Source organism: Enterobacter sp. BNK-16 (assembly GCF_048684955.1).
Lineage (GTDB): Bacteria > Pseudomonadota > Gammaproteobacteria > Enterobacterales > Enterobacteriaceae > Enterobacter > Enterobacter bugandensis.
On record NZ_JBLQTQ010000001.1, the window covers coordinates 3,697,832 to 3,755,502 of the forward strand.

48 protein-coding genes and 2 pseudogenes (1 of these 50 cut by a window edge) are annotated in these 57,671 nt (G+C 50.9%); 22 read left to right on the forward strand and 28 right to left on the reverse strand.

All coding sequences use genetic code 11. From position 1 onward, the window contains the following. Positions 1–41: 41 nt before the first annotated feature. From ACMGGH_RS17860 to ACMGGH_RS17885, 6 genes and pseudogenes are all read right to left on the reverse strand, one after another. Positions 42–875: an antitermination protein gene (locus tag ACMGGH_RS17860; RefSeq protein WP_049136395.1), complete on the reverse strand. Its 834-nt coding sequence runs from the start codon at positions 873–875 to the stop codon at positions 42–44. Beyond that, complete coding sequence (gene rusA, locus ACMGGH_RS17865) at positions 872–1,234, reverse strand: crossover junction endodeoxyribonuclease RusA (protein ID WP_049136400.1); 363 nt, start codon at positions 1,232–1,234, stop codon at positions 872–874. The genes ACMGGH_RS17860 and rusA overlap by 4 nt, the downstream gene beginning before the upstream one ends. 2 nt (positions 1,235–1,236) lie before the next feature. Continuing rightward, entirely contained in the window at positions 1,237–1,437 is a 201-nt protein-coding gene (locus tag ACMGGH_RS17870) for a hypothetical protein (RefSeq protein ID WP_049136396.1), read from the reverse strand. Between the two features lie 4 nt (positions 1,438–1,441). After that, positions 1,442–2,043, reverse strand: a pseudogene (locus ACMGGH_RS17875) (DUF1367 family protein). Positions 2,044–2,082: 39 nt separating this feature from the next. Next, positions 2,083–2,325, reverse strand: a complete 243-nt coding sequence (locus tag ACMGGH_RS17880; protein WP_224065701.1) for a hypothetical protein — start codon at positions 2,323–2,325, stop codon at positions 2,083–2,085. Positions 2,326–2,431: 106 nt separating this feature from the next. Then, positions 2,432–2,656 (reverse strand): DinI family protein, encoded by a 225-nt coding sequence (locus ACMGGH_RS17885; RefSeq protein ID WP_038419647.1) that lies wholly within the window; start codon positions 2,654–2,656, stop codon positions 2,432–2,434. A 351-nt stretch (positions 2,657–3,007) separates the two neighbouring features. Here ACMGGH_RS17885 and ACMGGH_RS17890 point away from each other — a divergent pair, with 351 nt between their 5' ends. Beyond that, on the forward strand, positions 3,008–3,172 hold the full coding sequence (locus ACMGGH_RS17890; RefSeq protein WP_214551156.1) for a YnfU family zinc-binding protein: 165 nt from the start codon (positions 3,008–3,010) through the stop codon (positions 3,170–3,172). Between the two features lie 138 nt (positions 3,173–3,310). Further along, positions 3,311–11,893, forward strand: coding sequence for a glycoside hydrolase family 94 protein (locus ACMGGH_RS17895; protein WP_069732872.1), 8,583 nt, complete (start codon positions 3,311–3,313; stop codon positions 11,891–11,893). A 17-nt stretch (positions 11,894–11,910) separates the two neighbouring features. Here the strand turns inward: ACMGGH_RS17895 and ACMGGH_RS17900 are convergent, their stop codons facing one another. After that, on the reverse strand, positions 11,911–12,144 hold the full coding sequence (locus tag ACMGGH_RS17900) for a hypothetical protein (protein ID WP_069732994.1): 234 nt from the start codon (positions 12,142–12,144) through the stop codon (positions 11,911–11,913). A gap of 152 nt (positions 12,145–12,296) precedes the next feature. Here ACMGGH_RS17900 and ACMGGH_RS17905 point away from each other — a divergent pair, with 152 nt between their 5' ends. Both ACMGGH_RS17905 and lpxP read left to right on the forward strand, forming a co-directional pair. Continuing rightward, positions 12,297–12,473, forward strand: a complete 177-nt coding sequence (locus ACMGGH_RS17905) for a YnfU family zinc-binding protein (RefSeq protein ID WP_217498535.1) — start codon at positions 12,297–12,299, stop codon at positions 12,471–12,473. 537 nt (positions 12,474–13,010) lie between these two features. Continuing rightward, complete coding sequence (gene lpxP / locus ACMGGH_RS17910) at positions 13,011–13,919, forward strand: kdo(2)-lipid IV(A) palmitoleoyltransferase (protein WP_420299190.1); 909 nt, start codon at positions 13,011–13,013, stop codon at positions 13,917–13,919. 665 nt (positions 13,920–14,584) lie between these two features. On the opposite strand, the gene ACMGGH_RS17915 is transcribed toward lpxP, so the two are convergent. The 4 genes from ACMGGH_RS17915 to ACMGGH_RS17930 form a co-directional block, all read right to left on the reverse strand. After that, positions 14,585–15,271 (reverse strand): replication protein P, encoded by a 687-nt coding sequence (locus ACMGGH_RS17915; protein ID WP_069732869.1) that lies wholly within the window; start codon positions 15,269–15,271, stop codon positions 14,585–14,587. Then, positions 15,268–16,185, reverse strand: a complete 918-nt coding sequence (locus tag ACMGGH_RS17920) for a replication protein (RefSeq protein ID WP_069732868.1) — start codon at positions 16,183–16,185, stop codon at positions 15,268–15,270. Before ACMGGH_RS17920 ends, ACMGGH_RS17915 begins: the two co-directional genes overlap by 4 nt. Positions 16,186–16,269: 84 nt before the next feature. Next, positions 16,270–16,821, reverse strand: a complete 552-nt coding sequence (locus ACMGGH_RS17925) for a toxin YdaT family protein (protein ID WP_069732867.1) — start codon at positions 16,819–16,821, stop codon at positions 16,270–16,272. A gap of 2 nt (positions 16,822–16,823) precedes the next feature. After that, positions 16,824–17,051 (reverse strand): transcriptional regulator, encoded by a 228-nt coding sequence (locus tag ACMGGH_RS17930; RefSeq protein ID WP_420299191.1) that lies wholly within the window; start codon positions 17,049–17,051, stop codon positions 16,824–16,826. Positions 17,052–17,150: 99 nt separating this feature from the next. Between ACMGGH_RS17930 and ACMGGH_RS17935 the strand changes: the two genes are divergently transcribed. From ACMGGH_RS17935 to ttcA, 9 genes and pseudogenes are all read left to right on the forward strand, one after another. Next, positions 17,151–17,543 carry a helix-turn-helix domain-containing protein gene (locus ACMGGH_RS17935; protein ID WP_059311998.1) on the forward strand — a complete coding sequence of 131 codons (393 nt, stop codon included), beginning with the start codon at positions 17,151–17,153 and terminating at the stop codon, positions 17,541–17,543. 366 nt (positions 17,544–17,909) lie between these two features. Further along, positions 17,910–18,065: pseudogene (locus ACMGGH_RS17940) on the forward strand (hypothetical protein); the annotation flags it as partial. Beyond that, positions 18,058–18,222 (forward strand): YdaE family protein, encoded by a 165-nt coding sequence (locus ACMGGH_RS17945; RefSeq protein ID WP_049138224.1) that lies wholly within the window; start codon positions 18,058–18,060, stop codon positions 18,220–18,222. The pseudogene ACMGGH_RS17940 and the gene ACMGGH_RS17945, both read left to right, overlap by 8 nt. Before the next feature lie 140 nt (positions 18,223–18,362). Next, complete coding sequence (locus ACMGGH_RS17950) at positions 18,363–21,536, forward strand: RecE family exodeoxyribonuclease (RefSeq protein ID WP_232948317.1); 3,174 nt, start codon at positions 18,363–18,365, stop codon at positions 21,534–21,536. Positions 21,537–21,545: 9 nt separating this feature from the next. Beyond that, the gene (locus tag ACMGGH_RS17955; RefSeq protein WP_049138228.1) at positions 21,546–22,631 is read left to right on the forward strand and encodes a RecT family recombinase; all 1,086 of its coding nucleotides are present in this window, start codon (positions 21,546–21,548) and stop codon (positions 22,629–22,631) included. A 38-nt stretch (positions 22,632–22,669) separates the two neighbouring features. After that, the gene (locus tag ACMGGH_RS17960) at positions 22,670–22,912 is read left to right on the forward strand and encodes a DUF4060 family protein (protein WP_020882485.1); all 243 of its coding nucleotides are present in this window, start codon (positions 22,670–22,672) and stop codon (positions 22,910–22,912) included. 64 nt (positions 22,913–22,976) lie between these two features. After that, on the forward strand, positions 22,977–23,189 hold the full coding sequence (gene xisR / locus ACMGGH_RS17965; protein WP_014884030.1) for an excisionase family protein: 213 nt from the start codon (positions 22,977–22,979) through the stop codon (positions 23,187–23,189). Position 23,190: 1 nt separating this feature from the next. After that, positions 23,191–24,429 (forward strand): site-specific integrase, encoded by a 1,239-nt coding sequence (locus tag ACMGGH_RS17970; RefSeq protein ID WP_049138231.1) that lies wholly within the window; start codon positions 23,191–23,193, stop codon positions 24,427–24,429. Between the two features lie 49 nt (positions 24,430–24,478). Then, positions 24,479–25,414, forward strand: coding sequence for a tRNA 2-thiocytidine(32) synthetase TtcA (ttcA, locus tag ACMGGH_RS17975; RefSeq protein WP_028013348.1), 936 nt, complete (start codon positions 24,479–24,481; stop codon positions 25,412–25,414). A gap of 42 nt (positions 25,415–25,456) precedes the next feature. Here ttcA and dbpA read toward each other — a convergent pair whose 3' ends face one another. The 4 genes from dbpA to ACMGGH_RS17995 all read right to left on the reverse strand — a co-directional run bounded on the left by dbpA (position 25,457) and on the right by ACMGGH_RS17995 (position 29,594). Continuing rightward, positions 25,457–26,830 carry an ATP-dependent RNA helicase DbpA gene (gene dbpA / locus ACMGGH_RS17980; RefSeq protein ID WP_232948318.1) on the reverse strand — a complete coding sequence of 458 codons (1,374 nt, stop codon included), beginning with the start codon at positions 26,828–26,830 and terminating at the stop codon, positions 25,457–25,459. Positions 26,831–26,857: 27 nt separating this feature from the next. Next, positions 26,858–27,016: a hypothetical protein gene (locus ACMGGH_RS17985; RefSeq protein ID WP_108780354.1), complete on the reverse strand. Its 159-nt coding sequence runs from the start codon at positions 27,014–27,016 to the stop codon at positions 26,858–26,860. Between the two features lie 297 nt (positions 27,017–27,313). After that, on the reverse strand, positions 27,314–28,297 hold the full coding sequence (gene zntB, locus ACMGGH_RS17990; RefSeq protein WP_028013350.1) for a zinc transporter ZntB: 984 nt from the start codon (positions 28,295–28,297) through the stop codon (positions 27,314–27,316). Positions 28,298–28,451: 154 nt separating this feature from the next. Next, a complete protein-coding gene (locus ACMGGH_RS17995; RefSeq protein ID WP_232948319.1) occupies positions 28,452–29,594 on the reverse strand; it encodes a methyl-accepting chemotaxis protein in 1,143 nt (380 codons plus the stop codon). 454 nt (positions 29,595–30,048) lie between these two features. Here ACMGGH_RS17995 and ACMGGH_RS18000 point away from each other — a divergent pair, with 454 nt between their 5' ends. The 3 genes from ACMGGH_RS18000 to ACMGGH_RS18010 all read left to right on the forward strand — a co-directional run bounded on the left by ACMGGH_RS18000 (position 30,049) and on the right by ACMGGH_RS18010 (position 33,718). Beyond that, entirely contained in the window at positions 30,049–32,178 is a 2,130-nt protein-coding gene (locus tag ACMGGH_RS18000; RefSeq protein ID WP_232948320.1) for a putative bifunctional diguanylate cyclase/phosphodiesterase, read from the forward strand. A 92-nt stretch (positions 32,179–32,270) separates the two neighbouring features. Beyond that, complete coding sequence (locus tag ACMGGH_RS18005) at positions 32,271–33,503, forward strand: sensor domain-containing diguanylate cyclase (protein WP_232948321.1); 1,233 nt, start codon at positions 32,271–32,273, stop codon at positions 33,501–33,503. Positions 33,504–33,577: 74 nt separating this feature from the next. Beyond that, positions 33,578–33,718, forward strand: coding sequence for an Ecr family regulatory small membrane protein (locus ACMGGH_RS18010; RefSeq protein WP_032644880.1), 141 nt, complete (start codon positions 33,578–33,580; stop codon positions 33,716–33,718). 190 nt (positions 33,719–33,908) lie between these two features. Here ACMGGH_RS18010 and ACMGGH_RS18015 read toward each other — a convergent pair whose 3' ends face one another. Beyond that, the gene (locus tag ACMGGH_RS18015; protein WP_150143959.1) at positions 33,909–34,808 is read right to left on the reverse strand and encodes a LysR family transcriptional regulator; all 900 of its coding nucleotides are present in this window, start codon (positions 34,806–34,808) and stop codon (positions 33,909–33,911) included. Positions 34,809–34,950: 142 nt separating this feature from the next. Here ACMGGH_RS18015 and ACMGGH_RS18020 point away from each other — a divergent pair, with 142 nt between their 5' ends. Continuing rightward, the gene (locus tag ACMGGH_RS18020; protein WP_232948322.1) at positions 34,951–35,880 is read left to right on the forward strand and encodes an aromatic alcohol reductase; all 930 of its coding nucleotides are present in this window, start codon (positions 34,951–34,953) and stop codon (positions 35,878–35,880) included. A gap of 268 nt (positions 35,881–36,148) precedes the next feature. On the opposite strand, the gene ACMGGH_RS18025 is transcribed toward ACMGGH_RS18020, so the two are convergent. The 3 genes from ACMGGH_RS18025 to ACMGGH_RS18035 are packed head-to-tail and all read right to left on the reverse strand — an operon-like array spanning position 36,149 to position 42,478. Beyond that, complete coding sequence (locus ACMGGH_RS18025; protein ID WP_192971150.1) at positions 36,149–39,607, reverse strand: DEAD/DEAH box helicase family protein; 3,459 nt, start codon at positions 39,605–39,607, stop codon at positions 36,149–36,151. A 16-nt stretch (positions 39,608–39,623) separates the two neighbouring features. Further along, positions 39,624–40,850, reverse strand: a complete 1,227-nt coding sequence (locus ACMGGH_RS18030) for a restriction endonuclease subunit S (protein ID WP_192971151.1) — start codon at positions 40,848–40,850, stop codon at positions 39,624–39,626. Beyond that, complete coding sequence (locus ACMGGH_RS18035) at positions 40,847–42,478, reverse strand: type I restriction-modification system subunit M (protein WP_192971152.1); 1,632 nt, start codon at positions 42,476–42,478, stop codon at positions 40,847–40,849. Before ACMGGH_RS18035 ends, ACMGGH_RS18030 begins: the two co-directional genes overlap by 4 nt. 267 nt (positions 42,479–42,745) lie before the next feature. Here ACMGGH_RS18035 and ACMGGH_RS18040 point away from each other — a divergent pair, with 267 nt between their 5' ends. Further along, positions 42,746–43,336 (forward strand): LysR family transcriptional regulator, encoded by a 591-nt coding sequence (locus ACMGGH_RS18040; RefSeq protein WP_232948323.1) that lies wholly within the window; start codon positions 42,746–42,748, stop codon positions 43,334–43,336. 523 nt (positions 43,337–43,859) lie between these two features. On the opposite strand, the gene ACMGGH_RS18045 is transcribed toward ACMGGH_RS18040, so the two are convergent. Continuing rightward, positions 43,860–45,476, reverse strand: coding sequence for a peptide ABC transporter substrate-binding protein (locus ACMGGH_RS18045; RefSeq protein WP_232948324.1), 1,617 nt, complete (start codon positions 45,474–45,476; stop codon positions 43,860–43,862). A 185-nt stretch (positions 45,477–45,661) separates the two neighbouring features. Here ACMGGH_RS18045 and mpaA point away from each other — a divergent pair, with 185 nt between their 5' ends. After that, positions 45,662–46,375: a murein tripeptide amidase MpaA gene (gene mpaA / locus ACMGGH_RS18050; protein WP_219358430.1), complete on the forward strand. Its 714-nt coding sequence runs from the start codon at positions 45,662–45,664 to the stop codon at positions 46,373–46,375. Here mpaA and ycjG read toward each other — a convergent pair. Further along, a complete protein-coding gene (gene ycjG / locus ACMGGH_RS18055) occupies positions 46,366–47,331 on the reverse strand; it encodes an L-Ala-D/L-Glu epimerase (protein WP_232948325.1) in 966 nt (321 codons plus the stop codon). The two genes, mpaA and ycjG, sit on opposite strands and share 10 nt — an antisense overlap. A 108-nt stretch (positions 47,332–47,439) precedes the next feature. On the opposite strand from ycjG, the gene tpx reads away from it, so the two are divergent. Both tpx and ACMGGH_RS18065 read left to right on the forward strand, forming a co-directional pair. Continuing rightward, positions 47,440–47,946 carry a thiol peroxidase gene (gene tpx / locus ACMGGH_RS18060; RefSeq protein WP_041909703.1) on the forward strand — a complete coding sequence of 169 codons (507 nt, stop codon included), beginning with the start codon at positions 47,440–47,442 and terminating at the stop codon, positions 47,944–47,946. A gap of 275 nt (positions 47,947–48,221) precedes the next feature. Further along, entirely contained in the window at positions 48,222–49,430 is a 1,209-nt protein-coding gene (locus ACMGGH_RS18065) for an aldose 1-epimerase family protein (RefSeq protein ID WP_232948326.1), read from the forward strand. A 33-nt stretch (positions 49,431–49,463) separates the two neighbouring features. Here ACMGGH_RS18065 and tyrR read toward each other — a convergent pair whose 3' ends face one another. From tyrR to ACMGGH_RS18080, 3 genes are all read right to left on the reverse strand, one after another. Continuing rightward, positions 49,464–51,005: a transcriptional regulator TyrR gene (gene tyrR, locus ACMGGH_RS18070; protein ID WP_232948327.1), complete on the reverse strand. Its 1,542-nt coding sequence runs from the start codon at positions 51,003–51,005 to the stop codon at positions 49,464–49,466. 112 nt (positions 51,006–51,117) lie between these two features. Further along, positions 51,118–52,170 (reverse strand): YcjF family protein, encoded by a 1,053-nt coding sequence (locus ACMGGH_RS18075; RefSeq protein ID WP_193358177.1) that lies wholly within the window; start codon positions 52,168–52,170, stop codon positions 51,118–51,120. Then, entirely contained in the window at positions 52,167–53,564 is a 1,398-nt protein-coding gene (locus tag ACMGGH_RS18080; RefSeq protein ID WP_045260646.1) for a YcjX family protein, read from the reverse strand. Before ACMGGH_RS18080 ends, ACMGGH_RS18075 begins: the two co-directional genes overlap by 4 nt. A gap of 155 nt (positions 53,565–53,719) precedes the next feature. Between ACMGGH_RS18080 and ACMGGH_RS18085 the strand changes: the two genes are divergently transcribed. After that, entirely contained in the window at positions 53,720–54,730 is a 1,011-nt protein-coding gene (locus tag ACMGGH_RS18085) for a LacI family DNA-binding transcriptional regulator (protein ID WP_088205574.1), read from the forward strand. Between the two features lie 33 nt (positions 54,731–54,763). Here ACMGGH_RS18085 and ACMGGH_RS18090 read toward each other — a convergent pair whose 3' ends face one another. The 4 genes from ACMGGH_RS18090 to ACMGGH_RS18105 all read right to left on the reverse strand — a co-directional run. Further along, the gene (locus ACMGGH_RS18090; RefSeq protein WP_232948328.1) at positions 54,764–55,678 is read right to left on the reverse strand and encodes an OmpG family monomeric porin; all 915 of its coding nucleotides are present in this window, start codon (positions 55,676–55,678) and stop codon (positions 54,764–54,766) included. A gap of 67 nt (positions 55,679–55,745) precedes the next feature. After that, complete coding sequence (locus ACMGGH_RS18095) at positions 55,746–56,828, reverse strand: ABC transporter ATP-binding protein (protein ID WP_232948329.1); 1,083 nt, start codon at positions 56,826–56,828, stop codon at positions 55,746–55,748. Positions 56,829–56,841: 13 nt separating this feature from the next. Then, on the reverse strand, positions 56,842–57,507 hold the full coding sequence (pgmB, locus tag ACMGGH_RS18100) for a beta-phosphoglucomutase (protein WP_232948330.1): 666 nt from the start codon (positions 57,505–57,507) through the stop codon (positions 56,842–56,844). Next, positions 57,497–57,671: the 3' end of a glycoside hydrolase family 65 protein gene (locus tag ACMGGH_RS18105; protein WP_232948331.1), read on the reverse strand. It continues 2,105 nt past the right edge of the window; only the last 175 of its 2,280 coding nucleotides appear in the window; the start codon falls outside the window, past its right edge; it ends in the stop codon at positions 57,497–57,499. Before ACMGGH_RS18105 ends, pgmB begins: the two co-directional genes overlap by 11 nt.

Sequence of the window (57,671 nt, forward strand, 5' to 3'; positions counted from 1 at the left end):
CAGTTTCGGGAAAAGTAAATAGCTCACGATAAAATAATGCCCTACTTTGTTATCTGCTTCAGCTGCGCATCAGCCCACGCCTCTTCGATATCAAACTTAGTGATTAGCTGATCGTAAAATGGTTTAACAGACTTCTTCCATGTATCGAGACTAATTTCATCCGTAATCTGGCACACCGCGGCGTAAGCCTCAGTTGATGGGATTCGCTCATATCCGCGCCCGCTGCAGCGCTTACAGTCAGCCAGAACCGGCACACCCTGCTGTTCAGTAAGAACCTGATTAACGGCTTTCCCGCGTCCATGGCAATCTCTACAGGCACAACTAACAACCTTCTTACCCTTACACTGAGGGCATAGCACGCGCGCTACCTCCCTGACGTCTCTGCGCACCTCATACTCAGAAGGACGAATATTTTCGACGCCCATATTCAGGGACATCTTCACGAATTTCTTCTCTTTTGCCGGAGTGTGAGACTTCATGCTGAAAACCTCAGCGTCAATAAACCCTGCCCCTTTGCAGCCATCGCACGGCTTCACGCTGGCCGCACTACGGGAATAGTCCTCGAACGCGAAGATGGCCAGCTGATGCATCACTAATGGCTTAACCCTGGCATCCAGTTTGCGAAGCGCAGCGACCCGGTCGCACTTGGTCAGCGCGTAATGGGCCAGCAACTCAATCGCCCTCTTCCGGTCATTGTTGCTGATGCCCATTTTCCCGAGAAAAGCACTGTAACCCAATGCTGCCCGTTCCTGCGTCATACCCATAGCGGCCATGATATCCGTTCCACTTAATGAGTCTGACGCCGTAGAGCGCGGAGAGTCGCTAATCATTGTCGATTTGGCGAAGTGATATTTGAGGATATTTTCAAGATTCATGCGGTCTCCAGCTCGGTAATGGTGAGTTCTAATTTCCCGCCCTCAACGACAGGCATTTTCACAACGCGATAGTCGACAACCTGGCAGTCATCCAGCCAGAATCCCGCCTTGGTTAAAGCGTCGAATGCAGCTTTCTGCAGGTTATCCAGATCGCGGCGCCGGTGGTCGGGCATGTGACATTCAATACGGATTTTGAGTGGTGCGGCCGTGCGGATATTAAGTCGGGCGCTTCGAATGACACTTGCGACCGCATAACGGTACGCGACGCCATCAGCGCTAATGTGTGTCCGCCCGCGGTTGTGCCGGTAATACCGGTTATTGCTCGGCGGCCAGGGCAAAGTGATTTGATATGTCTTCACGTTCACCCCCACATCCGGTTTCGCCAGCGACTGTCCGGGCGCGCTGGTGTATTTGAGGTCGGCAGGTATGCACTGACAGTCCAGGTTACGTAATCCTGGTTTAGGCTGCGCTCAACGCGCACGCCGCGCGCTTTGTAACGCTTGACCAGCTCGTCGGCCTGTTCGGTGCTGCAATCGGTGTGGTGGAACCAGGTCTTCTTCATTCCATCACCCCGCAAAGCCAAGCAGCTGCGCGGCGACGTTTTCGGCCTCGTCACGGCTGCGGAATGAACGGGACAGGACCCAGCGCCAGAGAACATCGAGCGCAGCTTTATAGAGTTGCTGAAACTCGAGTTCGTCCATGTTGGCAAACGAGATGCTGCGAGGATGCTTTTTGAGCGTTCCGTCAGGTAGCTGAATGGCATCAAAGTGCCCTGCCTCGACAATCACCCAGGAGCGGTAGCATCGAAGGACTTGCACAGGCTAATGCCATTCGTGACGCGCCGATAAGCAACCTGTTCCAGGTATAGTTCGGTAGCATCGATCAGAGCCCCCTCGTTCCCGCCATATGAAGCCAGGTACTTGGCGTAGCCGGTGATCAGCTTCCGCTCGTTGCTCGAGATAGCCCCGCCGGTTGGTTCCCAGTATTCAAAACCGAGATTGAGAAGCGCGAAAAAGCGCCGGTGAAATGCCGGGTTTCGTACCCGCCTGAACTCGGCAACAAGAATATCGCCGAGCCGGTTTTTTGATTGCAGGATATCCCTGGTCTCGGGCGTAGCCGGGATCAGTATTCCTGAATGATGTTTGATAAGTTGTAATTCTAGCGCCATGGTTCTCTCCGTGGCGCATCAGGTATAGGTTGTTCAGGCCTATGAAAGAATAATATCAGACGGTGGTGTAACTCGGTACCCCAGTCGTTTTGCAAATTGCATAAACCCGTTGAGAGTGAATATTTCTTCCTCTTCGAGCAACGGTCGTAATGAAACTATTCCATTTACTCGATAAACCAGATATCTGCCCTCAGCCGGGAAGCTATAGATAACTGCTTTATCGGCCCTTCTGACCACGTCGTACCATTGATCATCTGCATTAAAGGCATCTGCACTACACACTATTTCCCCCAGAGCGACTTATTGACGCGGTAAACAGTAATCGGGAACAGCCAGGGGAACGCAAACAGCGATACTCTTTGAAACTGCTCCAGTGAAATTCACGCGATTAATAAAACCACTCGTCGGCGCTTTCCCAGGTCTCCTGCACGATTTGCTCAACCTCTTTCTTGTCGCCCCCGAAAACACTCAGACCATCATTGCTGGCACGCTTAATCGTAAGCTGGCATTCATAAAACTGTTTACTGAGCCTTTTGAGCAGTTCTGACTCGAGTGCAGGTATAGCTCCATCAGGAAGTTTCTTCATGCGATCAATGGCTAACTCGATTTTCACTTTCCCCTCCGCAATGAATTACTGTATGCATGTACAGTATATTTATAAACTTATGTAACGGATTTTGCAACGTTTTCAGAACATCGAATGTGAATCAACCGATTTTTCTTGTAGAAAAAAATCAAGCGTTCAATCCAGGCGGTAACCTAGATAAAACTCATCTTGCGTTGCAAAATAGCATAAGGATTTTAAAAGGTTGGAATTCATTCGCTTCAAAAACGGACATGAAAGCGATGAGTTAGAAAAGAGAAGAAAACCTCACTTATGTTAAAAAATTGGGTGATTATTAAATTGGTTTAATTTTAGCCAAATGTGATAGAGTGAAATACATTCATTGAGAGGCTAATAATCATGTCCGTTATCGATTACACAATGAAACTTTTTGGAAGCGTATTAACCACAACTGTCACCTGCCCTGTTTGCGGCTTAAAATCCGCTCAGCCTTCCTCTAAACTGCGTCTAAAAAGCCCCATGCTTTGTCCGGGGTGTAAAGCACTTTTTATCTCTCCGCGCTAGCTTCACAGCCGATGTTCTACACTTAATATAATATCAGCAGTTGTCAAATCCCCGATGCCTTACGCCCATCCTGAGAGAACGTTTCTGAACTGATTTCGCATCTGCTCCTGCGCGTTAACGTAGCAAAAGAGCAACCCAATGAAAATGAAACCTATTGCGTGGTTTAAGCGTTCTCGTATTCTGCCCGAAGGCAGCGCACACATATCAGCCCCAGCCAACGATTCGGGAGGAGAAAACTATTTACGTTCGGAACTGTTTTCTACCCCTCAGTTGGAACGCTTTGGAAGAAAACTGGCTCGTACGCACAAATTGTCTCCGGAAATACTCCCGTACTACCTTCTTAAACGACTAACTGACAATGAAACGATAATTACGCGATGTTGCTATCTACTCAATGCAGGAAAAAAAACGAGTATCATGCCAGCAGGTGAGTGGCTGCTGGACAACTATTACCTGATTGAAGAGCAGATTCGCATGGTACGCCAGCACTTACCGAAAAGCTTTGGTAAGGGTCTTCCGGTACTAGCCTATCCACATAGATGTCCCAGAATTTATGACTTAGCCTCAGAGGCCATAGCGCATGGCGACGGACACTGGGACAGCAGCAGCCTTACCAGTTATATTTCCGCCTATCAAGAGGTGACACCTCTGACGTTGGGGGAGATATGGGCTTTGCCAGGAATGCTGCGTCTAGCGCTGATAGAAAACCTGCGTCGTGTGAGCAACGAAGTGACCCAGGCCCAGCAGGAGCGAAATCTTGCAGATATGTGGATAACGCGGATTTTTGATTGTGCAGAGAATGCTCCCGCCGACCTAATTTTGATTGTTGCCGATATGGCGCGTGATCATCCTCCACTGAGCAGTGCCTTTGTTGCTGAAATGGTTCGTCGTCTGCAGGGACATGGCAATGCTCTTGCACTCCCTCTGAATTGGATTGAACAACGTCTTGCAGAGCAAGGTGTTACAACTGAGATCCTGATTCATCGCTTCAATCAGCAGCTTGCCGCCAGCCAGCTTTCCGTCAGTAACAGTATTTCGGGTTTACGTCTGCTGAGTGAAACGAACTGGTCTGATTTTGCAGAGACCATCAGCGTAGTCGAGCAAACTTTACGCCTTGACCCAGCTGGTATATATCCTCGCATGCACTTCGACACCCGAGATCATTATCGCCATGTGATTGAAACGCTTGCCAGGGATGCGAGCTTGAGTGAACCGGAAGTTGCAAACCGCGTGTTGGCAATGTCTTGCGAACCGAGTCTAGATCCTGAGCACCGGCATATCGGTTATTTTCTGCTTGGGGGTGGAAGGCCACAACTCGAACAACTTTTGTCAGTTGAAAGGTCTCTATTGAAATGGCTGCGGCAGAGTATGAATAAATCGCCCCTTCTGTCATGGCTTGGTAGCCTGAGTCTCTTGACCACGGCCGCTACGGCTACCATATTGTATGAAACTGCACTACAGGGTATATTCTGGCTGCTCATCCCCCTAGCACTCCCCCTTATTGTTGCCATTAGTCAACTCGCCAGCGATATGCTTAGCGAAGCAACGACACGCTTTCGTATTCCCAGACCTCTGCCGCGGATGGACTTTTCAAGTGGGATACCAGTTGAATATGCCACAATGGTTGCGATCCCTTGCATGCTGACAAGCTATGAAAGCCTCAGCAAACTTCTCTCTCGCCTGGAAGTCTGCAGCCTTGGCAATCAGGATGAAAATCTCTGCTTTGCACTTCTTACCGATTTTCCGGATTCATCAACTGAGGATACCGAGGAAAACACTGTCCTTTTAAGGCAAGCGATTGCTGAGACGCAGAGACTTAATCGGCGCAACCCTAGCGGCCGATCTCGATTTTATCTACTGCACCGCCGGCCGGTGTGGAACGATTCGCAGAGAATCTGGATGGGATATGAACGCAAGCGGGGCAAACTAGCTCTTCTTAACAGCTGGTTACGCCAACCGGGAGCCCAGTTTTCGAGCGTTGCAGGCTTTCCCTCGCAGGCTTTGCCCGGACGGATTAAATACGTCATCACTCTTGACAGTGATACGCTCCTTCCTCGCGATACCGCCCATAAACTGGTGGCCACAATGGCGCATCCGCTGAATAAACCAGAATATGATCCAACGTTCCAACGAGTCGTTAAAGGGTACGGAATTTTACAGCCAGGCTTAGCAGAGGAAATGCCTCTTTACGGTCAGGGGCACTACGCCGCCATGCGTAGCAGCGTCCCGGGTAATAATCCCTATTCGATGATGTCTTCAGATATATATCAGGATCTTTTTGGCGAGGGATCGTTCGTAGGCAAAGGTATCTATGATGTAGATATTTTTGTCCAGTCCACTGCCAACGTCTGTCCGGAAAATCTTGTACTCAGTCACGACCTGCTCGAAGGATGTTACGCCCGCTCTGGTCTGCTGAGCGACGTTTTACTTTACGAACAATATCCAACTAATTATATCTCAGACGTCGCACGTCGTACGCGCTGGATCCGCGGAGATTGGCAACTGCTCAATTGGTTAAGGGTTCGGGTCAGAAAAGCTGACGGAAGCAGGGAAAAAAATCCATTGTCCATCCTTTCTCGTTGGAAATTATTGGATAATCTCCGACGCAGCCTGGTAGCGCCGTCGATCATGCTGCTTGTATTGAGCACGCTGCTCTGGCTCCCCAACCCTTTATACTGGTTTAGCGTGCTTACGCTAATATGGTTTCTTCCTGCGGCGCTTAGCATAGCATGGGATCTCGGTCATAAACCGCACCGCCGTCCCCTTAAACAACATCTGCAACTGGTCTCAGCTGGAGCCTTGAAGCGCATTTCACGTATCGGTCTCACGATTATGATACTACCCCACGAGGCCGGTTACTCATTATACGCTATTGGAGTTACGCTTTGGCGACTTGGTGTAAGCCAGCGTAACCTCAACCAATGGGTAAGCTATAACCCAGATAACTACCAATCCAGTATATCTGTTTTAGGTTTTTATAGGGAAATGTGGCTTAATGTTGCCTGCGGTCTGAGTCTCACATCACTAGCATTGGTGTTTGATCCGCTGATGCTGTTCATCGCATTGCCCATTAGCGTCGGGTGGTGCATAGCTCCCATTATTATGGCTTGGCTGAGCCGCCAACCCGCGCGTAAGCCCTTTTTGCCAGATCATAAGCAGAAACTTCTGCTGAGACAGACAAGCCGAGAAATATGGTCTTTTTTTGAGACCTTCGCCACAGCGAAAGAAAATTGGCTCCCCCCCGATAATTATCAGGAAATACCGCAGCCGACGATCGCGCACCGTACATCCCCTACCAACATTGGGTTATCACTACTGGCTAACCTTACTGCCTGGGATTTTGGCTATTTGCCAGGCGGCAGCGTCTTACAACGCATAACGCTCACGCTCGACTCTCTTGATAATATGGAACATTTTCGTGGTCATTTATATAACTGGTATGACACTCGAACACTTGCGCCGCTCAGTCCGCGTTACGTATCAAGCGTGGATAGCGGTAATATGGCTGGACATCTATTGACTCTGCGTGAAGGGTTATTAGCCATGCGAAACCAGCCGATTTTGAATGGCGAAAGAATACTTGCAGGGTTAAACGATACATTATTACTTCTTGAAAAACACTGGGGGCCGGAGGCACCGGATACACTTAAAGAGCTTCAAAAGCAGTGTTTCAGCTCAGTGGAACTTCCTTCGGGAGCTCTTTACAGCGAACTTAAAAAAATGCGTACTCAGTGCAAACATCTTACCGCTGCGAGTCAGCAGGAAGGTGATCTTGTGGTGCGCTGGGCCGAGCATCTGGAGCATCAGTTGGTTGAATTATGCCACGAATGGTCACATCTGCTCGCGTGGTTACCCCCTACATACCCAAGCGAGACATTGCCAACACTAAGCTGGTTGGCGCAGAGTACCGATACCGGAGAAGGAACGCCTCCTGCATCAGTTATTACTCACGCCCGTTTGCGGCTGGATATCATCAGCGAACTCGAAAAGAGGTTAAATGACCATGCGCGAATGGATTTTGCCTTTCTCTTCAGCGAAGCTACCAGCCTGCTCAGTGTCGGATATAACTGCGACACAAATACCGCCGATAAAAGCCACTATGACCTTCTGCCCTCTGAAATCAGGCTGACAAGTTATCTCGCTATCGCGACAAATCAGCTTCCGATGAAAAGCTGGTATGCGTTGGGAAGGTTGTTCACCAATATCAACAATGAAACCTCGTTAATGTCATGGAGCGGCTCGATGTTTGAATACCTGATGCCGAATCTAGTGATGCCAAACTGGCGTGGCAGTTTGCTTGATGAAATGGGCAAATCCGCGGTGACACGTCAGATTAACTGGGGCAAGGAACGTGGCGTACCATGGGGCGTTTCTGAGTCCGGCTATCATGCATTTGATCTCCAGCGTAATTATCAGTATCAGGCATTTGGGGTACCTGGACTCGGTCTTCGCCGAGGACTTGCGGACGATATGGTAGTCGCGCCGTATGCAACACTACTAGCTCTGCTCGTTTACCCCCAGAAGGCCTGCGAAAACTTACTTAGACTGGAGCAGAGCGGTGCACATGGCGAATACGGGTTTTATGAAGCGCTGGACTACACGCCATCACGGCTTGCTACCGGGCAACTGTACGCGGTTGTACAGTCCTGGATGGCACACCACCAAGGGATGGGATTCCAGGCGCTAGCGAATATCCTGCTTGATGCCCCAATGATCGAGCGATTTATGGCAAGCCCCACCTTTATGTCGGCGAATCTCCTATTGCAGGAACGCGTCCCGGATGCAGTCGATCTTTATAGCCCTCGCCGTCATTTTGAATCCCATGAAGGAAGGGTTAAACCGGTGCGATATGAACCGAGAGTTTTCAGTCATGTAGACAGCCCTACTCCGCAAATACAGCTGCTCTCAAATGGGCATTACCACTTGATGCTGACGCCAGGTGGTGGAGGATACAGCCGCTGGAATTCGATTTCAGTTACCCGCTGGCGCAGCGATACAACCCGTGATAACTGGGGATCGTTCTGTTATATCCGTGATCCGCATACGAATGAGGTATGGAGCAATACTTGGCAGCCCATGGGCGGAAATGCGAATAGCAGCGATGAGATAATCTTCACCGACGCAGGCGCAGAATTCAGGCGTACCTTCGGAGCCCTTAGCGTTAGGACACAGGTTGTGGTTTCCCCGGAGGATGATATAGAGCTGCGGCGTGTCACCCTGGTACACCATGGCCGTCTACCGCGAACGCTCGAGCTAACAACGTATGCTGAAGTGGTGATTGCTCCAGAAACCAGTGATCTAGCGCATCCGGCATTCAGTAATTTGTTCATCGAAACTGAGATTGATCACAGTCGGGACGCTATTCTTTGCCATCGACGACCGCGTTCTCCAGATGAACCGAGCCCATTTCTGTTTCACATGATGGTGGTGCATAGCAATGATCATAATGAAGCCTCGTTTGAAACAGACCGAGCTAAGTTTATTGGAAGGGGCAGAAGTCCGGCTGATGCCGCTGCTATCTATGCTAACGGGCCGCTCAGCAATACTTCCGGTGCCGTGCTGGATCCTGTCCTAGCGATCCGACAAGTTGTGAGACTCATGCCAGGCATTCCGATAACGATTGATATCGTTTATGGCATCAGTGAGAGCCGTCAGCAAAGCAAGGCATTATTGGAAAAATACCGTGATTACCCAATCGCTGAGCGTGTTTTTGAGCTTGCCTGGTCGCACAGTCTGGTAGTGCTAAGGCAGATAAATGCCAGCGAAGATGACGCAACGCTGTTTAACCGACTCGCTAGTGCTGTGCTCTATCCCTGTCACGAACTACGCGCCGACGATCAAGTCATAAGCCGTAACCGCCGCGGTCAGTCCGGACTGTGGGGCTGGGGTATTTCAGGTGATTTACCGATTGTACTGCATAGCGTGACCAGCGATGAGAGTATGACCTCTATCACTACACTGATTCAGGCTCATCGTTACTGGCGACTAAAAGGGCTTGAAGTGGATCTTGTTATCCTCAATAACAGAGCAGGTGGCTATCAGCAGGCCCTTCAAACACTGATTATGGATTTAATCTATGCCGGTTCAGAAGCCAGCCTGCTGGATAAACCGGGCGGCATTTTTGTCCGTAACGGGGAGCATTTGTCTTCTGAAGATAAGCAATTGTTGATGAGCGTTGCATGTATGTATCTTGACGATCGCGCCGGCGGGCTAAACGAGCAACTTAATCAGCGGCTCCACTCGCCAATTAAACCGCAAAGGCCATTTGTATCTTTTGTCACTGAGGGAAGCAATCGACAGGAAGACTGGACGCCGCATATAGAACATCTGTTCAACTTCAATGGGCATGGAGGGTTTTCAGAGGATGGACGGGAGTATCAGATTATCCTGAAGGAAAATGTTCCAACGCCGGCCCCTTGGTCAAATGTGCTTGCAAACTCCTGTTTTGGTAGCGTCATTTCAGAAGCCGGACAGGCTTACAGTTGGTATGAGAACGCTCATGAATATCGTTTAACCCCCTGGGAAAACGATCCAGTAAGCGACCGTAGCGGTGAGGCTTATTATATTCGTGATGAAGAGAGCGGAACGGTATGGTCACCCACGACGTTACCTGTTCGTGGCCACGGGGATTATATAACCCGTCATGGTTTTGGCTACAGCGTATTCGCGCACCGCGATAGTGGTATAGATAGCGAGTTGACAATACTGGTTGGAGAACACGATCCTGTTAAGTTGGCACTTCTGACGCTTAGTAACAATTCGGGCCGCACGCGCAAATTATCGGTCACAGGGTACGTAGAGTGGACGCTTGGGGAATCACGCTCGCGTTCTGCTCCCCATATCGTTACACATACGGTGGTCGTGCCGGGTGGTAGTGGAGTTACAGCAAATAACTTTTACGGAGCTAACGGCGAAGGACGCATTGCATTTTTCGCTGTCAACGATCCTAATTGTTCGTTGACAGGTGATCGCCGAGAGTTTATTGGCCGCAATGGCTCTTTGCAAAAACCGGCCGCAATGAAGCTTCGCAGTTTATCGGGAAATACGGGCGCTGGTTTGGATCCATGCGGTGCAGTTCAGTCAGTTACCACCCTAATTGACGGTGATCAGAAGACCTTCATTTTTGTACTCGGCAGCGAGGAAAACTCCGCCCGGGCTCAGACTATACTCGATCATTATTTGGATGAAAATATCGTTCGACAGGAGTTGGAAAATGTCCATCGTCACTGGCACCGCATGCTGGATAAGATAGTGGTCAAAACACCAGACCATTCAGTTGATAAGCTAGTTAACGGTTGGCTTCTATATCAGACAATGGCCTGTCGTCTCATGGCGCGCAGTGGTTATTATCAATCGGGTGGCGCATTTGGTTTTCGCGATCAACTCCAGGATACATTAGCACTGACCCACGCTGCACCGGAACGCCTGCGCGACCAAATAGTACTATGTGCGTCAAGACAGTTTATTGAAGGCGATGTGCAGCACTGGTGGCATCCACCTCACGGTAGCGGCGTACGCACGCGATGTTCAGATGATTTTCTCTGGCTCCCGCTCGCCGTCTGTCACTACGTCGACACTTCTGGGGATATCGGAATACTAGAGCAGATGATTCCTTATCTGGAAGGGCGTCAGCTCCAGCCTGGAGAAGAGTCCGTTTACGATACACCACTAATCAGCCACACCGAAGAGACGCTATGGCAACACTGCGTTAAAGCCATTAAGCATGGGCTTCGTTTTGGACAACATGGTCTGCCGCTTATGGGCGCTGGCGACTGGAACGATGGGATGAACCGGGTCGGCATCGAAGGAAAAGGTGAAAGCGTTTGGCTCGGGTTCTTCCTATTCGACATTTTAAAGCGTTTCGCGACGCTCGCTGATCGTCAGCAAGATAAGCTTGTAGCATCGCTGTGTCGCACGGAGGCGGAACACTTGCAAAAAAATCTGAATGCGACAGCCTGGGACGGGGAATGGTTTCGGCGTGGATATTTTGACGATGGAACGCCTTTAGGATCCAAAAGTTCTCAAGACTGCCGGATTGATGCAATAGCTCAAAGTTGGTCCGTTTTATCCGGTGCGACAGACTGTGGACGTGCCGGTAAATCAATGCAGGCACTGGACAAGCATTTGGTAAACTCCGAATCCAGGTTGATAAAGCTACTTTCGCCTCCATTCGATGGACACGGACCGAATCCCGGTTACATTCAGGGTTATGTGCCTGGTGTGCGTGAAAATGGCGGGCAATATACTCATGGTGCTATCTGGGCAGTGATGGCATTTGCCCGAATGGGAAATGCAGAGCGTGCGTGGCAACTCTGGTCACTGATCAATCCAATAAACCACGCGTCTACTGACGAAGAAGTTGCGATTTACAGAGCAGAACCATACGTAATGAGTGCAGATGTTTACAGCATCGCGCCACATACTGGACGTGCAGGTTGGAGTTGGTACACCGGATCAGCGGGTTGGGCCTATCGTCTTCTTACAGAAGAATTGATGGGCATAAAACGTTCCGGTGATGTCTTGACCATACATGCCCTGTTACCAGCAGAGTGGGAGTCTTTTTCTCTGACATATCAACATGACGAAAGTTATTACGAGATTACCATTACACGTGGCAACGGGGAGTACCAGGTCATACTAGATGGTATCGAACTGTCTGATGACCGAATACCTTTAAAGCAGGATGGTCAAAGACACATAGTAGAGATCACTCAGAACTAAGGGATCTTAAAAGCGCATTAACGCCTACCGTTAATGCGCTGATTGTCTCTAAGCACTTCAATCGCAGTCTGCATAGCAACTTTATCATCACGTCTTTTTTGCTTACCTTGTATGACTTGAAGATACTCGAGCAAGGTCCGTGTATTAATCGGCCTTCCCTGTTTACCCACAGCAAGCACTGCTTCACCTAAAATAATTTTTACTGGCGGCAACTGCGCTGGGTACCAGTCAAGAGTGTCTTCTGATTTCATCATAAATTTCTCATGGAAGGATATTGTAACATAAATCAAACTGTTGTTTTCTAAAAGCTCATATTTTATTCAGCAATAAATATTCATAACTTAACCCGACAATTTATATTTTAAAGCGTATAATAAATATTATATTTTCCAGAGGTTAATTTATGTCATTTACAGAAGGACTTAGACATTTTAAAGAAAGACCGGTCCATGTTGCTTGCCCGGTATGCGCATACAGAGCCAATCAGAAAGCAGGTAAACTAAGAAAAAATGCTATTCTGGAATGTCCTGCCTGCGGACTGTTGTTCAGGCCATCAGAATGCTGGTGCATCGGCGGCTGAACAGTTCCTGCAACTTAACTGATATCTGTAAAAGCCAACATTCCTTTTATAGTATAGTGGTAGAGGGCATTATGATGAAAGATAAAAAATCTGTTTTCATTGAAGGAGATATACTTTCGAACAGCTGTCATGGACAGATCGGTCAACATTTCTATATCCACAGAGTGAAATTTAGCAATGGCAAATATGCAATTGTTCGGGAAGCATCAGGGATATGTTTCAAACCAGGCGAAGTTATTCAACGAAATGATTGCAATTGGTTTTATAACTTAATCCCAATTCGTCTTCTATCTTTTGAGTATGTTGGGGAGGATGAATCCAGAAGGCAATTCCTCGAATATCATTAATAACCTACTGAGTATTATAGAAAAAGAATTTTTTCGCCTAACCAAACCATTTAGTAGGCATCCACTCCCACACGCAATCTGCCCCCTGAATTCAGATAAAACTCAATTATCTAAATGAAATGTTCCGCTGAAAAACAAATTCTTCAAATTATCCATGTGCATTACAACCTTCATTAGCTTAGGGAAATTTATGTCACAACTCTTTACATACAAATTACTTCATCCCCGCCACTGGTTTTCCTGGGCAGGCTTGGCACTTCTGTGGGTTATAGTCCTACTTCCTTATCCGGTTTTATATACTCTTGGTTCCGGTCTTGGAAAAATCTCCAGGCCCTTTTTAAAACGTAGAGAAAGTATAGCAGTTAGGAATATTGAACTCTGTTTTCCCGATATGACTCCGATTGCCCGAAGCCAGATGATAAATAATAACTTTGTTTCTCTCGGGCTGGGACTGATGGAAACTGGCATGGCCTGGTTCTGGAGCGATGCGAGAGTCAAAAAGTGGTTTGACGTAGAAGGGATTGAAAACTTGGCTAACGCAACCGGAGGGGTAATGGTTGTCGGGATTCATTTCATGTCCCTTGAACTATGCGGAAGAGTAATGGGGTTATGCCATCCAATGATGGCAACGTATCGGCCGCACAACAATCCATTGATGGAATGGGTTCAGACAAAAGGACGTATGCGTTCAAATAAAGCTATGATTGATCGACGTAATCTATCTCGATTAGTTCATGCACTCAAGGCGGGTGAAGCTGTGTGGTTTGCACCAGATCAGGATTACGGGCCTAAGGGGAGCGTTTTCGCACCCTTTTTCTCGGTAAAAAAAGCAGCCACAACGAACGGAACGTACGCACTTTCAAAACTCGCTGGAGCAAATTTGATCACACTTAGCATGATTCGACGGAGCGATAAAAAATGTTATCATATGTATATCAGTAATCCATTGTTAGGATATCCTGAGGACGATAATATCGCTGCAGCTGCTTATATGAATAAAATCATCGAGCGTGAAATCCTCCGCGCCCCTGAACAATACCTGTGGATGCATCGAAGGTTCAAAACGCGCCCAGAAGGAGAAGACTCTTTATACAAATGAGTTTTTTACAGAATTATTCAAATGATTGTCCAGTGGACCTTTCTCAACACCACTCGCACCTCATGCTAGCTTTCATCCGTTCATATTCCGTCCTTAGCAATTCAGAGGTGTAGGATCCAATAGAGCGGCCAAAGCTAGGATTTCGTACTGCCTAATCCTCAAGATAAAAAAGGTACCATGGGAAAAGTGATTAATATGATTGAGTTATTAGACAACTATTTCTCCGCGCATCACTCAGTCAGCATCAGTCACTTCAGCTACGCTTTATGTGTTCAGCAATGAGCATGTGGTATAAAAAATCTCTTTCGGCTCAATAGCAGTAGCGCTCACGCTTGCATCCCCTTTCCCCTTGCCAGGTTGATTCTGTCAACGCATTCCCTCAATGCTTTGACTTGCTCCGAAGAGAGTTCAGTTTCATCAATGGTGGCCAGAAGAGCGTTGAGGGAGCGCTCAATATCGTTTTTAATTAGCCGTAAACAGATAGTCTTAACCCAACGTGGCGAGAATTTGCTGAGGCCGATTGCTCTCGTGATTCTTAATCTCATTTTGATACCTCTTTGTCGCCAGAGGAGGCGACTTGTTACTCGGTTATAACACTCGATGGAGATAAAGCCTTTAACTCATTCGTTGTGCGGTACGAGTCTTCAGAATCTTTGCTGGCACACTTACCCCCTCCCACCAGCCTTCATCCGGTCATATTTAGCCTTCAAAAGCTCCGCTGGCGTTGGCCCCTTCTGAACAACTGGCGGGGCCAACGCGCGCCGAACAGGCGGGATTGGCTTCCCGGCCAGCACCCGCTTTTCCCACATACCCAGAATCTCGCCAGCCTCACGCTCGAGCTCTTTATGGCTCAACTGCCCATCAGTTCCCCGGCGCCGCAGTTCGAGGCATATATGGTAATAAACTGGCTTCGGCCACGGATAATGCTCACTGCTCGGGTACCGAAACACCAGCTTGCGCCACTTCCAGTACTCAGCCATAACGTCAGCAGTGGTGATCCCCAGCACGCATCGCCCTTCCCTGCACCACTTGATGAACTGGCCCGGCGAAGGCAGGAATGGGCGTTCCTGACGGCGTACAATGCGCATCCCGGCTTCAACCTGGTCCAAGGTGTTGATCCCGTTTTCTTTGAAGGCCAGCACCCACTGACGGCGGATCTCGTTCACGTCTTCCTGGCTGCGATTAACCAGGCTTGCCGGGAACGCAGCCGTCAGCTGTACGAACAGCCCGTTGATAATCTGCGCCACCTGCTGCGTTTGTTCGCGTTCGGTGTACTGCTCGGGTAGGTTGTGCGCCACGCGGCGAGCCTGTTCCCGGCCAAAATTGCGAATGCTTTCGGCTAGATTTTTCATTCCAGCACTCCGTCAATCCAGTCGGTGTTATGCAGGTCAATGCCACCCCAGGATGGTTTTACCATTCCGGTTGCGCGCAGCCGTTTGGTGGTGAGCTGATCCCAGTGCTTGCGGAGACTTGAAGGGCTCAGGATGTTGTCTTTCCAGAACTCGTCCCGATTAGCCCACTGGAACAGGTCACAGATTTCGTAGTGAGTACGCTTGTCCTGGACACGCATCAGCCTGATGGTGTTTGCCCATTCAACCCAGTTGGGTTCGGATAGCGATGCGTTGACGGTGAGAAGCCTGTCGTAAATCCAGCGAGCGGCCTTGATGTCGTCAGCGGATCCCCATGATTTACCTGCCGGGGTGTATATCCCAGCGGCTGCTTCAGGATGGCGAGAGAGAAACTTTTGAGTTTTCTGGTTTCGGGATTCGTCAGAATTCCGAGACGAGGATATTTTAATATTGTTCTTGTTATAGTCTTGGGTGTCTACCGTTTCAGGGAAGGTTTTTCCCGTTTTCGGTAACACTTTTCCCGATTTCGGGAAGATTTTTCCCGTTTTCGGTTTGTCTAAAATCCAGGCGGAAAGATCAGTATTTATACCAACTATTTTCATCACGCCCTGCTTTTGACTGAAGATAATTTTGCGTTCTGCGAGTGATTTGAGCGCATCAGAAACATGCGAATCACTCAAACCTGTAAGCTCAGCGATCACCGTGTTCGTAACGCGGTCCTGTTTCTTGTTCCAGCCGTAGGTAAGCCAGATCACCGCTTCAAAACACTGCCACTCCCGGCCTGACAATCTCAGGCGTGGCTTAAGCAGCTGGATCTCGTTAGCGACCTTGGTATATCCATTCGACAGGTCGGCCATACGACCTCCCGGTTGTTCGGTTCTGTGGGGGAAATTGATAATTTCAGCTGTGTTTGACATACTTTGCTCCGCAATTACACTCCGTTTTTGCACCTGAAAGCCGTTGGTGTTCGAGCACCGCGGCTTTCGCCTTTTCTGAAGTCTTCACATTACCCCCAGCATGGTTGTGACCATCGCCAGCAGCGGTGCCGTAAGGTCAGGATCGACTCTGAACATTTCGAAAATCCCCTCGCCTAACTCCTTCAGCTTTTCCTTCTTCGGTGCATCGAGCATCAAAGCTTGCTTCGCCTCACTCACCTCTTTTTCCAGCCGGGCCATTCGGTAAGCAAACGAGTCGTTCTTTACGACACGGTCGCGGTATCGAAGCGGTAATACGGACATGATCGCTGGCACCAGCTGTTCAACGTTCTTTCGGTACGATGCGGAGTCTTCTTTGTTGTCGAGCCAGCGGAACAGCTTCACGTTCCAGACATCGGCCTGGCCAGAAAAATCTACGCCATCAAGTTGAAGTTCTTCCGCCGCTTCTTGGATTTGAAGCGCAACAGCTACGCGCCCTTCTGCCGCTGCCCACGCCCTGACTGCAGAACAAATATCTCGATGATCAAGATCCTGCTCTGCCGATTCGCTTTGATGACACGGGAATATCATTGGATTAGAGGAAGCTCTGCTACTCTGTTGAAATGAAACAGTTTGCATAGTTAAGGATCCTGTTTAGGTAAACCGTCTGTTGGGTTTAGGTAGAGATCTGGGCGCAGCTCGTGCGGAGTTACGCCGGTAACCCCATAAATTTGCAAAACTCGATCTGCCGGTACGACGCCCTGATATCGATTTCGCCAATGACTAACAGTCATGGCGCTTACGGTTAGCAGTTGGGCTAAGCGCGTAGCAGTTCCTGCTTTGGTAATTGCTTTATCAATTGCTTTCATAAATAGCTCCTGTAACAACAACGCAATTAAACATATTGTTTATGTTTGTGTCAACATTTTGAATATTGAGCTAATAAACATTTGGTTTAGAATTCGTCCATGAAAGAAAAAACTCATCAAATTAACCACCCCCAAGTTCAGCGGCTTAACGAGGTTCTTGAGCTCAAGAAGTTGACCAAATCAGACATGGCCCGTATATGCGGCGTCAGTGCTCAGTCGGTCAATAACTGGTTCGTTCGTGGGACGATTGGTAAAAGTTCAGCGATTAAGCTGGCGGATGCGCTTGGGGTGAGCCTTGAGTGGCTGCTTGGCCAAGATGTTGGCAAAAAAGATGGACTGAAGCCGGACGAACAACGCCTGTTGGAACTTTACCGTCAGCTTCCCGAAGAAGAGCAACAGAACATGCTTCGCATCTTCGCACTTCGCCTGAAAGAGCTGGACGAACTATATGATAAGTATATGAAAGGCCGGATTCGTTCGCAGGATGATTGAGTAATCCTTTCAGCAATGAATCGTAAAGACCCACCATAAGAAATGGCCATGAAGTGGCCTTTTTTTTATACCCCTCTAATAACTAGCACATCTTTTGTACTAAGCGACCATTCCGCGGACTTCCAGCACGTACCATTTCGTCGAATTTTTTTCCTCCAAAGGACAAAATTTCACTCTCCATAAGCACCACATAAACATTTTGTTTATCTAAAATTACTCATTTTGTTGACTACAACTTAAACTTTGTGTTTAATCTAACTCACCAAGACGCACTACGAACCACCAAGGCAGGACGCCCACGAAGTAGCCGCCGACGGCATACGAATAGTCGGATGAGGTGGAGAGATTAACGCGCATCAGGTGTAAACGTTCCGCTGGCCGGCGATAAGGCAAACGAGGGTGAGAATGATTGATTTCGCACGCAAACCAGGACGGCAGCAGGCCGTAAAGCTGAACTTCTTCGAGGTGATTATTCGCCGCCTGTGCTACCTGCTGGCGCAAAAGGGGAATCCAGATGTGTAACTCAATGAAATGCGGGTACTGCCACAAGCCGGTTGAACCGGAGGAAGTAGTCAAAAGTACCCTTCTCTATCGCAACGGCGCACAGCTGGCGCGCAAAGAGAAAGAATACTGCTCTGAACGTTGTGCTTCGTACGACCAGATGGCACACGAGGCATAACGTAAAAGCCGCGCAAGGCGGCCCGTACGTCCGGTGCTCCCGACCAAAGTTACACCGGAAAACTACTTAAAAAACCAAATTTCACCCAATGGGCGCTATCTCTGGCCCGGGGATCTTACATCCAAAAAAGAGGATCTCACATGGAATTTTTCTATGTAGTTAAGGCTACGCAGAAATCTGGCAAAGAAGACGCAGTGATTTGGTTCACTGCGAAATCTGAAGCCCGTGCCAACCTGCAGCTCGATGTTGAGCTGGAAGATGCTTGTATTGAAACCGGACGCGGGAAGGATTACGCCAAACCGGTTCGCACCGATTTCCCTGTTTACAACGATCTGCCTGAAGAAAGCACCGTGGATTACACCTGGTGCAAACGCTACGAACTGCAGGACGATGGACGCACCTGGCTGCCAAAGGCTGGTGCTCAGTCGACTGGTGACGTGGACAGCACTGCCGCACCGGAAACGACCATTAAAGTCGAAACTTCCGTCGAGAGTGTCCCGCTTGAAAACCGCACTCCAGCGGTCCGTTTTGCCGTCCACCTGGCCAGCGACAAATACCAGTCGCACATCACTAAAGAGCAGCAGCTGGCTGCCAGCGAAATGTCACTGGATGAAGGCAACACCTATCTCCAGAACCTGCTGCTGGCGAAGAACGACATCCCTGAAATTGCCGAACTCAGCCTGAACGCTGAGTGGAAACTCGTTCAGGCGATAAAGCAGGTCTTCGCGCAAGATGAAACGCACGAAGCTGAAGTTATCGCTGCATTCATGGCTGACTGGGCGAGAGCAGATGTCAGCGATCGCAATCAGTTAATTGAAGAGTGGAGAAGCGGAAAGCTTTCTCTTCTCAAATCAGAAAGCACCAGCGACACCGATGTTACAGCCGTTCAGGTTCCAGAACCTGAAAACGGTATTCAGATTGACGAGAATGATGACGAAACCACTCGTTATCCAGTCGTTCGTATGCCCTTCCGCAAGCAGCTACTCGCCCAGTTCACCGCCGACGAACTGCGCCACCACTTAACCCGCGAAGAATACGAAGGTATCTGCGCGCTGGAGATGGACACTGACAACAGCTATGTCCAGAACCTGTTGCTGGCGGCAGAAAACTGCGAAGTGGTTAAGGGTTACGATACCAAAGACCTGTGGCGCTACACCGACGCCATTCGCAAGGTGTTCAGCCAGGAGAAGCGTCATGAACTCGCTTTGGTTCTCCGATTCACCCGAATCTGGGCAGCGACTGATTATATTGACCGCGGCACCCTGGTGCGCGAATGGACGGATGGTAATCGCATTTCTGAAGTAGGCTCTCCTGCACCTTTAAAACCAGCAAAGCCAGAAACTACAGAATCCTATAAACGAGCTGTTGCCCAGAACATGGCGAACCTGAGCATTGAGATCGCGATTGCTCTGCTGTACCCAGATGCAGTACCGGGACAAATCAACCGTACGCAACTCCTGGCCGCCAAAGAACTCGCTGACAAAAAAGATGAGTCGCACACCAAGGCTCTCAAGGTTCTTGGTAAAACTACCGACATCCTCGACTACGACGCCAACAGTATTTTTGGAGTTACCCGCGCTATTTCATGGTCTGGAGAAGAAAGCACAACCGAACTGCGTAGCCAGGTGCGTGAGTGGTTCACGGCGAACGGCATCTATGAAAACGGTGAGCGCTCTAAAGGCTATCCAGAATGGAGCGAAGACTCCCGCGCGGTTCGTCATTCCACAGTGGAAGAACCAAGTACTCCAAGCCAGCCAAAGGTCGCAAGCCTTGGCAGCGGCGTGTTCTCCATCGATGGTCTGATGCTTGGAAATACCGCCCCGGTCATCGATATCCCCTCAAATGAAGTCGAAAAAACGGAAAACACAGCGGAGACCACCAGCGATGTGCAGATGGAAACGACTCAGCCAGAGAAAGTCGAAAATACTGATCCGGTACAACCAGGCGAAGGCGCTGATGCAGCTAATACGCAAGCAGTTACCGTAGCGCCGGAAGAACAGCAGTCAGAGCCAGTAATCGAATACCCGGCTTACTTCGAGCCTGGCCGCTACGAAGGTCTGCCGAATGAGGTTTATCACGCAGCAAACGGTATTAGCTCAACCCAGGTAAAAGATGCCCGCGTCAGCCTGATGTACTTCAACGCGCGCCATGTGGCTAAAACTATCCCGCGCACAGCATCCAAAGTGCTGGACATGGGAAACCTGGTGCACGCCCTTGCATTGCAGCCGGAAAACCTTGAAGCAGAGTTCAGCGTAGAACCTGAGATCCCGGAGGGTGCTTTCACCACCACAGTAACTCTGCGCGAGTTCATAGATGCTTACAACGCCAGCCTGCCGGCGCAGCTGAGTGCAGACGATATTAAAGCGTTGCTTGAAGAACATAACGCATCCCTTCCCGCTCCAGTGCCGCCTGGCGCCAGCCTGGAAGAAACGGCTCAAAGCTATATGGCTCTCCCTGCTGAGTACCAGCGTATTGAAGAAGGCCAGAAGCAGACAGCAACGGCAATGAAGGCTTGCATCAAAGAGTACAACGCCACCCTGCCCGTGCCGGTTAAAACCAGCGGCAGCCGTGATGCGCTACTCGAGCAATTAGCGATCATCAATCCTGATTTGGTAGCACAGGAAGCGCAGAAACCGACGCCGCTGAAAGTGTCCGGCACCAAAGCAGACATGATCCAGGCAGTTAAATCAGTTAAGCCCGATGCCGTGTTCGTAGACGAGCTGTTAGATGCCTGGCGCGACAACCCTGGTGAAAAGATTCTGGTTACTCGCCAGCAGTTGGCCACAGCGCGAGCAATTCAGTCTGCACTCCTGGCGCACCCGACCGCCGGCATGCTGCTGACACATCCAAGCCGCGCCGTTGAAGTGAGCTATTTCGGTTTTGACGACGAAACAGGTTTAGAAGTGCGTGTACGTCCGGACCTCGAAATTGAACTGGACGGCGTGCGCATCGGTGCGGACCTGAAAACCATCAGCATGTGGAATGTGAAGCAAGAAAGCCTGCGCGCAAGACTGCATCGGGAAATCATTGACCGGGACTACCACCTCAGCGCGGCTATGTATTGCGAGACCGCGGCGCTGGACCAGTTCTTCTGGATTTTCGTCAACAAAGACGAGAACTACCACTGGATCGCCATCATTGAGGCATCCACCGAACTGCTGGAACTGGGCATGCTCGAGTACCGCAAAACGATGCGCGCCATCGCCACTGGCTTCGATACGGGCGAGTGGCCAGCGCCGATCACTACCGATTACACCGATGAACTGAACGACTTCGACCTGCGCCGCCTCGAAGCGCTGCGCGCTCAGGCTTAAGGGGGATTTATGCATAACACAAACGTTACCGTTGCTGACCAGAACACCGTTATTAACTCTAATGTGGCTCTGTTTGATTCCCAGTATCTGAATGCAATCAGCACGTTTGCGCAGATCATGGCGCAGGGCACCGCTACAGTTCCTAAGCATCTGCAGGGCAATCAGGCCGACTGCATGGCTGTCGCGATGCAAGCGGCACAGTGGCAGATGAATCCCTTTGCCGTAGCGCAGAAAACGCACCTGATTAACGGTGTGCTCGGGTATGAAGCGCAGCTGGTTAATGCCGTAATTTCACGCAGCGGCGTGCTGGCCAGTCGTTTTGAATATGAGTGGTTTGGGCCATGGGAAAAGGTCGTTGGAAAATTCCACATCCGTAAAAGCGATAAAGGCGAGTACCGCGTCCCGGGCTGGACCCTCGCTGACGAAGCCGGGATTGGCATCATTATCAGCGCAACCCTGAAAGGCGAGGATAAACCGAGAGAACTCGATTTACTGCTGGCTCAGGCCAGAACCCGAAACTCTACCCTATGGGCTGACGACCCTCGCCAGCAGCTGGCGTACTTGGCCGTCAAACGCTGGGCGAGACTGTTCTGCCCGGATGTGATTCTGGGCGTTTACACCCCGGATGAGCTCGATGATCGCCGTGAAGAACGAGAGGTAAACCCCGCACCAGCGCAGCACGTTAGCCTCGCTGATATTTCAGGTGACAACGTCACTACTACTCAAACGGCTCATGAATCGGCACAAAACATCGATGCTCTAGCTGATGATTTCCGCGACCGCATCGAGGCGGCTCAGGATGTGGATAGCGCTAAAGCTCTGCGCGCAGATATTGAAACCGTGAAAGCAACGCTGGGTTCTGCCCTGTTCACTGAGCTGAAAAACAAGGCCGTGAAGCGTTATTACCTGGTTGATGCACGGAACAAAGTCGAAGCAGCCATCAATTCCTTGCCACCTTCAGATGAACCCGATGCAGCTGCGCGGTTCGCAGAGGTAGAGCGCGTTCTTGCGTCGTCTAAACGTCATCTGGGCGATGAATTGCATGGTCAGTTCAGCATCACTCTGGCGGATATGAAACCGGAATACGTGGACTAACGAGATCGGGAGGGGAAACCCTCCCTCAAGGAGAAGAAATGCGACTGATTAATCGAGGCAGTAAGCAATCCCCTTTGGCTCGCCAGGCATGTGAAATCGCACTCGCAGCCCACCAGCAGAGATATGGTGACTACGGGCGCAGCAAGATGAAAGAGACCTATACGGTGAGAGTGGAAGGCGTGAAGGTCTGGGTCGAGGTAGTGAACTGCAAGGCAAGCTACGTGGCCACAGCAATGACTGGCATGCGCCGACTACGCTCCCTGCCCGGCCAGGCAAACTGAAACTGAAATATCAACAACTACGGACCGGCATATCTATACTCATGCCGGTTACCTGAGGTGAACCATGTCGCAGGTAATTTTTAACGAAGAATGGGTTGTTGGCGCAAGACTCACAGAAAAAACAGGCCTGACCGAACGACAGATTGAGAAGTATCGACAGGGCTGTTGGGTGGAAGGTGTCCATTTTAAACGGGTTTCTCCTTCCGGAGAAAAAACCTTGCGTGGCACAACCTGGTACAACTATCCGAGAATTAATCAGTTAATAAGGGATGCGTAAGATGGCAGCTTTGCCTACAGGTGTCGAAATCAGAAACAATAAGATTTGTATCTGGTTTATGTACCGGGGAAAGCGTTGCCGCGAAATTCTCAAAGGTTGGATTAACACCCCGGCGAACATCAAAAAAGCCGGGAACCTTCGGGCTGTGATCGTTAGCGAAATTAACCTTGGAGAGTTTGATTACAACCAGCGCTTTCCTTCATCATCCAGAGCAAAAAAAACCGTAACCACTGTTTCAGTTCAAACCTTTTCAGAGCTGTGTGAACTGTGGACGAGCATTAAAGAAACCGAAATTAGCGCGAATACGATGCGTAAGACACGCTCACAACTCGGTACGTTAATGCACATCATTAACGGAGATACGCCTGTTTCAACTATACGCCACAGCGACATTCTTAAATACAGAAAGGAGCTGTTGAACGGTGAGACACTTTACCTGGCAAATCCCAGAAGTAACAAACAGGGGCGCACTGTGCGTACCGTGAACAACTATATATCGCTTCTTTGCTCGCTTCTTCGGTTTGCACACAAATCTGGCTTTATCAGTGGCAAACCCTTTGAAGGGATCAAGAAACTACATAAAGGGAAAGTAAAACCGGATCCTTTAACGAAGCAGGAGTTTAGTTTGCTTGCCGAATCCGAGCGTGGCCAAAGCCTCAATATGTGGACGTTCGCAGTTTATACTGGTGTCCGTCATGGAGAGCTTGCAGCTCTTGCCTGGGAAGATATCGACTGGGAAAAAGGTACGGCTCATATACAGCGCAACCTTAATGCGCTAGGAATGTTCGTCCCACCAAAAACCGATGCAGGTGATCGAGTTATCACGCTATTAGAGCCAGCACTAGAGGCCTTGAAGGCACAGCGTACGCTGACTTCGTTACAGCCCAAAACCGAGATTGTTTTCCATCACCGCGAGTATGGTGCGATGGAATATCAAAACCTGCGATTTGTTTTCATGCCCAGGATGCGCAAGGGCAAACAGAAAGCCTACTACTCTTTATCGAGTATCGGCTCCAGATTTAACGCAGCTGTAAAACGTGCTGGTATTCGCCGCCGGAATCCGTACCATACGCGGCATACTTTTGCCTGCTGGCTTTTATCTGCCGGCGCTAACCCGTCTTTCATAGCCAGCCAGATGGGGCATGAAAACGCGCAAATGGTTTATGAAGTCTACGGTGCGTGGATTGAAGAAATGAATGGCGAACAGGTGCTGATGCTTAACGATAAGCTGGCACGCTGAAAAATTTTTGCCCCTATTATGCCCCTATTGGCTCCGAAGGTAGTAATAAATGCAAGAAAATCAATCAAATACAAAGAAAGAGCAATACAACCTGAATAAGCTGCAAAAGCGCCTGCGCCGTAACGTGGGCGAGGCCATTGCGGACTTCAACATGATTGAAGAAGGCGACCGCATCATGGTTTGCCTGTCAGGGGGTAAAGACAGCTACACCATGCTGGAGATCCTGCGTAATCTTCAGCAAAGCGCGCCGGTGAATTTTTCCCTGGTGGCGGTCAACCTTGACCAGAAACAGCCGGGTTTCCCGGAGCACATTCTGCCGGAATATCTGGAGCAGCTGGGCGTTGAGTATAAAATCGTCGAAGAAAACACCTACGGCATCGTGAAAGAGAAGATTCCGGAAGGGAAAACCACCTGCTCGCTTTGCTCCCGTCTGCGCCGCGGCATTCTCTATCGCACCGCAACGGAACTGGGCGCGACCAAAATTGCTCTGGGCCATCACCGCGACGATATCCTGCAAACGTTGTTCCTGAATATGTTCTATGGCGGCAAGATGAAAGGCATGCCGCCTAAGCTGATGAGCGATGACGGCAAGCATATTGTGATCCGCCCTCTTGCCTACTGCCGGGAAAAAGACATTGAGCGTTTTTCTCAGGCGAAAGGGTTCCCGATCATTCCATGCAATCTGTGCGGCTCACAGCCGAACCTGCAGCGTCAGGTGATTGGCGACATGCTGCGCGACTGGGACAAACGTTATCCGGGCCGTATTGAGACCATGTTCAGCGCGATGCAGAACGTGGTTCCTTCCCACCTCGCGGACGTAGAGCTGTTCGACTTCAAAGGTATCAACCACGGCTCGGAGGTGGTGAATGGTGGCGATTTGGCGTTTGACCGGGAAGAGATCCCAATGCAGCCTGCGGGCTGGCAGCCGGAAGACGAGGACAATCAGTTCGAAGAGTTGCGTCTGAACGTGCTTGAAGTGAAATAAGCGATGGGCGTCTCAGAAAGACCTTCTGAGACGCTTTATGCCTTATTTCAGCAGATGTACGCGGCAGGTTTTGCCTTTAATCTTGCCGTTTTGCAGCTGCTTCCACGCCTTATGCGCAACCGCCTGGCGAACCGCCACGTACACGTGTGCAGGATGAACCGCAATTTTCCCGATATCCACCCCTTCCAGCCCCACATCTCCGGTCAGTGCGCCCAGCACATCCCCCGGTCGCATCTTGGCCCTTTTGCCGCCATCAATGCACAGCGTCGCCATTTCGGCCTCCAGCGGCACGAGTTTGATGCTGCCCGGCGCGTTCACCCAGTTCAGTTTGATCTGCAACATTTCTGAGAGAATATTGGCGCGCTGCGCTTCTTCCGGCGCGCAGAAGCTGATGGCCAGCCCGCTGTTTCCGGCGCGAGCAGTGCGACCAATACGGTGGACGTGCACTTCGGGATCCCATGCCAGCTCATAGTTCACCACCAGTTCAAGGGATTTGATATCCAGGCCGCGTGCGGCAACGTCGGTCGCCACCAGCACGCGCGCGCTGCCGTTAGCAAAGCGCACCAGCGTCCGATCGCGATCGCGTTGTTCAAGGTCGCCGTGCAGCGACAGCGCGCTCTGCCCCGCCGCATTCAGGGCATCACAAACCGCCTGGCAGTCTTTTTTGGTATTACAGAACACCACGCATGACGCAGGCTGGTGCTGGCTCAGCAGTTTCTGCAGGAGAGGGATTTTTCCCTGCTGCGAGGTTTCAAAGAACTGCTGTTCGATGGCCGGCAGCGCATCTACGCTGTCGATCTCAATGGTGAGCGGATTATTCTGCACGCGACCGCTGATCGCGGCGATGGCTTCAGGCCAGGTCGCAGAGAACAGCAGAGTCTGACGATCGGCCGGCGCGAAGCGGATCACTTCATCAATGGCATCGCTGAAGCCCATATCCAGCATTCTGTCCGCCTCGTCCATCACCAGCGTGCTTAAGGCATCGAGCGAAACGGTGCCTTTTTGCAGGTGATCAAGCAGGCGGCCGGGTGTCGCGACAATAATGTGCGGCGCGTGCTGGAGCGAATCGCGCTGTGCGCCAAACGGCTGCCCACCGCAGAGGGTTAAGATCTTGGTATTGGGCAGGAACCGCGCCAGGCGACGCAGTTCACCCGCGACCTGGTCTGCCAGCTCGCGGGTCGGGCACAGCACCAGTGACTGGGTCTGAAACAGCGACGCGTCAATATGCTGCAGCAGACCAAGACCGAAAGCGGCCGTTTTCCCACTGCCCGTTTTCGCCTGCACACGCACGTCCCGGCCTTCAAGGATAGCGGGCAGCGCGGCCGCCTGAACAGGCGTCATCGTGAGGTATCCCAACTCGTTGAGGTTGTCGAGTTGGGCGGCAGGCAGAACATTCAGGGTAGAAAAAGCGGTCACAATAATCTCTCGTGGTCATCTTTACAGTCAGATGGCGCGTATCCTCGCAGATCTCGGGGTTCGATGCGACAATTTAATCGGTTCTTCGTCCGGCGGCGGGTCTGGCATCGGCTGCGGACGCGGAATGGGATCGGGCATCGGCACGGGATCGGTGGGGACAGGATCGGACTGACGCGCGTGTTGCATTAGCAGAGCGAGTAAAATGCTCATCTTTCCCTCCAGGATTTGCTGTCGTCCCTTTTAGGGTAGACGCTGAGAAACAGGAGGCAAAAAAAAGCCGACTATAAAGTCGGCGTCGTACGAATCAATTGTGCTATGCAGTAATTCAAAAAAGGAAGTAAGACAATATGGAGCGCAACGCCCATCGCTTGACGTTGCATTCACCTGCGGGAGTAATATTGCACCTTACGGGGGTGATGTTTATTGACTTCGCTCAATTAAAAGAGCGTTTTAATCCTCGAAAAAGGTGAAAAAATCGTAAATTTACAGCCATTTACTACGATGCAACCACCATGCAACACCACCAATCAAAACAACTAACATGACGCAAAACGCGGTGAAGCCGTACCGATATTCGCCGCCGGGTATACCGCCCAGATTGACGCCAAAAAGCCCTGTCAGAAATGTGCTGGGTAAAAAGACCATCGCCATCAGGGACATCGTGTAGGTTCTTCTCGCCAGCGACTCCTGCATCACCTGCGCGATTTCATCCGCCATCACCGCCGTTCGGGCGATACAGGAATCGATCTCATCCAGCCCGCGGCCCAGCCTGTCAGCAATGTCCTGCATCCGGCGGCGCTGATCGTCATTCATCCAGTTGAGTCTTTCACTGGCCAGACGGGCATACACATCCCGTTGTGGCGTCATATACCGACGCATCACGATCAGCTGCTTGCGCAATAGCGCCAGAAAGCCGCGCGGCGGGATCTGCTGATCGAGCAGATTATCTTCCAGGTCGATGATTTTATCGTGCAGCTCTTCAATAAATTCGCTCGCATGATCGGTCAGGGCGTCACAGACGTCCACCAGCCAGCTGCCGCAGTCAACCGGTCCGGTCCCCTCTTTGAGGTCGTTCACAATGTCATCCAGCGCCAGAACCTTACGCTGACGTGTGGAAACAATCAGCCCATCGTCCATATAGACGCGCATCGCAACCAGCTGATCGGGACGTTCATCCGTGCTGCCGTTTATACAGCGCAGGGTGATAAGCGTCCCGTCACCCATCCTGCTTACGCGAGGCCGCAGGCTTTCCCCCGCCAGCGCATCGCGTACGTTGTTAGGCAGCAGCGGAGTCGAGGCCAGCCAGTCAGCGCTGTCCGGGTGGGTATAGTTCAGATGTAGCCAGCAGGGATGCTCTTTATCAATGACATCATCATCTTCCAGCGGTCGGGCGCCGCCGCGACCGTCCAGCACCCACGCAAAAACTGCGTCAGGAACGTTAAGTTCGGATCCTTTAATGCTCTCCACAGCGCCTCCCCTGTTTGGCTCTTTCGATGTCAGTCTAGCTTCCATCAGGGGTTAAGCAACAACTATGTTTCGCATCGCGCTGAAATCGCTCAGGAATTGTACACGCTATATTTTGAGAATAAAAAAGCCTGGCATGCCAGGCTTCGGGAAGCTGTCAATGAGAGTGCTCGGGGCGCGGATGAAACGAGACAGGGCTGGCTACTGGTGACGGGGGGTGCCCCTGGTCCAGCCTGAAATTTCGGGTCCGCGTCTGCAGTTCGATCACCTGATTACGCAGCACATCAGAGGAACCGTTGAGCTCCTCTGCCATTGCCACGTTGCTTTGCGTGACCCGCTCCAGTTCGGACAGCGCCAGTGTGATCTGGGAAATGCCCTTCTCCTGCTCTGCGGTTGAGGTAGAAATTTCGTCCATTAACCGGCTGACGTTGCCGGAGCCGGTCACGATGTCACGCATATTCTTCTCCGCTTCCGACACAACGCTGGCACCTTGGGTGACATTACTGCTGGTAACGTCAATCAGCGTTTTGATGTTTTTCGCCGCCTCAGCGCTGCGGTGAGCCAGGTTTCGGACTTCCTCTGCGACCACGGAGAACCCTTTCCCGTGATCGCCCGCCCGCGCGGCCTCGACGGCCGCGTTAAGCGCCAGAATATTCGTCTGGAATGCAATCCCGTCGATCAGGGAGATAATTTCCGTCATCTGCTGCGCGCACTCGGTAATGGATTGCATATTGCTGGCAACCTGTTCCATCAGATCTCCGCCCCTGCGCGCCTGCAGCGTCGCGGCATTCGCCTGCTCGCTCGCCAGCCGGGTATTATCGGCATTGTTTCGGGTACTTGCCGCCATCTGCTCCATGCTTGCCGCAGTTTGCACCAGAGACGCAGACTGCTGCTCTGTTTTCACCGAGAGCTGAGCACTGCGGGAAGAGAGCTGATCCGACAAGGCCATGGCGTTTTGTGATGATGCCCTGATCTCACGCACCAGCGTAGCGATGTTGCTGGAAAGACTATTAATCCCGGGAATTAATCGCCCCGCGCAGTTATTGCCAAACTCGGGGATAGAGACGCCTAAGTTGCCTGCGGTCACTTCTTCAATACTTTTTTTCACAGTATTGATCGGCGTCACAAGAAACTTCGTCATATAACTCCAGAGCAAAAATAATCCAACGAAATTGACCAGATTAATCGAAACGAAAAGAGGAAGATTGCTGGAAAATAGAGCAACGATACCTGCATTCACTAAAAACAGGCACAGCAGGAACCAGGCAATGAAGGTCCTGACACTAATATTTCTTAGCATGATTTTACCCACAACTTATATTTTGGTCGGCATTTAGATTTATAGCATTCACTTTTGCGTTTGTCCTCACATAATACGCTGGTTTCTCGTTTCGCCGTTACCCACCCTGTATTTAACTTAAGTCAGATAAAAAAGAGGTTTTAGTAGAAATGTCATGCCCCATATGCTGTATTGCTGGTCCAAAGCCCCCTGAAGCGATACCATTATCTGCAGTGCTACGGTCCATATGCACACATATTTAAGACGCTTTGCTACAATCTATCGACTATGTTTAGCAGTACTTAATGCATTAACATAAAGAATATATTTTATATTTCGGGTAAGTTTGACCTTTTATATAAGTGGCTATTTTCCACGATAAATAACTAATATGGTTTGAATGCGCATGTTCGTTGCCAGATAAAGACGTGCCGGCCGGCAAAATCGGTAACCCTCTCAGGCGTGGGATTGCATAATGCTCAATATATCGTGGGACCCTATGTTGATCGCTGTCTCTTATCTGGTGGCGTTTATCGCCTCCTTTGTGGCCCTGGACAGCGCCGGGAAAATTCCCCTTTCCAGCCGTAAAGCGGCTCTGTTCTGGCGCATTGCCGGCGGGATCACGCTGGGCATCGGGATCTGGTCAATGCACTTCATCGGTATGCTGTCGATGCAAATGCCGATGATGATGAGCTATGACCTATGGCTAACCCTTGCGTCTCTCGGCGTGGCGATCGTTGCCTCCACGATAGCAATAAATATTGCCGTTACGGGCAAACACCTCTCTCCCTTTCGGCTGTTCTTCGCCACGGTTATCCTCAGCGCTGGCGTGGTCGCTATGCACTATATCGGCATGGCCGCGTTGATGCTGGAAGGAAGCATCCTCTGGGATCGGCGCATTGTGGGTGTGTCCGTGATGATTGCCGTGGTCGCCTCCGGCGTGGCGCTGTGGCTGGCTTTTCGCCTTAGAGATAAGCACAAAGGGGTCTTTGTGACTCGCATTCTCGCCGCGTTAGTCATGGGCGCCGCCATTTGCGCGATGCACTATACGGGCATGAGCGCCGCGCATTTCCATGAGATGGCGCATACGCTCCCCGGCGGGGTCAGCGAGCTGGGGTTATCCATCTGGGTTTCCGTCACCACGCTCTCCCTGCTCGGCATGATGTTAATTATTTCGCTTATCGATTCGCACTGGCGGACCAGCCGGCTGACGGACAATCTGCGCCAACTCAACCGTCAGCTTGAGCTACAGGTTCGCTTTGACGCTCTCACCGGCCTCGCAAACCGCCAGCAGATGGATATCCGAATGCAGGATTGTCTGCACAGCGCCTTGTTGAGTAACAAACAATTTGCCGTGGTTTTTCTGAATGTCGATCGCTTCAGACGCGTGAATGATACCTGGGGTCACAGCGTCGGTGATGAGTTATTAATTACCATTGCCCAACGCATCACCTCCCTACTTACCCGTGAGATGACGCTGGCCAGGCTGGGTGGGGATGCCTTTATCCTGCTGGTTCCCGAATGCGACGAAGAAAAGCTCACTACCCTGCTCACGACGCTGCTTGCGGATATGCGCCGCCCGCTTTCGCTTTGCGGACATACGCTGAGTACCACCCTCAGCGCGGGTGTAAGCCTTTATCCTCAGGATGGCGAAACGCTGCATGAACTGAAGTTTAAGGCGGATGCCGCCTTACACCACGTTAAGCAAGAAGGTCGTAACGGCTGGGCGTTTTACCGCCCTGAGATGTCAACGGCGATTCCGGCGCAGCCGGGTTTTCTGCAGGAACTTTATCAGGCGCTGGAAAGCGATCGGTTTGAACTGTGGTATCAGCCAACCTGGCATGCTAAAGATAAGACAATCCACGGTTTTGAGGCTCTTCTGCGCTGGCGGCATCCGGAGCAAGGCGTTTTGCTGCCAGGTCTGTTTTTACCCACTCTGGAACAAACGGGTTTGATTATTCCGGTTGGAAACTGGGCTATTGAAGCCGCGTGTCGGCAGCTTCATTTCTGGACTGAACAAGGTTTCAGCCAGTGGACGTTATCGCTCAATTTATCCCCTATTCAGTTCGAACAGCCGGATATCTTTCACATCGTGTCGTCCATGCTGGATAAATATAATCTGTCGCCCTCAAGGCTGATCCTGGAGGTCACGGAGAGTACCGCGCTAAAAAATCTCGACCGCAGCATCGAGCTGCTCAACGCCTTTAACCATGCGGGGATCACCGTCTCTATTGATGATTTTGGCACGGGCTATTCCAATCTGCTGATGCTGAGCGTTCTTCCGGCAAAAGAGCTTAAAATCGACAAGAGCTTTGTGTTCTCTATGCTGGGAAATGAAAAAAGCCGCAAGCTGGTGGAAACCATTATTAATATTGCGCGCACCATGGAGATGACTGTCGTTGCCGAGGGGATTGAAACGGACGAACAGCAGGCAATACTGACCAGCCTCGGCTGTGACTATCTCCAGGGCTACCTTTTCTCCCGCCCCTTGCCTGCTGAACAGGTTCCGTGGCTGCTGCTACAAAAAAACTCAGACAAACAAATTATACCCATAAGTAAAATTCAAACGGACCCCGAATTTATTTCACAAAAAAATCATGCCTGACGGGATTGAGTAGAGTATGTTTCAAGGGAGTACATGCGGGTCAGTTCTGCCATGATTGCCAGGCGTATCGTGCCGATGAACAGGAAAATACTATGTCGCAAAATAGTTTTGATGCGCTTAATGCAATTAAAACGCCCGTGTGGCTCATTTCTCCTGTTTCGGAACAGATTATTTTTGCAAATGTGGCCGCAATACAGCTAACGGGTAATAAAACGCTGAATGACCTGCGTAAAGGGTCCTGTTCTGCAAGTGCGCAAACCGTACTGTCGATGTATGTTCCCGAACTGAAAAACGATCACGATATTGTCGAGATCTGGACAGTTAGCCGGGGCGGGCAGGACGTACCGATAAGCTGTCGCCTCTCCCTCACCCACGTCACGCCGGATGGTGATGTTATCGTTTTCGAAGGGATCTCTTCGCACGCCCCCTCAGGCCTGAAAGCCAGCCGTTCCGCAACCTATCAACGCAAAAAACAGGGGTTTTACGCCCGCTTTTTCCTGACCAACAGCGCACCAATGTTGCTAATCGATCCTGCCCGTGACGGGCAAATTGTCGATGCAAACCTGGCCGCGCTCAGCTTTTACGGTTATTCACATGATGAGATGTGCCGGAAGCACACCTGGGAAATTAATACGCTTGGCAGAGGCGTCATGCCCATCATGACGGAGATCGCCGCGCTGCCCGGCGGACATAAGCCCCTCAATTTTATTCACCGCCTTGCCGATGGCACCACCCGCCACGTCCAGACCTACGCGGGGCCCATTGAGATCTACGGCGACAAACTGATGCTGTGCATAATCCATGATATTACTGAGCAAAATAGGCTTGAGCAGGAGCTGGAAAATGCTGCATTACGTGACTCGATGACGGGGTTACTCAACCGACGTCAGTTTTATAACGTTATCGACCAAACCAACCTGAGCCACCTCTCCGCCCAGCAGCAATTTAGCCTGCTGCTGGTGGATACCGATCATTTTAAAAACATCAATGACCTCTTTGGTCACCTGAAGGGTGATGAGGTGCTCATCGCGCTCTCCCGAACGCTTGAAGCCTGCAGCAGACAAGATGACCTGGTGTTCCGCTGGGGCGGTGAAGAGTTTGTCATCCTGTTGCCGCGTACGTCTCTCGAAACGGCGCTGAAGATTGCCGAATCCGTCCGTGCGGCGGTCGCCCATATTACCCTCCCAGGCTTACCACGCTTTACCGTCAGTATTGGCGTGGCTCGGCATGACCCTGAAGAGAGTATTGACGCGCTGTTTAAACGTGTCGACGATGCGCTCTATCGCGCCAAAAACGATGGGCGTAATAAAGTCCTTGCGGCATGAAACTGGAGTATCGTGAAAAGCCCCGCTACAATGCCCAGCTTAAGTAAATTAACGACGGGTGGGTTGTGGCAACAATGGGAAAGACAGAAATAATACTCACCTTAATTATTTTATTGCTTATTATATTTGGCTTATGGTTTATTTTCAGCGGTGAGATTTGGTTTTTCGTTGAATATCTGGAAAACAGTCTCTACCCCACTTTTGACGCACTGTAGTGCACGTTTAATTTATTGTTTCACCTACCGAATTTGTCAGGTATCTGCATTGCCCTCAGCCACGTAAGATACGCGGCGTTATCCTCCAACAATGTTGATAACGAATCACTAAATCATTTGCTTATTTCGCCCGTTCTCTGACGGGCTTTTTTTATTTCCGGCTATTAAGCAAAATCAGGGTTTTCGCCCGTCAGTCACCATGTTGGTGTAGCACCGCTCTGCTCCAGTCATAAAAGGCGCGTACCGAAGGCGGGAGAAAGCGGTTTTGTGGATAGACAAGCGAAAGCGGTAAATCGAAAGAGACGTCCTCCATACAGCGAACCAACGCCCCGCTCTTCAGATACGGCTCAGCCAGATAGCTGGCCACGCGAATTAATCCGAGCCCTTGAATTCCGGCCTGGATATAGGCGTCGGTGTCATCGACGATCAGCGTCTCCTTCATGCGGATTGCACAATCGCCGCCATCACGCGTAAAAAACCAGTCAATGGTACGCCCGGTGCGGTGGTTCAGGTAGCCGACTGCGTAATGCTTTTCCAGTTGGTCGAGATTTTCCGGCTTACCGCAGGCGGCTATATAGCCCGGAGAAGCCAGAACAACCCATCTGAAGTTCGCCAGAGGGCGTGCGACCAGCGACGTTGAATCTTCGATCCTCCCGGTGCGGATCACGCAGTCATACCCTTCCTGAATAATGTCCTCCACGTTATCGCTGGAACAGAGTATCAGCTCCAGCTCGGGATACTGGCGGAGAAATTCCGGGAGACTGGGAAGAATGCAATGTCGGGCGAGAGACTGCGGCATCCCGACTTTAAAACGGCCTCTTGGCTGCGCGGATCTGCCGGGAAAGGCAGACTCCATTGTCGCAATATCCGTCAGTAGCCGTTTGCTCTCGTCATAGTAACGTCGGCCTTCTGCGGTCACGCTGAGTTTCCGGGTGGTGCGCTGTAAAAGCTGAATGCCCAGGTATGTCTCCAGCTCCTTAACGACCCGCGATACGGTTGAGCGCGGTAGCCCCAGCACTTCTGCCGCCCTGGCGAAGCTGTGGGTCTCGACCACACTAACGTATACCCGCATTGATTCCAGTTTATCCATATTCCCACCGCGCCTGAAAAGATCGATTATCCCATTTTTACGAACAGTCTAACTTATGCTTGTCGTCTTATCGAATGCAGCCATCTGACATAACCTTGCTCAAGTTGAAGTAATCAAGCGATTTAACAAAGAGAGGCTCAGTATGAAAGAACGTGATATCACGACAGGCGAAAAAGTATTAGTGCTTGGTGCAGGACAATTGGGCGCTGCCGTGCTGGAGTATCTGGTTCCGGCAGTCGCGCAGCGCGACGGTGCTGTCTCTGTTATCGTATCGCCCGGCTCCAGGGACAGCCGGGGTAAGCTTCTGTCCGAAACGCATCAAAAACTGGCTGATGCAGGGGCCAAATTTATCTCTGTCGATGTCGCTGCCAGCACGATTGACGCGTTAAAAAACCACTTCGCGGATTTTGATACTGTTATCAACTGCATGGGGTTTGTCGCTGGCGCGGGAACACAGATAAAGATTACTCGCGCGGTACTGGAGGCTGGCGTTAAACGCTATTTTCCCTGGCAGTTTGGCGTGAATTACGATGTGGTAGGCAAAGGGAGCGGTCAGCCCGTCTGGGACGAGCAGTATGATGTCAGGACGCTACTGCGGGAACAGAACGCGACGGAATGGGTGATTGTTTCAACCGGCATGTTTACCAGTTTTCTCTTCGAACCGGCATTTGATGTGGTGAATTTATCCGAAAAAACCATTAATGCGCTCGGGGGATGGGAAACACAGGTTACCGTGACATCACCTGCGGATATTGGCCGACTCACCACCGAAATTTATTTGCATCAGCCGCGGATCGTAAATGAAGTGATATTTGTCGCAGGTGAAACAACCTCATACGGAAAACTGGCAGAAACCGTTGAACGTGTGACCGGCCAAACGTTCACTAAAGACGTATTACCCCTCTCTGCGTTACTGGATGAGCTGCGTTTGAAACCGGATGATACGATGACAGGCTATCGCACGGCCTTCGCCAGGGGAGACGGTGTATGGTGGCCGATGAAAGATACCTGGAATGTACAGAATAACCTGCCGACCCAGGATATAGCGTCATGGCTAAAAACCGTCATTTGAGGACATCTCTTTTCAGGACGCTAATGAAAACTGGCGCTGTCAGCCGCGCCAGCTCTGGATTTAGCCGTGGTTACCTTGCGTTAACAGCAAGCCAGTACCGATTAGTGCTTGGTTATGTACTCACTCTGTAACATCATGTCTGATAGTGGTTTTTTCTTATCTGCAAAAACCAATACCGACATTTTTACCGCAGGCAAAAAAGTTTTCTGTTTTGTGATCTAGCGACAGTTCTTACTGGAAATTTTGAAGTCCAGAGATCGACGGCAGATTATTCCCCTACTGCACTTTGTTCAATGCCTGCTAGTCTATCTCGCAGGTCCATTACCAATGGCATATCAAAGAAACCAAACACTCCTTCAAAATGCTTTTCCGTAAACGGAGGTTGAGCTAACCGCTCTGGGCTCATCGTACCGTTTTCAGTTAGCCAATCGATAATGGTATTCACAAATTGGATCTGATGGCTGTCGAAGCGGGTTTCATCAAGATAATCAGCAAATGCTGCCTTTGCGGCATTACGATCAAGCCCGACTAACTCGCGAATAAAAACACCCAAAGGTTTGTCTGGATGTATGGTCTGCTGATACGTATCGATATCATCAATACCGCTGGCTTCAAAAAGCTTATTGTCGAGTTGCTCCAGATCGAGTTTTGTTATCTGCTGCCCACGACGTAGTCTCTGAATTGTTAAATCATGCTGATGCTCACGAACCCAGGATTCGACGCGCTTACGATAAAGCGTTAGCGCATCACTATAGCCAAAGCTGTAATGTGCTTCATTCTCCTGAAGCGTTACAACTTCATCCTGGAAATTAGTATATACTGCAGCCGACTTTTCTTTATCAATAAATCGGAGCAGCAAGCGCAAACGACGGCGAGTGATTTCAAGATCTTCCAGCGTCAAATCCTGCCAAAAGTTTTTGCTTAGCACATATTCAATCCAGTCAATTTGAGCCTCCACGAGAGGAATGCTGGCCCTGCTTTTCAATTGCTGTACTACTTGCAGCAATCTGTCTTGTTGCTTATCGCTGACCCCCCGTCGCTCTGTGAGTGAAAGTTGCATCGTCAAAATTAATTGATCAAACCTCAACGCCAACTCATCTTCCTGTTCATCACTGGCAATTGGTTCAGCCTCACAAGGCAGACAAGAAATTTGGCTTACCAGTTCCCCCAAATGCTCATCTGTTAAATTTTGCCAGACTTCTTCTTTTTGGTACTTTTCCACCAGTTTGCGATTGGGGCGGACGATGAAATTATCCAGATTCATGCCAACTACACGATGGTGCAACATTTTTAGTAAATACTGTCTGAGTTCTGCTTCATACACACCGCCTGCCTCACTTTGTTTTAAGATCTGGGCCAGCCATAGTCGGTTCTCAAACAATGCCTGTGACAGCGATTTACTGGATGAATCCACAGCACCTTGCGGATTCATTTCGAAATATTCGAAGTTCTGACAAATATCAAAAACCTTGAATTCTGTTTTGTCATTATCCGGGCTGATCGGCCCGAATAAGTTGGCGCACAAACGAGTGCCACGCCCAAGCATTTGCAGAAATTTGACTTTGGATTTCACGACTTTGAAGAACACCAGATTTGCTACCTCTGGTACATCTACTCCGGTATCCAGCATATCGACCGAAATAGCCAGCGTCATCGGGATATTCGGATCAACAGGCTGGCGCTCACCTTTAAACTCTTCAATCAAACTTTCAGCATATTTCTCTTTGTAGGTAATAGTACGAGCAAATTTGCCTTTAAATTTAGGAAAATGATCATCAAACACTTTGTTGATAAATTGAGCATGCTGTTTATTGGCAGCAAAAATAATCGTTTTTGCCAGACGATCACCACCAGCAACTTTGATCCCCCGCTCCATGAGTACTTTGAGTGCCTCAACGACCGTCGACTCATTAAATAAAAACTCATTAATCTCTGAAGGCAATACTTCATCTCGCTCCTGAAGCTCTTCATTGCTTTCCCACTCTTCCTGCTCTTCTTTGCTGAGATCGCTATATTTGATCCCTTCGCGCACAAAACCCAGTCCGACACGGACATCACGCGGCGGGACCAGATAACCATCATCGATCGCTTCCTGCAGTTCATACGCAAAGGTAGGATCGTTGTTAGGGAGTTGGAAAACGTCATAGGTGTTTTTATCAAGATCAGCTTTTGGCGTCGCAGTCAGACCAACCAGCAGTGAATCAAAATAGTCGAAGATATAGCCATACTTCTTGTAAACCGAACGGTGCGCCTCATCAACAATTACTAAATCAAAATGTCCAACGCCAAACAGACGGCTGTCTGGCGGAGCGCTAAGCAAGTTCATCATGGTGGGATAAGTAGACAAATAGAGCCGACCTTTCAGCGTACTGGTCGCCCCCGATAAAATTTCCGGCGAACACTTAGGTAGTAGTTTTGAGAATTCTTTTTTCGCCTGAGTCACCAGCGCATTTCGGTCGGCCAGAAAAAGCGCATTCTTAACCCAACCGGCACGCATTAATAAATCCACCAGCCCGATGATAGTACGGGTTTTTCCGGTTCCCGTTGCCATCACTAACAATGCTTTACGCCGGCGTTGTTGATCAAACTGCTCGCAGACTGCACGAATAGCCTGCTGCTGATATGGGCGCTTAAAACCAGCAATATGGCTATCAATTTCAATGCTGTTCAGTGCCTTCGCCAGTTCCCGCCTATCAATCAAGCGCTGCATTTCATCTTTTGACAAAAATCCCTGAACTTTACGCGGCGTGTAACTCAGGTCGTCCCAGAAGAAAATCTCATAGCCGTTGGTAAAATAAATAAGCGGTCGACGGCCACCAAAACGCGGATCCTGCTGCAAACAATCAGCATATAGTTCAGCCTGACGCTTACCCTGCTGAACATCCGCCGTTGTTCGTTTGGCCTCAACAACCGCCAGTGGTTTTCCATCATCTCCCCACAAGACATAATCAATAAAACCATTACCCATTGGATTATGGCTAGAAATAGGCATTCCACTGACCGGATACTCCCGATCGCGACTGTCAGTCAGCAACCAACCCATCTCTTTCAGGTATTGGTCGATAATGAAGTGGCGAGTTTCAGCTTCGTTGTAGTTATGGCTGTCCTTAACTTCAACGTTTTGTTGCTTACGCTCGGCAACTTTCGCTTTAAGCTGTTCCAGTTCCTGACGGAGAGAAGCATTTTCCCGTTCTCGGTTTTGCTCTTCGCGTTCTTGCTGAGCATCCCGATCTTCGAGTTGCTTCTGTAATTCTTTGAGTTTTTGAGCACTACGGGTAATCAGCCCGGCATCAACCTGAACCGTTTGGGGTATATCTTTGAGATCAAAAATCTGATTCGCTGCGGGCTTGTGCGCAGTATAGGTGCGATAGAGCCAATAAAGAACATGGTGCAATTCTTTCAGCGTTTGTGTGGCGACAGCGGCACTCACCTTCGCAGAACTGTGCACTGCATTATTGCCTGATTTCTGGATCGCTTTAATCTTAGGAAAAACGCTCGAACCTACCAGATCGCGAAAATCTGGCTGGTTTATTAACGTGTTAAGGCTAGTGTCATACTTAGGTTTTAGTAATCCCCTGTCGAATTCATACATCCAGTGAACGGCTCGCTCCAACGTGTAACGACTGTAAAAACAGCAGGTACGCGGATCGCTATTGAGCACTCTTTCCGCTTGCTGAGCGTTTAGCTGAATTTCTGACCACTCACTTAAGAAAGCAAAATTCGACATTGGGTTTCCTTGCTGATTAGGATGCTTTTTTCAGGTCTAGTTTTCCAGAGAAGGCATTTTGCATTAATGATTCAAAAATCATTTTATTTTGTTCTTTGATCTCCAGATTTTTTCTCGCTTGTAAATTTAATACATTAAGAAAAGATATAAACTTACTCTGCATTTGAATTGGAGGTAATGGAATTTCAAGTGAACGAACATTATTCGCCGAGATCGTATTCAGCCCTGAGGTTGTATTGCATATTTTATTTATCTGAACACGACCACCTTCTGAATTTATAAAGCGACTAACAAATTCAGGAACAGCTACAGCTTGATCAAAACGTACTCTAATGAGATGGTTTTGGTGGGTGCAATTCATGATGCTACCGTCCCATACGGCAGTACGACCAATCTCATCTTTATTCCCATGCCCCTCTACAACTAACATATCTCCAACTTTCAAACTAGTTCGCTCAAGTTCGACTTGAGTAACTCGTATTTTCTTAATTTCATCGAGTTTCAATTCATTTTTGTAGATATTGGCCACACGTAAATAATCAACCTCCAACGGTAAGGTTGAACGCTTGCCTGTAACCTGGAGCCCGCCTTGAACTTCGGCGATATCACCAAGGGTAACTTTAGGCCACGCCAATGGATTAGTAATAGGATCCCCAAACATTTCCAAAAATACAGCTTGTGCCATTGCGGTAAGTTCAGATTCCATTTGAATTGATTGCTTAAGCAAACCCCTCCCCTGCATGAGTATTGCAGCTATTCTCTCTTGAATTGAAACCGGAGGTAACGGGATTTCTAGTTCAAGAAATCGTTTACGATCCAAATTTGAAATATTAGTTGTCTGTTTCCCAAGCAATCGAATATCATGCTGAACCTGCCCTGAGTTAATAAATAAATATAAATAATCTGGCAAAACTTTATCCCAAACGGGTCTCAATATAGAAATGAACCCTCCAGCAGTGGCCTGGTAGTCAAGCTTTGGTACCTGCACGACTTTACCTACTAAGTTCCAACTATTGGCACTAGATATTAAGATATCACCATGTCTTAGAAAGAGTTCTTCTCTTTTAACAAGAGCCTTTGGAACAGCGATTAAATCTGATTCGTCCAGTTCCTCCTGGATATTTTTTGTTCTCATACAAACAACAGCATCAGGGTCAGATGCTTCTATCTTTTCTTCAGGTTTGAAAGTGATTCCTCTTATAAATGTAAGGACCTCACCCAACTTCACCATCGGCCAACTCACAGCATCTTCTCCAAATCTGCAATCCCCTGCTCCATCGCCTTTTGCAGGGTTTTAATCCGCTGCAAAATCACCGCCGGTGAGTCATATGTCATTTCATCGTACACCACTTCTTTATAACGGTTGATGCTGAGATCGTACTCTTTCTCTACAATCTCGCTTTTCGGTACAAAGAAGCTTTGTTCGGTACGCTGCCGGGTTAGTTCTTTATGAGCGTTTTGCCAACGCCAAAGAACATCTGGGATGTTGTTCAATTTATGGTTCAGCAATTCTGAAGGTGCCAGTGGGCCTTCAGCAACCTTTTCGTCTACCGTGTCGGCTTCGGTGATCAGCAACTGGTCTTTGACTAATGGCGTTCTCTTGTCATCCAGTGAGAAACCATCAGCCTGCATGTCATAAAACCAGACGTCATCGGTACCGCCACTGTTGGTTTTGGTAAAGAACAGTATTGCAGTGGAAACGCCCGTATAGGGTTTGAAGACGCCTGACGGCAAAGACACCACCGCTTCCAGCTTATGTTGTTCAACCAATGTTTTGCGGATTTCACGGTGTGATTTCGTCGAACCAAACAAAACACCATCCGGAACAATTACAGCAGCGCGGCCACCCGGCTGCAGCATACGCAGGATCAGCGCCAGGAACAGCAGTTCGGTTTTCTCACTTGGTTCCTTTTTCTTCTTCTCTTCGCCGTCAACTGTTTTAGCAGTTTTCTTCTCTGCCTTTTTCGGTGATTTACCCAGTGCACTCAGCAAATCCGGCGATAATTCATCATAAGCTACACTCCCCTTAAACGGTGGATTAGCCAGGATCAGAGTGAATTTGTCTTTGATATTGTCTTCGCCATAATCCATCAGACTGTCACGATATTCGACGGTCGGATTCTCAACACCATGCTGCATCAGGTTCATCGCGCCGATACGCAACATCGCCTGATCAAAGTCGTAGGCATTGAACATCTGATTATGGAAATGGCGAGCATTTTCTGGTTTTAACAGCGCATTCTTATGATGCGTTCGCACATACTCTTCTGCCGCCATCAAAAAACCGCAGGTACCAGAGGCTGGGTCACAAATCACGTCGCTCCACTCACCACCGAGTTTCGGCTCTACCATATTCACCATCATTTTGATGATATGGCGCGGTGTACGAAACTGCCCGTTAGTCCCCGCATTTTGCAGCTTACTCAACATATATTCGTAGAGATCGCCTTTAGTGTCTTGGTCATCCATCTCCAGCTTATCTACCAGATTGACCACCTTATCCAGCAACGGGGCGCTGGGGATCATAAAGATGGCATCCTTCATATGACGGGCAAAGGTACTTTGCTCACCATTAATGGTTTTGATGAACGGAAAGACCTCATCCCTTACTAAGGTAAGCATATCCTCGGGATCAATATTCTTGAATTTACTCCAGCGATAATGCTGCTTATCAGGACCAAAAATAGACTCTTGCACACCATCGCTACGTAGTATTGCTTGCCTCTCACGCTGAGTTTCAAGCTCGTCGAGACGTCTGATGAACAGCAGATAGGTGAACTGTTCAATTACCGAAATGGGATTAGCGATTCCGCCGGTCCAAAAGGTGGTCCAGATCTCATCAACCTGATTACGTAGCTTACCTGTTAACATATGATTCCCAGTGATTTTTACTTCCCCGATTCGACAATCAGGGATAACAAATAGGGTTTGGCCAAGGCCAGAGAAAGTTGACGTATTGTACCAATGAAAAGAGTTCCTTTGGCATTTTTTCCTCCGGAGCATCGAGACAGATGTAAAAATGAACTATGCGAATAACTCGCATTTTGCCGGTCAGTACGCTACTTTTACATCTACAATGATATAGTAACCAAAAGAAACTAAATTCACAGAATCTCACGCACCAAAGGACACCCCGCCATGCGTCTGAGACAACTGCGCCATTTTATAGTCGTCGCGGAAGAGAAAAGCATCAGTCGGGCAGCAGCACGCCTTTGCATTGAGCCCTCACCACTTTCACATTCAATCATAAAGCTTGAAGAACAGTTAGGAATGACGTTATTTCACAGAAACGGCGCATTACGTCTGACCCGTGCCGGAGAATCCTTTGCCCTTGAAGTTAGTAAGATGCTCCATGCTTTTGAAGAAGCCAAAACCCAGGCGCTGGCAATTGCTAATGGTTATGGCGACGTTCTGCATATCGGACTCGCCGATGGACTGACTCATCCCGTACTCATTAATCTGTTGCGTTTGTGCCGGGAACAGACACCAGATATCAGCATCGATATCATGGAAGCCAATACGCCACATCTGGTTCAGGAGCTCCTCGGCAATAATCTGGATGCCCTTTTCACTCTACATCCGGATACCCCTGCGGGCTGTCTGAGGCGACTGGCGTGGCGCGATCGCCCCTGTGTACTCCTTCCCTCCGGACATCCCCTTGTTGGATGTTGCCAGGTAAACCCAGAATTACTACAGTCATATCCGCTGATTTTGCATCATCCTGCGTGATGCCCCGGCCCCTACACATTGCTTAATCGCTGGCTGGATGGCTTATCAGGTCCCCATCAGATTGCTGGCTATGCCGCCACGCTCGAGTCCCTGTTTTCGATGGTTTCCGCAGGTTACGGCATCGGGTTTGCGTTACAAACACGCGCTGAGCAGTTTCAAATCAAAAAATTAATCCTCCGCCCGCTGGATACCACCAGCCACGTCCCGGTCTGGTTTTACTGAGACGGAATAGTCCCGAACCTGCCGCACTTAAGCGATTTATTCATCTGGTGAGAAAAGCGCGCATCTGTGGTGCATAATGGAAATATTAATGTCTTGCAACGGATATTAATTACCGATAGTAGCGACATTCAGAGTATCAATCGCCTGATTTATATCGCAATGATATCCATTGTCCGCACAGCGACTTAATTCTGACATTTATTGTCCTTTCGGCTTCTTTATTTACCTGGCAATAATTTTTTCATCCGTATCTGTAATCGGGAGCGATGGTTACCTTGCGTTAACAGGCAACCGGTACTGATTAGTACCTTTCAATATATATCGTCCGGCTATATGCCACGTCTTCCGGGTTATTGATTGGGTAGCCCTTCACCCAAGGCTTAATCAGGCGACCGTTAGTGTACTGATAAATTGGCGCGATGGGCGCCTTCTCCATAAGGATTTTCTCCGCCATGTTGTAGTCCGCATTTCGCGCCTTCGCGGTGGTTTCCAGCGTCGCCTGCTGGACGATCTTATCGTAGGCAGGGTCATTAAAGCGGGAGATGTTGCCGCTGTGGGTGGAGGTCAACAATGACAGGAACGTTGATGGTTCGTTGTAATCGCCCACCCATGAGGCGCGGATCACATCAAAGTTGCCGGAGTTACGGCTATCAATGTAGGTTTTCCACTCCTGGTTTTGCAGTTTGACATCCACACCGAGATTTTTCTTCCACATGGAGGCCACCGCAATCGCGATTTTCTGGTGGTTTTCCGAAGTGTTATACAGCAGGTTCAGCTTTAGCGGACGCTGAGGACCGTATCCTGCAGCCTGCAGCAAGGTTTTGGCCTGGGCGTTCAGCTCCTGCTGCGACATCTGCTCAAACGGCGAGGCGTCCGGAGTGAACCCTGCCGTCACGTCTGGGGTGAAGTGCCAGGCGGGCTTCTCCCCCGTCCCTAACACCTTTTCTGCCATGATACGACGGTCGATGCTCATACTCAGCGCCAGACGAACCCGTGCATCCGCCGTCGGGCCTTTTTGGGTGTTAAAGGCATAGTAATACGTTCCCAACTGAGGCGGCGTATAAACCTGCCCCGGAATGTCCTTCATGAGCTTCTGATACATGTTTTTTGGGAACGATTCGGTAATATCAATATCCCCTGCCAGGTAGCGTTTGGTCGCCGACGATTCCTGATTAATCGGCACGAAGGTCACCTTCTGCAGTACCGTTTTGGCATTGTCCCAGTAGTGCGTATTGGGCACCACAACCAGTTTTTCATTCACCACGCGGTCCTTCAGAACGTAAGCCCCGTTCCCCACCAGCGCGCCCGGCCGCGTCCACTCTTTACCGCTTTCGACGTTAGCTTTTTGCACTGGATAGAAGGCAAAGTTCGCCGTCAGGTTGCTGAACCACGGCAGCGGTTTGTCCAGCTGAACGCGTAACGTTCTGGCGTCCACCGCCGTCACACCCAGCGTATCGGGCGCGGCTTTGCCGTCAATAATGGCCTGCGCGTTATTAATTCCCGCCAGCGCGGCAAACCAGGCAAACGGAGAGGTGGTTTTCGGGTCAACCAGACGCTGCCAGCTGTAGACAAAATCCTGGGCGGTGACAGGGGAGCCGTCGGACCATTTCGCGTCATCGCGTAAGGTAAACATCCAGACGCGGTTATCGTTGCTCTGCCAGCGTGTCGCCACGCCCGGCGTCAGCTCCCCTTTCTCATTCTGATTAACCAGGCCTTCAAAGAGATCGCGAATCACCTGAATCTCTGGCAACCCCACGGCTTTCGCCGGATCCAGCGAAGCCGGCTCGTCTTTAATATGCCTGACCAGCTCCTGTTTTTGCGCCAGCGCAGTGCCCTGCGGCACGTCAGCTGCGAAAGAAAGTGAAGAGAGCCCGCACAGGCACAGTGCGGCAAAAAGACGCGAAACAGGATGCTTCATAAGATCCCCTTTAATGAATTCAGGTATTAAGCAGATGCGTAATTATTTGTTTCGACAAAGAGAAATGCAAATAACTTACGCCTGAATAGTGATTTAAGGCAATTCTTAGCCATTACGGAAACTATTTGATTAACAGCGGGTTTTGCACAACACTGCCAGTAGTGACTTCTTTATCAGGATTTCGTATGGCAACCACCCGACCGAGAGCGGAACGCGGCGCCTTTCCGCCGGGCGCTGAGCAATATGGCCGCTCCTTTTTAGGCGCATCGCTGATCTGGTTCCCCGCCCCCGACGCAGACCGCGAAAGCGGCTTGATTCTTGCCGGCACGCACGGGGATGAAAACTCCTCCATCGTGACGCTTTCCTGCGCGCTGCGGACGCTGACGCCGTCATTGCGACGTCATCACGTGATTCTGGCGGTTAACCCGGACGGCTGCCAGCTGGGTCTTCGCGGCAATGCGCGAGGCGTTGACTTAAACCGTAATTTTCCATCAGCAAACTGGCGCGCCGGGGAAACGGTGTATCGCTGGAACAGCTCCGCCGAGGAGCGTGATGTGGTTCTGCTAACGGGAGATAAGCCGGGCTCAGAGCCGGAAACCCAGGCGCTGTGCCAGCTAATCCATAAGATCCATCCCGCGTGGGTGGTCTCCTTCCACGATCCGCTGGCCTGTATTGAAGATCCGCGTCACTCCGAGCTTGGCGCGTGGCTGGCAGACGCTTTCGCCCTGCCGCTCGTGACCAGCGTGGGCTATGAAACGCCAGGCTCGTTCGGTAGCTGGTGCGCCGATTTGAGCCTGCCCTGCATAACCGCTGAATTCCCGCCGATCTCCTCCGACGAGGCCAGCGAAAAATACTTAAAAGCCATGGTGGATCTTTTACGCTGGCAGCCTCAGAGATGAAGCACGCCGCTGGTAAAATGGAGCGCGGGAGAAACGTCAACCGCCAGCCACGTCGGGCCGTCCAGATCGGCGAAACGGACCTGATTGACCAGCGGTAGCGCCGCGCCGATTGCCCGGGACGTACAGAGCATACAGCCCAGCATCAGTGAAAAACCTTGCGCCCGGGCTTCTGCCGCCAGGGCCAGCGCCTCTGTCAGCCCGCCGGTCTTGTCGAGCTTAATATTAATCATCTCGTAGAGGCCCTGCAGCTCGCTCAAGCTCGCGCGGGTGTGACAGCTTTCATCCGCACAAACGGGCAACGGATGGATAAAGTTCTTCAGCGCCGCGTCATCTTTTGCTGGCAGAGGCTGCTCCAGCATGGCCACCCCCAGGTCGGCCAGCAGCTGACAGCGGGCGGCCAGCCCTTCTGGATGCCATGATTCATTGGCATCAACAATCAGCGTGGCTGAGGGTACCGCCGCGCGAATGGCGACCATCCGCTCGCTAATCAGTCGATCGTCGAGCTTCACCTTCAGCAGCCGGGCCCCGGCGTCATAAAGCGCTTTGGCGCTGGCGGCCATCTGTTCCGGCTCGCCAATCACTACCGTTTGCGCGGTAGCGACCGATTCCGGCAGCGCCACGCCCAGCAATGCTGTCAGGGGTTGCTGCTGTTTCGCCGCCTCGAGACTCCAGAGCGCACTATCAATGGCGTTACGTGCGGCCCCGGCGGGCAAACGATGCTGTAATGCCTCGCGCGTGAGCCCGGTTTGCAGGTCTGGCACCAGCGTCATGATATGCGCCATCACTGACGCGAGGCTTTCACCATAGCGCGGGTAAGGCGTACACTCCCCTACGCCTTTAAAACCGTCCTCTTCGATTTCAACGACCACCACGCTGGCTTCGCTTCGGCTGCCGCGGGAGATCACAAACGGGGTATGCAATGGCCAGGCTTCTTCATAGACCTTAACGCTTCTCATCACTGACTCCTTGCAGCCCGGAAAGGCGAAAAAATTTGGTTTGCCGTGTTATCCGCGGATGGCATACACTAGCCCCGACGTTAACTATATGTAAACAGGAAGATATCTATGTCACAACTCGTTCATTTCCAGGGCAACCCGGTTGCTGTTGCAGGTTCCATTCCGCAGGCTGGCAGCAAAGCGCAGGCTTTTACTCTGGTGGCTAAAGATCTGTCTGACGTCACACTGGCTCAGTTTGCGGGCAAACGCAAAGTGCTGAACATTTTCCCGAGCATTGATACCGGTGTTTGCGCCGCATCCGTGCGTAAGTTCAACCAGCTGGCAACTGAAATGGACAACACCGTTGTGCTGTGCATTTCTGCTGACCTGCCGTTCGCCCAGTCTCGCTTCTGCGGCGCTGAAGGCCTGAGCAACGTTATCACCCTCTCCACCCTGCGCAGCCCGGATTTCCTCGAAAACTACGGCGTCAGCATCGCCGAAGGCCCTCTGAAAGGCCTGGCAGCACGCGCGGTACTGGTTCTTGATGAAAACGACACTGTCGTCTTCAGCGAACTGGTTAATGAAATCACTACCGAGCCGGATTACACCGCCGCGCTGGAAAAGCTGAAAGCATAATCATTACTTAGCATTCTATACCGCTTTTTCAAAACCTCGCTATGGCGGGGTTTTTTATTAACTACTCGCTGAAACGTTAAAGCAATAATGAGCTTGCGTCACAAAATTAACGCAATTCAGTTTCAAGAATTCACCAAAATAGCGATCAGATCCGCATATTGATCGTTAAATAACCCTGAATTTACCCTCAGTGAGGCGCATCACATTTCCCTTATCGCCAAAACATTAGATTTGCTTACGAAGTTAAATAATCGTTTCAGCAAAAAGGGATAAATATGAAAATAAAACTGGCTTTAACGCTCCTTTCGGTACTGGTTTCGGGCCATGCCGCAGCAAAAACCTGGGTGCTGACAAGCGCTGAAAGCAGCGTGGAAAAAGGAAACTGGAAGATTTCCAGCGATGAGCTGAAGATTAACGATCGAACGTTCAGCATCGAGCAAAAAGTGTTGCACGGCGGCAAGCAGGAAGGTAGTAAAGTGATCGTTATTAGTAGTAAAAACGGCCTGACCATCACCTTAAGCCCGACGCGCGGGATGAACCTTCTGCACGTGGAGGGCTTTGGCACCAGGCTGGGCTGGAACTCCCCCGTTAAAGAGGTCGTTAACCCGGCGTATATTAATCTGGAAAGCCGAAACGGACTTGGCTGGCTGGAAGGTTTCAACGAGATGATGGTCCGCTGTGGCTACGAATGGACGGGGCACCCGGTCACCGCTGACGGCCAGATTTACACCCTGCATGGCAAGGCGGGGAATACACCGGCATCCCAGGTGGAGGTAGAAATTGCGGATGCTGCCCCGCATGAAATTCGTATTCGCGGTCTCATCAAAGAAACCACCTTTAAAAAAGCGGATCTGCAAACCATGACCGAACTGCGTTACGTTCCAGGAACCAACCAGTTCAGCCTGCATGACGTTCTGACGAACCATGCCGATTACCCTCATGACTATCAGATCATCTACCACAGCAACTTCGGGGCGCCTGTCCTCGAAGAAGGCGCGCGCTTCCTTGCCCCGGCGGCAAGCGTGAGCCCGTTCAATGATTACGCGAAAGCGGGCGTTAACGACTGGCAAACCTACGCCGGGCCGACAAAAGGCTTTGATGAGATGGTCTTTAACATCAAACCGCTTGCGGACAGCAACCATGAAACCCTAGCGGCGGTGGTGAATAAAGCCGGTGACAAAGGCGCGTCAATTCAGTTTGATACCCGCCAGCTGCCCGTGCTGACCCTGTGGAAAAATACCGATACGCCAAAACAGGGCTATGTCACGGGGATTGAGCCAGGCACCAGCTACGCCTACCCCGTCACCATTGAACGCGAGCAGAAGCGGGTTAAGCAGCTGCAACCAGGCGCCAGCGCTCAATTTGACCTGACCTATACCCTGCTACACAGCGCGCAGCAGGTGAAGGACGTCGAAAGCAGGATTGCGTCGATTCAGGGCGAGACAAAAACAGAGCTCGTGACCACGCCGCTGGCGAAGGAATAAGCATTAAAAAAGCCTCTTTACAGAGGCTTTTTGTTATTCGTCACCTTTCTTATGATTCAATCCATACTCACGTAACTTATTCGCAATCGCGGTATGCGAGACGCCAAGCCGTTTTGCCAGCTTTCGGGTGCTGGGATAGCTGCGGTACAGCTGCGTCAGCACGGATCGCTCGAAGCGGCTGGTGATATCATCCAGCGAGCCTTCCATCGCTTCTTCGCCTACCGATACCGTCCCGGCGTCGTAATCCGGCAACAGAATGTCCTGAGGGCGCAATTCATACCCTTCCAGCTGGGTCAGCGCGCGATAAACGGCGTTTTTAAGCTGACGAATGTTGCCCGGCCAGCCGTAGCGCATTAACACCGTGCCGAGATCTGCAGACAGTTTCGGACGTGGAACACCCTGCTCGTCGGCAAAGCGGGCCACAAACAGCTCCGTTAGCGGCATGATGTCCTGCGGACAATCGCGCAGCGGTGGAATGTTCAGCGTCAGGACGTTGAGGCGGTAATAGAGATCTTCGCGGAAAATCCCCTTTTGCACCAGTTCCACCAGGTTCTTCTGGGTGGCGCAAATGACGCGCACGTCCACATGCACTTCGTGATCCTCACCGACGCGGCGGAAGGTGCCGTCGTTCAGGAAACGCAGCAGTTTAGCCTGCATACGCGGCGACATTTCGCCGATCTCGTCCAGCAGCACGGAGCCGCCGTTGGCCTGCTCGAAGAACCCTTTCTTGCCTTCCGGCGCGTGTCCAAACAGCTCGCTTTCGACGGCATCTTCTGGAATTGAAGCGCAGTTAAGCGCCAGATACGGTTTTGCCGCACGCGGGCTTGCCAGGTGCACGGCGTGCGCCAGCAGATCTTTCCCGGTACCGGTATCGCCGGTAATCAGCAGCGGCGCGGTCAGGCTGGCAAGCTTACGCGCCTGGTCAACCACGTGGCGCATTTTCGGGCTGACGGCAATAATCTGGCTGAATGCGCCAACGTCCTGGCTGGAGAGGTTTTGCAGCTGGCGCCCCATGCGTAGCGTCGAGCGCAGCATGATCACCGCCCCGGTCAATATGCGACTATTTCCTTCTCCTTTCAGATAGACCGGCGTGATCTCCATCAGGAAATTCTGCCCGTTAATCACCACATGCTCGCTGTGCGTATTCTGCGGGTTGCTGTCCAGCCAGCGCTGGAAGTTAAAACCGGGGATCAGCTGCGCGGCGTGGTGGCTGCTGAGCTTCTCCTGGCTCTGCGCGAAAAGCTGGCAGCTCGCGTGGTTAACGCGCTCGACTTTACTTTTCAGATCCAAAGAGAGGAACGGCTCGGGCATCGCTTCAAGCAGCGCGCTCAGGGCGAGGTGCTCACGTTCGGAGGGCATCCAGGGGATGGTGCGTACATCCGTAACGCCAGCGATACGGCGGATTTCCGCCATCAGGCTGCTGAAGGTGTTAAATTCAATTTCGGCAAAATTGAGGTAAATTCGCCCGACAGGATCGATCTCAATGCCACGTAAATCAATGCTACGTAAAACAAGAAGATCGAGTAATTCGCGGGTAAGACCGAGACGGTCTTCACAGAAGACTTCAAGACGCATGGGAAATTCACCGTTTTAAGCCAATAACGTTAAAATGATATGTCAGAACTCGGTGAACCGGAAGATGGCTGTCAACAAATATTGACAGCCAGCACGATTAGTGAACAACGCCTTAAGGAGACGGTTTTTTATTGAGCGTTTCTTTCAGCTGACCGATCAGTTCACGCCTGAAATCCCCCAGCCGCGGCTTATCGCCATCAATCCACGGCAGCGGACGGCACACCTCCATCGCTTTGATACCCAAACGCGCCGTCAGCAAGCCCGCGCCAATGCCCTGGGCTGCACGGGCTGAAAGACGCGCCGCCAGATCCTGCGACATCCAGTCCATTCCCACTTCGCGCACCAGCTCGCTCGCGCCCGCAAACGCGATATTGAGCAGGACCAGTTTGAACAGCCTGAGCCGGCTGTAGTAACCCAGCTCTATGCCGTAAAGGTTCGCGATACGGTTGATGAGGCGCAGGTTACGCCAGGCGATAAAGGCCATATCCACCAGCGCCAGCGGGCTGACGGCAATCATCAGCGTGGATTCCGCCGCCGAGCGGCTAATCTCACGCCGCGCCTGGGCATCCAGCACCGGCTGAACCATATGGGAATAGAGCGTGACCACCTCCCGGTCGTTCTGGGTTTCATGGATGGCGGCGTACCAGCGCTGGAGCGCAGGATGCGACTGATCGATACCGGCCTGGCTGGCCAGTTTTTCACAGAAGGCGCGGCCTTTGCCGGTGCCGTGGCTGTGGAGGAGATCCCGCGCTTCATCGCGCTCGTGCGCGCGCTGTCGCAAACGCCAGAGGCGGCGCCACTCGGTGGCAACCGACCCGACGCCCGCCCCCACGATGAGCGCGCCCGCGGCACATCCGCCCAGCGCAACCCAGTCCTGGGTTTGCCAGGCGTTCATCGCCCACTGGACGCCCTGCCCGACCACGCTGACGCCAAACAGCGCCAGACCGGCGGTGACCATCTTGCGCCACAGGCTGCGTTTAGGACGCAGAGCGGCTTCCACGGCCGCCTCCGCCGGACCGTCTTCGACGGCGGGATCGTCCGGCAGCGCCGGGGCAAAGTTCTCCGCCTGCGCGCCGCTGAACGTCTGCGCCGTTTTAAAGGCGTCCTGACGCTCGGGCTCAAGCGTTCCGGTAAAGTCTATGCGCGGTTTTAACGGTTCCGTCATCGCAATTTATCTCCAATCAAAAACTCCAGCGCCGCATCCAGACGGATGTGCGGTAACGGCCGATCGACGCTCATGGTCTGAGGGCGGAAGGCTTCAAACTGGAAGCCCTGGCTCTGCCAGAAGGCCTGGCCCGGCAGCCGCGCGGGCACTTCGCCGGGATAGACGGTAAGCGGCTCGCCGTCACTGAGTCGATTCCCGCGTAATGCTGGTATTTTCTCGCCGTTAAGGTCAATCAGGCCGCTTTGGGTCGCCTGCACCGATGCGAGCCCAAGACAATCCATACTGATGCCTTCAAACGCGGCGTTTTGCCAGGCGTCCTGCACCAGTTGCTGCAGCAGAGAAACCATGTTGGCGTGCTGATCGACCGTAACGTGATCGGCTTTCGTGGCCGCAAACAGCAGCTTGTCGATCACCGGTGAGAACAGACGACGAAACAGCGTCCGCTGCCCGTAGTGGAAACTCTGCATCAGCTGCGTCAGCGCGAGGCGCATATCGTTAAATGCCTGCGGCCCGCTGTTGAGCGGCTGCAGGCAATCCACCAGCACAATCTGGCGGTCGAAACGTAAAAAGTGGTTTTTATAAAAACCTTTGACCACCTTTTCGCAGTAGTAATTGTAACGCTCGCGCAGCATGCCGGCATTCGTGTGTTTGTCGGCCTGTGCCAGCTTCGACTCGCCTGCGCCGTCCACATCCGGCCACGGGAAGAACTGCAGCGCGGGCGCGCCTGCTAAATCACCCGGCAAGACAAAACGGCCCGGCTGGATGAAGTGCAGCCCTTCCTGTTTGCACTGATGCAGATAGTCCGTCCAGGCTTCAGCAATGGTCGCCAGACGGTTTTCATCCGCAGGCGCCAGCGGATCAAGGCCCTCGCACAGCTGTCGCCATTTCGTTGACCACTCTGCGCGTTGCCCTTGCAACAACCCCGTCATCTGGCGGGACCAACTGAGGTAGTCCTGCGCCAGCATCGGCAGGTCGAGCAACCATTCGCCGGGATAATCGACGATTTCCAGATACAGGGTTGAGGTATCCTTAAAGTGACGTATCAGCGATTCATTAGAACGAAAGCGCAGCGCAAGGCGAATTTCACTGACGCCTCGCGTTGGCGTCGGCCACGCGGGCGGATCGCCGTAAAGCTGTGCCAGCCCTTCGTCGTAGGTAAAACGCGGTATGCCAAAATCACGCTGAGGGACGCGCTTAACGCCCAGCAGACGCTCTTCCCGCACGGCGCTGAGCAACGGCAGCCGCGCGCCGGCGTGCAGGTTCAGCAACTGGTTTACCATTGCGGTGATGAACGCCGTCTTACCGCTGCGGCTCAGGCCGGTGACGGCCAGACGCAGATGTCGATCAACGCCGCGGTTCACCAGTGAATTGAGTTCGTTCTTAAATCGCTTCATTGCCATCCTTCATTGCCCGGAAGCCAGGAATGTATGGCTTCAGAATACAATAAATGGGGGCAGATCGTTGATTATCAATTCTTATTTATTGCTATTGCAGTTTTCTCTCCAGTAAGATGAACGACATTGCTGTCAGTCCGGAGTGAGTAAGGTGTATGTCACCCACCATCTATGATATCGCACGGGTTGCGGGCGTATCGAAATCAACCGTTTCCCGCGTTCTGAATAAACAAACGAATATTTCCCCTGAAGCGCGAGACAAAGTGCTTAAGGCGATAGACGAATTAAATTATCAGCCCAACAAACTGGCCCGCGCCCTGACCTCTTCTGGCTTTGATGCCATTATGGTTATTTCGACCCGCTCGACCAAAACTACTGCCGGTAACCCTTTTTTCTCCGATGTTCTTCACGCCATTACGGCAAAAGCGGAAGAGGAAGGGTTTGACGTTATTTTACAAACCTCGAAAAGCAGTGAGGACGATCTGCAGAAGTGCGTGGGAAAAATAAAGCAGAAGATGATCAAAGGGATCATCATGCTGAGTTCACCGGCAAACGAATCTTTTTTCACCACGCTGGACGAATACGGTGTGCCCGTGGTGGTTATTGGAAAAGTAGAAGGAAAGTTCCAGAATATTTATTCTGTTGATACGGACAATTTTCACGACAGCGCTATTCTGGTCGATTCTTTTATTAAACATGGACGAACAAAAATTGCCTGTCTGCATGCCCCGCTCGATTATCACGTTTCTATCGATCGCCTTGCGGGTTATAAATCCAGCCTTGAGAAGCAGGGTATCGCCATTAATCCAGACTGGGTCATTGATGGCGGATATACCCATGAAAGCGCGCTCCAGGCAGCCTGCAAATTACTCTCGTCTGACAACCCACCCAATGCCGTTTTTGCTACTGACAGTATGAAATTATTGGGTCTTTATCGTGCAGCGGATGAGTTAAATCTGATGGTTCCCGAGCAGGTTGTTATGGCAGGCTACAGCGATCCGATGCTGTCTCTCGTTTTAACCCCTGCGCCAGGCGGGTTTGATATTCCGACGAGAAAGCTCGGCGAAGAGAGCTGCAACGTGTTGTTTAAGCGTATTGCGGGTAAACCTGCGCCGCATAAGATTTTGGTTGATACGCATTTTTCGGCTGCGGCGTCCTTGCGCTAATAACCAGGGGCAATCGCCCCTGGTTAATCATGATCAGAACGCGTAGTTCACGCCGACACCTGCGTAGTGGAAGCGATCGCTCTCACCTTCGTCATGGTTTTCCCATTCGTAGGCATATTCCAGCGTCATGGATAAACCGTTGTTAAAATCATAGGCGTACAGCATACCCAGACGGTTGAAATCATGTCCTTCACGCGTCGGATCGTCCTGCCAGTCCCAGTTTGACCAGCGATCGAGTCCCAGACGGGTATAAGGCGTTAACGTCGTCTGGCCTAACGAAATCGGCAGGTAGGCACGAATTTCCTGGGTAGAAAACTCGCCGTTATTACGTGAGCTGTCCATATTGAAGCCGCGCTCTAAATAATAATTTACTTTCGCAGAGAACGTTTCGTTGATGGTCCAGGTAAAACCGGTTTCGGTCTCGACGCGGCTGTCCGAATAACCGGTTTTTTCCAGATCGTTGGCAAACTGATACATGGCAAACCAGCCGCTAAAGCGCCAGTCGTCGGTTAATTTTATATCCCAGTCAGGCTGAACTTTATAGCGCTGCATATTAGCGCTGCCGTCTTTGGCGCCGTGTTCATCTTTAAAGTGATAACCATAATTGCGGAAGCCACCGGTCAGACCGAACGTAAAATCATCGGTGCCGATAAAGCGGTAGCGCAATTCAAATTCCGGGCGATCGAAATAGGTGCCACGCGTCATGCTGCTATAATCAACCGGCCCTTCCTGATACATTGCCAGAGAGATTGTCCAGGCATCCCATGTTGCATTAAACCATACGGAGGGTTCATATAATCCATCTTTATCGTCGCCCTGACCTTCGACGTTTTCAATTTCATACATGGCACCGATATTAAACGCCCACTGCTTTGCGGATTCTGTTGCTTGCGCGCAGCTAACCCCTGCGCACAGAACGAGCGCAGCACTTCTTAGTAGAGTACTCATTAAATATTCCCTTTATAATTAACAAACAAAAAAAACCGGAAATTTGCATTTCCGGCAAACACCTTTCTTATCTAATAGCCGCTTCGGTATCGGCGTCGAAGAAATGGCACTTATTCATATCGAACTGAATGCCGATAGTATCTCCGGCTACGTAGTCATTGGCCGCGCCTGCGCGGACAACCAGTTCATGTCCGCCCACGGTGACATAAAGCATAAATTCGGCACCGGTAAGCTCAGCGACGCTGACTTTCGCCGCGATATCTTCTCCGCTGCTCTGCAGGGTAAGAATGTCTTCCGGACGGATCCCGAAGACGACCGCTTTACGCTGGTAACCTTGCGCATTCAACTCGGCCAGCTTGTCCTCAGGGATCTCCAGACGCAGCGTTTCCGTTACGAAATAGCGATCGTCGATAGCGCCACGAATGAAGTTCATTGCCGGAGAGCCAATGAACCCTGCGACAAACATATTGGCCGGCTCGTTGTATACCTGCTTCGGCGCACCCACCTGCTGAATGATGCCGTCTTTCAGGATCACGATGCGAGTCGCCATCGTCATGGCTTCCGTCTGGTCGTGCGTAACATAGATCATGGTGGTGTTAAGCTTCTGGTGAAGCTTGCTGATTTCGGCACGCATCTGCACGCGAAGCTTGGCATCGAGGTTGGATAACGGCTCATCCATCAGGAAGACGCCCGCTTCGCGCACGATCGCCCTGCCCAGCGCCACACGCTGGCGCTGACCACCCGATAAAGCGCCAGGTTTACGCTTCAGGTATTCGCGTAACCCTAAAATCTGCGCCGCCCAGTTCACGCGTTCTTCAATCACCGCGGGCGCTATTTTTTGCATTTTCAGGCCAAACGCCATGTTGTCGTAGACCGTCATATGCGGATAAAGCGCATAGTTCTGGAATACCATTGCGATATCACGCGATTTGGCAGGCACGTCATTCATGCACACGCCGTCGATAATCAGTTCACCCGCGCTGATCTCCTCAAGACCGGCAATCATTCGCAGCGTCGTGGATTTGCCGCAGCCCGACGGACCGACGAAAACAATAAACTCTTTGTCTTCAATTTCGAGGTTGAAATCCTTAACCACGTGGACCTGGTTATCATAGATTTTCTGAATATGTTTCAGAGAAAGTTGAGCCATAATTTATTCCTTATCAATACGCCCGGGACGCCCAGAATTCTGTCAGGCATTTCCAGGTCAGTTCCCGCGTTGAATGAAGTTGTAATCCCGCATGGTTAAGGCCAGGCCCAATCCCGACCGACAGCATTCCTGCGGCGTTGATTGCTTCAACACCCGCAGCGGCATCTTCAATGCCAATCGCCTCTGCAGGACGCACGTTCAGCCCCGCACAGGCCGCAAGGAAGATCTCCGGGTCCGGCTTTGAACGGCAAATGCGGGAAGCATCAGCGCAAAAATCGAAGGCCTGATGAATGCCCAGCGCGTGCAAAATCCCTGGGGCATTGAGCGATACGGATGCCAGCCCAATCTTGACCTTCGCGGCACGGATCTCCGCCAGCACGACGCGGATCCCCGGCAGCAGAGAATCCTGCGTCAGTGATGCCAGCGACTGGACGTAAAACGCATTTTTTTTCGTCGCAAGCGCCAGGCATTGCTCCTCGCTAAACATCCTCTCTTTTCCGCCGTGCTTCAGAATGCGCTGGAGGGAATCCATGCGGCTTATCCCCTTAAGCTGTTCGTTAAACACTTCGTCGAAGGTAATGCCAATTTCCTCCGCCACGGCACGCCAGGCCAGAAAGTGGAGATGCGCGGTATCGGTGATCACACCGTCCAAATCGAATACAACAGCCTTAAGCGTCATGGCGCCCCTCCGTGGTAGCGGTCCCAGATGCGGATACAGAAAAGTCCTTATAGGTGCAAACTTTTCGCTCCGATACATGCAGCGTTTTGCCCCACAGCGTCAGCGTGGCAGGCGCCGTGGTTTCAATGGTTAACACCTCGTTTTCATACGTGAAGTGCATTGCT

Excerpts from the sequence above, each read along its gene's own strand:
- ACMGGH_RS17870 (WP_049136396.1), bottom strand. The coding sequence starts at position 1,437 with ATGAAGAAGACCTGGTTCCACCACACCGATTGCAGCACCGAACAGGCC.
- ACMGGH_RS17925 (WP_069732867.1), bottom strand. The coding sequence starts at position 16,821 with ATGCAAACTGTTTCATTTCAACAGAGTAGCAGAGCTTCCTCTAATCCA.
- mpaA (WP_219358430.1), top strand. The coding sequence starts at position 45,662 with ATGGCAACCACCCGACCGAGAGCGGAACGCGGCGCCTTTCCGCCGGGC.
- ACMGGH_RS18065 (WP_232948326.1), top strand. The coding sequence starts at position 48,222 with ATGAAAATAAAACTGGCTTTAACGCTCCTTTCGGTACTGGTTTCGGGC.
- ACMGGH_RS17945 (WP_049138224.1), top strand. The coding sequence starts at position 18,058 with ATGTGTAACTCAATGAAATGCGGGTACTGCCACAAGCCGGTTGAACCG.
- ACMGGH_RS18040 (WP_232948323.1), top strand. The coding sequence starts at position 42,746 with ATGCGTCTGAGACAACTGCGCCATTTTATAGTCGTCGCGGAAGAGAAA.
- ACMGGH_RS18035 (WP_192971152.1), bottom strand. The coding sequence starts at position 42,478 with ATGTTAACAGGTAAGCTACGTAATCAGGTTGATGAGATCTGGACCACC.
- ycjG (WP_232948325.1), bottom strand. The coding sequence starts at position 47,331 with ATGAGAAGCGTTAAGGTCTATGAAGAAGCCTGGCCATTGCATACCCCG.
- ACMGGH_RS18085 (WP_088205574.1), top strand. The coding sequence starts at position 53,720 with ATGTCACCCACCATCTATGATATCGCACGGGTTGCGGGCGTATCGAAA.
- ACMGGH_RS17890 (WP_214551156.1), top strand. The coding sequence starts at position 3,008 with ATGTCCGTTATCGATTACACAATGAAACTTTTTGGAAGCGTATTAACC.
- ACMGGH_RS17985 (WP_108780354.1), bottom strand. The coding sequence starts at position 27,016 with ATGCAACACGCGCGTCAGTCCGATCCTGTCCCCACCGATCCCGTGCCG.
- ACMGGH_RS17920 (WP_069732868.1), bottom strand. The coding sequence starts at position 16,185 with ATGTCAAACACAGCTGAAATTATCAATTTCCCCCACAGAACCGAACAA.
- ACMGGH_RS17905 (WP_217498535.1), top strand. The coding sequence starts at position 12,297 with ATGTCATTTACAGAAGGACTTAGACATTTTAAAGAAAGACCGGTCCAT.
- ACMGGH_RS17895 (WP_069732872.1), top strand. The coding sequence starts at position 3,311 with ATGAAAATGAAACCTATTGCGTGGTTTAAGCGTTCTCGTATTCTGCCC.
- ACMGGH_RS18010 (WP_032644880.1), top strand. The coding sequence starts at position 33,578 with ATGGGAAAGACAGAAATAATACTCACCTTAATTATTTTATTGCTTATT.
- ACMGGH_RS18005 (WP_232948321.1), top strand. The coding sequence starts at position 32,271 with ATGTCGCAAAATAGTTTTGATGCGCTTAATGCAATTAAAACGCCCGTG.
- ACMGGH_RS17900 (WP_069732994.1), bottom strand. The coding sequence starts at position 12,144 with ATGAAATCAGAAGACACTCTTGACTGGTACCCAGCGCAGTTGCCGCCA.
- ACMGGH_RS17930 (WP_420299191.1), bottom strand. The coding sequence starts at position 17,051 with ATGAAAGCAATTGATAAAGCAATTACCAAAGCAGGAACTGCTACGCGC.
- ACMGGH_RS17955 (WP_049138228.1), top strand. The coding sequence starts at position 21,546 with ATGCATAACACAAACGTTACCGTTGCTGACCAGAACACCGTTATTAAC.
- ACMGGH_RS18015 (WP_150143959.1), bottom strand. The coding sequence starts at position 34,808 with ATGGATAAACTGGAATCAATGCGGGTATACGTTAGTGTGGTCGAGACC.
- ACMGGH_RS17970 (WP_049138231.1), top strand. The coding sequence starts at position 23,191 with ATGGCAGCTTTGCCTACAGGTGTCGAAATCAGAAACAATAAGATTTGT.
- ACMGGH_RS18075 (WP_193358177.1), bottom strand. The coding sequence starts at position 52,170 with ATGACGGAACCGTTAAAACCGCGCATAGACTTTACCGGAACGCTTGAG.
- ACMGGH_RS17995 (WP_232948319.1), bottom strand. The coding sequence starts at position 29,594 with ATGCTAAGAAATATTAGTGTCAGGACCTTCATTGCCTGGTTCCTGCTG.
- ACMGGH_RS18090 (WP_232948328.1), bottom strand. The coding sequence starts at position 55,678 with ATGAGTACTCTACTAAGAAGTGCTGCGCTCGTTCTGTGCGCAGGGGTT.
- ACMGGH_RS18020 (WP_232948322.1), top strand. The coding sequence starts at position 34,951 with ATGAAAGAACGTGATATCACGACAGGCGAAAAAGTATTAGTGCTTGGT.
- ACMGGH_RS18025 (WP_192971150.1), bottom strand. The coding sequence starts at position 39,607 with ATGTCGAATTTTGCTTTCTTAAGTGAGTGGTCAGAAATTCAGCTAAAC.
- tyrR (WP_232948327.1), bottom strand. The coding sequence starts at position 51,005 with ATGCGTCTTGAAGTCTTCTGTGAAGACCGTCTCGGTCTTACCCGCGAA.
- ACMGGH_RS17950 (WP_232948317.1), top strand. The coding sequence starts at position 18,363 with ATGGAATTTTTCTATGTAGTTAAGGCTACGCAGAAATCTGGCAAAGAA.
- ACMGGH_RS18045 (WP_232948324.1), bottom strand. The coding sequence starts at position 45,476 with ATGAAGCATCCTGTTTCGCGTCTTTTTGCCGCACTGTGCCTGTGCGGG.
- ttcA (WP_028013348.1), top strand. The coding sequence starts at position 24,479 with ATGCAAGAAAATCAATCAAATACAAAGAAAGAGCAATACAACCTGAAT.
- tpx (WP_041909703.1), top strand. The coding sequence starts at position 47,440 with ATGTCACAACTCGTTCATTTCCAGGGCAACCCGGTTGCTGTTGCAGGT.
- ACMGGH_RS17860 (WP_049136395.1), bottom strand. The coding sequence starts at position 875 with ATGAATCTTGAAAATATCCTCAAATATCACTTCGCCAAATCGACAATG.
- ACMGGH_RS18000 (WP_232948320.1), top strand. The coding sequence starts at position 30,049 with ATGCTCAATATATCGTGGGACCCTATGTTGATCGCTGTCTCTTATCTG.
- ACMGGH_RS17915 (WP_069732869.1), bottom strand. The coding sequence starts at position 15,271 with ATGAAAAATCTAGCCGAAAGCATTCGCAATTTTGGCCGGGAACAGGCT.
- ACMGGH_RS18095 (WP_232948329.1), bottom strand. The coding sequence starts at position 56,828 with ATGGCTCAACTTTCTCTGAAACATATTCAGAAAATCTATGATAACCAG.
- ACMGGH_RS17935 (WP_059311998.1), top strand. The coding sequence starts at position 17,151 with ATGAAAGAAAAAACTCATCAAATTAACCACCCCCAAGTTCAGCGGCTT.
- pgmB (WP_232948330.1), bottom strand. The coding sequence starts at position 57,507 with ATGACGCTTAAGGCTGTTGTATTCGATTTGGACGGTGTGATCACCGAT.
- xisR (WP_014884030.1), top strand. The coding sequence starts at position 22,977 with ATGTCGCAGGTAATTTTTAACGAAGAATGGGTTGTTGGCGCAAGACTC.
- lpxP (WP_420299190.1), top strand. The coding sequence starts at position 13,011 with ATGTCACAACTCTTTACATACAAATTACTTCATCCCCGCCACTGGTTT.
- ACMGGH_RS18080 (WP_045260646.1), bottom strand. The coding sequence starts at position 53,564 with ATGAAGCGATTTAAGAACGAACTCAATTCACTGGTGAACCGCGGCGTT.
- ACMGGH_RS17960 (WP_020882485.1), top strand. The coding sequence starts at position 22,670 with ATGCGACTGATTAATCGAGGCAGTAAGCAATCCCCTTTGGCTCGCCAG.